The sequence below is a fragment of the Streptomyces sp. NPDC034099 genome (assembly GCF_055575415.1).
On sequence record NZ_JBVISR010000003.1, the window covers coordinates 1 to 55,812 of the forward strand.

At 74.3% G+C, this 55,812-nt stretch carries 56 protein-coding genes (1 of these 56 only partly in view); 24 read left to right on the top strand and 32 right to left on the bottom strand.

Features of this window, described 5'->3' with window-relative positions; genetic code table 11:
* Positions 1-910, bottom strand: a 910-nt coding sequence (locus ACZ56V_RS08845) for a maltotransferase domain-containing protein (protein ID WP_468940507.1), incomplete at its 3' end; no start/stop codon positions are given.
* A 61-nt stretch (positions 911-971) separates the two neighbouring features.
* Positions 972-1,244, bottom strand: coding sequence for a DUF5133 domain-containing protein (locus tag ACZ56V_RS08850; RefSeq protein WP_398910139.1), 273 nt, complete (start codon positions 1,242-1,244; stop codon positions 972-974).
* 278 nt (positions 1,245-1,522) lie between these two features.
* Here ACZ56V_RS08850 and ACZ56V_RS08855 point away from each other — a divergent pair, with 278 nt between their 5' ends.
* A complete protein-coding gene (locus ACZ56V_RS08855) occupies positions 1,523-2,038 on the top strand; it encodes a pep a2 (RefSeq protein ID WP_468940510.1) in 516 nt (171 codons plus the stop codon).
* A complete protein-coding gene (gene glgX / locus ACZ56V_RS08860) occupies positions 2,035-4,182 on the top strand; it encodes a glycogen debranching protein GlgX (RefSeq protein ID WP_398910135.1) in 2,148 nt (715 codons plus the stop codon). The genes ACZ56V_RS08855 and glgX overlap by 4 nt, the downstream gene beginning before the upstream one ends.
* 10 nt (positions 4,183-4,192) lie before the next feature.
* On the opposite strand, the gene ACZ56V_RS08865 is transcribed toward glgX, so the two are convergent.
* Complete coding sequence (locus tag ACZ56V_RS08865) at positions 4,193-4,993, bottom strand: VOC family protein (RefSeq protein WP_467379043.1); 801 nt, start codon at positions 4,991-4,993, stop codon at positions 4,193-4,195.
* Positions 4,994-5,112: 119 nt separating this feature from the next.
* On the opposite strand from ACZ56V_RS08865, the gene ACZ56V_RS08870 reads away from it, so the two are divergent.
* Positions 5,113-5,484: an ANTAR domain-containing protein gene (locus ACZ56V_RS08870; protein ID WP_398910132.1), complete on the top strand. Its 372-nt coding sequence runs from the start codon at positions 5,113-5,115 to the stop codon at positions 5,482-5,484.
* On the opposite strand, the gene ACZ56V_RS08875 is transcribed toward ACZ56V_RS08870, so the two are convergent.
* The gene (locus ACZ56V_RS08875) at positions 5,432-6,223 is read right to left on the bottom strand and encodes a SigB/SigF/SigG family RNA polymerase sigma factor (RefSeq protein ID WP_398910368.1); all 792 of its coding nucleotides are present in this window, start codon (positions 6,221-6,223) and stop codon (positions 5,432-5,434) included. The genes ACZ56V_RS08870 and ACZ56V_RS08875 overlap by 53 nt on opposite strands.
* A gap of 302 nt (positions 6,224-6,525) precedes the next feature.
* On the opposite strand from ACZ56V_RS08875, the gene ACZ56V_RS08880 reads away from it, so the two are divergent.
* Entirely contained in the window at positions 6,526-7,050 is a 525-nt protein-coding gene (locus ACZ56V_RS08880; RefSeq protein ID WP_398910130.1) for a hypothetical protein, read from the top strand.
* A gap of 56 nt (positions 7,051-7,106) precedes the next feature.
* Here ACZ56V_RS08880 and hemC read toward each other — a convergent pair whose 3' ends face one another.
* The 4 genes from hemC to ACZ56V_RS08900 form a co-directional block, all read right to left on the bottom strand.
* Positions 7,107-8,042: a hydroxymethylbilane synthase gene (gene hemC / locus ACZ56V_RS08885; RefSeq protein ID WP_468940516.1), complete on the bottom strand. Its 936-nt coding sequence runs from the start codon at positions 8,040-8,042 to the stop codon at positions 7,107-7,109.
* Between the two features lie 74 nt (positions 8,043-8,116).
* Positions 8,117-8,893 (bottom strand): NPP1 family protein, encoded by a 777-nt coding sequence (locus tag ACZ56V_RS08890; RefSeq protein WP_467379045.1) that lies wholly within the window; start codon positions 8,891-8,893, stop codon positions 8,117-8,119.
* A 140-nt stretch (positions 8,894-9,033) separates the two neighbouring features.
* On the bottom strand, positions 9,034-10,014 hold the full coding sequence (locus ACZ56V_RS08895) for an ATP-dependent DNA ligase (protein ID WP_468940520.1): 981 nt from the start codon (positions 10,012-10,014) through the stop codon (positions 9,034-9,036).
* A gap of 96 nt (positions 10,015-10,110) precedes the next feature.
* The gene (locus ACZ56V_RS08900; RefSeq protein ID WP_468940523.1) at positions 10,111-11,565 is read right to left on the bottom strand and encodes an MFS transporter; all 1,455 of its coding nucleotides are present in this window, start codon (positions 11,563-11,565) and stop codon (positions 10,111-10,113) included.
* A 246-nt stretch (positions 11,566-11,811) separates the two neighbouring features.
* On the opposite strand from ACZ56V_RS08900, the gene ACZ56V_RS08905 reads away from it, so the two are divergent.
* From ACZ56V_RS08905 to ACZ56V_RS08920, 4 genes are all read left to right on the top strand, one after another.
* Positions 11,812-12,471: a TetR/AcrR family transcriptional regulator gene (locus tag ACZ56V_RS08905; RefSeq protein ID WP_398910120.1), complete on the top strand. Its 660-nt coding sequence runs from the start codon at positions 11,812-11,814 to the stop codon at positions 12,469-12,471.
* Positions 12,472-12,691: 220 nt separating this feature from the next.
* Positions 12,692-13,072, top strand: coding sequence for a DoxX family protein (locus ACZ56V_RS08910; RefSeq protein ID WP_467379047.1), 381 nt, complete (start codon positions 12,692-12,694; stop codon positions 13,070-13,072).
* Entirely contained in the window at positions 13,069-13,536 is a 468-nt protein-coding gene (locus ACZ56V_RS08915) for a peroxiredoxin (RefSeq protein WP_468940527.1), read from the top strand. Before ACZ56V_RS08910 ends, ACZ56V_RS08915 begins: the two co-directional genes overlap by 4 nt.
* 52 nt (positions 13,537-13,588) lie before the next feature.
* Positions 13,589-15,928, top strand: coding sequence for a SpoIIE family protein phosphatase (locus tag ACZ56V_RS08920; protein WP_468940530.1), 2,340 nt, complete (start codon positions 13,589-13,591; stop codon positions 15,926-15,928).
* Positions 15,929-15,937: 9 nt separating this feature from the next.
* Here the strand turns inward: ACZ56V_RS08920 and ACZ56V_RS08925 are convergent, their stop codons facing one another.
* Positions 15,938-16,576 (bottom strand): DNA polymerase ligase N-terminal domain-containing protein, encoded by a 639-nt coding sequence (locus ACZ56V_RS08925; protein WP_398910112.1) that lies wholly within the window; start codon positions 16,574-16,576, stop codon positions 15,938-15,940.
* Positions 16,577-16,633: 57 nt separating this feature from the next.
* On the bottom strand, positions 16,634-17,464 hold the full coding sequence (locus ACZ56V_RS08930) for an aldo/keto reductase (RefSeq protein ID WP_468940533.1): 831 nt from the start codon (positions 17,462-17,464) through the stop codon (positions 16,634-16,636).
* A gap of 112 nt (positions 17,465-17,576) precedes the next feature.
* On the opposite strand from ACZ56V_RS08930, the gene ACZ56V_RS08935 reads away from it, so the two are divergent.
* Positions 17,577-18,560 (top strand): TauD/TfdA dioxygenase family protein, encoded by a 984-nt coding sequence (locus ACZ56V_RS08935; RefSeq protein WP_398910108.1) that lies wholly within the window; start codon positions 17,577-17,579, stop codon positions 18,558-18,560.
* 33 nt (positions 18,561-18,593) lie between these two features.
* Here ACZ56V_RS08935 and ACZ56V_RS08940 read toward each other — a convergent pair whose 3' ends face one another.
* From ACZ56V_RS08940 to ACZ56V_RS08950, 3 genes are all read right to left on the bottom strand, one after another.
* Entirely contained in the window at positions 18,594-20,096 is a 1,503-nt protein-coding gene (locus ACZ56V_RS08940) for a metallophosphoesterase family protein (protein WP_398910106.1), read from the bottom strand.
* Between the two features lie 91 nt (positions 20,097-20,187).
* Positions 20,188-20,943, bottom strand: a complete 756-nt coding sequence (locus ACZ56V_RS08945) for a dienelactone hydrolase family protein (RefSeq protein ID WP_467379049.1) — start codon at positions 20,941-20,943, stop codon at positions 20,188-20,190.
* 51 nt (positions 20,944-20,994) lie between these two features.
* Positions 20,995-21,615: an L-threonylcarbamoyladenylate synthase gene (locus ACZ56V_RS08950; RefSeq protein WP_398910103.1), complete on the bottom strand. Its 621-nt coding sequence runs from the start codon at positions 21,613-21,615 to the stop codon at positions 20,995-20,997.
* A gap of 146 nt (positions 21,616-21,761) precedes the next feature.
* On the opposite strand from ACZ56V_RS08950, the gene ACZ56V_RS08955 reads away from it, so the two are divergent.
* Positions 21,762-23,294, top strand: a complete 1,533-nt coding sequence (locus ACZ56V_RS08955) for a helix-turn-helix domain-containing protein (protein ID WP_468940538.1) — start codon at positions 21,762-21,764, stop codon at positions 23,292-23,294.
* A 117-nt stretch (positions 23,295-23,411) separates the two neighbouring features.
* Here ACZ56V_RS08955 and ACZ56V_RS08960 read toward each other — a convergent pair whose 3' ends face one another.
* From ACZ56V_RS08960 to ACZ56V_RS08975, 4 genes are all read right to left on the bottom strand, one after another.
* Complete coding sequence (locus tag ACZ56V_RS08960; protein ID WP_356372489.1) at positions 23,412-24,452, bottom strand: NAD(P)-dependent alcohol dehydrogenase; 1,041 nt, start codon at positions 24,450-24,452, stop codon at positions 23,412-23,414.
* A gap of 47 nt (positions 24,453-24,499) precedes the next feature.
* Positions 24,500-25,291: an SDR family NAD(P)-dependent oxidoreductase gene (locus ACZ56V_RS08965; protein WP_398910098.1), complete on the bottom strand. Its 792-nt coding sequence runs from the start codon at positions 25,289-25,291 to the stop codon at positions 24,500-24,502.
* A 10-nt stretch (positions 25,292-25,301) separates the two neighbouring features.
* Positions 25,302-25,970, bottom strand: a complete 669-nt coding sequence (locus ACZ56V_RS08970) for a TetR/AcrR family transcriptional regulator (RefSeq protein ID WP_398910096.1) — start codon at positions 25,968-25,970, stop codon at positions 25,302-25,304.
* An 85-nt stretch (positions 25,971-26,055) separates the two neighbouring features.
* Positions 26,056-26,925 carry a fructosamine kinase family protein gene (locus ACZ56V_RS08975; RefSeq protein ID WP_398910095.1) on the bottom strand — a complete coding sequence of 290 codons (870 nt, stop codon included), beginning with the start codon at positions 26,923-26,925 and terminating at the stop codon, positions 26,056-26,058.
* A gap of 115 nt (positions 26,926-27,040) precedes the next feature.
* Here ACZ56V_RS08975 and ACZ56V_RS08980 point away from each other — a divergent pair, with 115 nt between their 5' ends.
* Positions 27,041-27,364 (top strand): hypothetical protein, encoded by a 324-nt coding sequence (locus tag ACZ56V_RS08980; protein WP_398910093.1) that lies wholly within the window; start codon positions 27,041-27,043, stop codon positions 27,362-27,364.
* Between the two features lie 86 nt (positions 27,365-27,450).
* A complete protein-coding gene (locus tag ACZ56V_RS08985; RefSeq protein WP_398910092.1) occupies positions 27,451-28,218 on the top strand; it encodes a maleylpyruvate isomerase family mycothiol-dependent enzyme in 768 nt (255 codons plus the stop codon).
* Positions 28,219-28,251: 33 nt separating this feature from the next.
* Here ACZ56V_RS08985 and ACZ56V_RS08990 read toward each other — a convergent pair whose 3' ends face one another.
* The gene (locus ACZ56V_RS08990) at positions 28,252-29,643 is read right to left on the bottom strand and encodes an SLC13 family permease (protein WP_467379053.1); all 1,392 of its coding nucleotides are present in this window, start codon (positions 29,641-29,643) and stop codon (positions 28,252-28,254) included.
* A 243-nt stretch (positions 29,644-29,886) separates the two neighbouring features.
* Between ACZ56V_RS08990 and ACZ56V_RS08995 the strand changes: the two genes are divergently transcribed.
* Complete coding sequence (locus ACZ56V_RS08995; RefSeq protein WP_398910089.1) at positions 29,887-30,414, top strand: hypothetical protein; 528 nt, start codon at positions 29,887-29,889, stop codon at positions 30,412-30,414.
* A gap of 27 nt (positions 30,415-30,441) precedes the next feature.
* Here ACZ56V_RS08995 and ACZ56V_RS09000 read toward each other — a convergent pair whose 3' ends face one another.
* Positions 30,442-31,827, bottom strand: a complete 1,386-nt coding sequence (locus ACZ56V_RS09000) for an MFS transporter (RefSeq protein ID WP_468940545.1) — start codon at positions 31,825-31,827, stop codon at positions 30,442-30,444.
* Positions 31,828-32,209: 382 nt separating this feature from the next.
* Between ACZ56V_RS09000 and ACZ56V_RS09005 the strand changes: the two genes are divergently transcribed.
* Positions 32,210-33,247, top strand: coding sequence for an NAD-dependent epimerase/dehydratase family protein (locus ACZ56V_RS09005; RefSeq protein ID WP_468940548.1), 1,038 nt, complete (start codon positions 32,210-32,212; stop codon positions 33,245-33,247).
* Between the two features lie 88 nt (positions 33,248-33,335).
* Here the strand turns inward: ACZ56V_RS09005 and ACZ56V_RS09010 are convergent, their stop codons facing one another.
* The 4 genes from ACZ56V_RS09010 to ACZ56V_RS09025 form a co-directional block, all read right to left on the bottom strand.
* Positions 33,336-33,899: a hemerythrin domain-containing protein gene (locus ACZ56V_RS09010; protein WP_398910085.1), complete on the bottom strand. Its 564-nt coding sequence runs from the start codon at positions 33,897-33,899 to the stop codon at positions 33,336-33,338.
* A gap of 101 nt (positions 33,900-34,000) precedes the next feature.
* Positions 34,001-34,534, bottom strand: coding sequence for a DoxX family membrane protein (locus ACZ56V_RS09015; RefSeq protein ID WP_468940552.1), 534 nt, complete (start codon positions 34,532-34,534; stop codon positions 34,001-34,003).
* A gap of 157 nt (positions 34,535-34,691) precedes the next feature.
* Positions 34,692-35,183: a hypothetical protein gene (locus ACZ56V_RS09020; protein ID WP_468940554.1), complete on the bottom strand. Its 492-nt coding sequence runs from the start codon at positions 35,181-35,183 to the stop codon at positions 34,692-34,694.
* Positions 35,180-37,672, bottom strand: a complete 2,493-nt coding sequence (locus tag ACZ56V_RS09025) for a molybdopterin-dependent oxidoreductase (RefSeq protein ID WP_468940557.1) — start codon at positions 37,670-37,672, stop codon at positions 35,180-35,182. The genes ACZ56V_RS09020 and ACZ56V_RS09025 overlap by 4 nt, the downstream gene beginning before the upstream one ends.
* A 109-nt stretch (positions 37,673-37,781) precedes the next feature.
* Here ACZ56V_RS09025 and ACZ56V_RS09030 point away from each other — a divergent pair, with 109 nt between their 5' ends.
* Entirely contained in the window at positions 37,782-38,426 is a 645-nt protein-coding gene (locus ACZ56V_RS09030) for a GNAT family N-acetyltransferase (protein ID WP_398910078.1), read from the top strand.
* 25 nt (positions 38,427-38,451) lie between these two features.
* Here the strand turns inward: ACZ56V_RS09030 and ACZ56V_RS09035 are convergent, their stop codons facing one another.
* From ACZ56V_RS09035 to ACZ56V_RS09045, 3 genes are read right to left on the bottom strand one after another with little or no spacing between them, the layout of a single operon-like run.
* Positions 38,452-39,177, bottom strand: coding sequence for a metallophosphoesterase family protein (locus ACZ56V_RS09035; RefSeq protein ID WP_398910076.1), 726 nt, complete (start codon positions 39,175-39,177; stop codon positions 38,452-38,454).
* On the bottom strand, positions 39,177-39,500 hold the full coding sequence (locus ACZ56V_RS09040; protein ID WP_468940562.1) for a BON domain-containing protein: 324 nt from the start codon (positions 39,498-39,500) through the stop codon (positions 39,177-39,179). Before ACZ56V_RS09040 ends, ACZ56V_RS09035 begins: the two co-directional genes overlap by 1 nt.
* Entirely contained in the window at positions 39,497-40,207 is a 711-nt protein-coding gene (locus ACZ56V_RS09045; RefSeq protein WP_398910073.1) for a nucleotidyltransferase family protein, read from the bottom strand. Before ACZ56V_RS09045 ends, ACZ56V_RS09040 begins: the two co-directional genes overlap by 4 nt.
* Positions 40,208-40,362: 155 nt before the next feature.
* Here ACZ56V_RS09045 and ACZ56V_RS09050 point away from each other — a divergent pair, with 155 nt between their 5' ends.
* Positions 40,363-40,674 carry a hypothetical protein gene (locus ACZ56V_RS09050; protein WP_398910071.1) on the top strand — a complete coding sequence of 104 codons (312 nt, stop codon included), beginning with the start codon at positions 40,363-40,365 and terminating at the stop codon, positions 40,672-40,674.
* A gap of 19 nt (positions 40,675-40,693) precedes the next feature.
* Here ACZ56V_RS09050 and ACZ56V_RS09055 read toward each other — a convergent pair whose 3' ends face one another.
* Positions 40,694-41,875, bottom strand: a complete 1,182-nt coding sequence (locus ACZ56V_RS09055; protein ID WP_398910069.1) for a PP2C family protein-serine/threonine phosphatase — start codon at positions 41,873-41,875, stop codon at positions 40,694-40,696.
* Between the two features lie 168 nt (positions 41,876-42,043).
* On the opposite strand from ACZ56V_RS09055, the gene ACZ56V_RS09060 reads away from it, so the two are divergent.
* Positions 42,044-42,457, top strand: coding sequence for an SRPBCC family protein (locus ACZ56V_RS09060; protein WP_104635908.1), 414 nt, complete (start codon positions 42,044-42,046; stop codon positions 42,455-42,457).
* A 148-nt stretch (positions 42,458-42,605) separates the two neighbouring features.
* On the top strand, positions 42,606-43,238 hold the full coding sequence (locus ACZ56V_RS09065) for a hypothetical protein (RefSeq protein WP_468940566.1): 633 nt from the start codon (positions 42,606-42,608) through the stop codon (positions 43,236-43,238).
* A gap of 9 nt (positions 43,239-43,247) precedes the next feature.
* On the opposite strand, the gene ACZ56V_RS09070 is transcribed toward ACZ56V_RS09065, so the two are convergent.
* Both ACZ56V_RS09070 and ACZ56V_RS09075 read right to left on the bottom strand, forming a co-directional pair.
* A complete protein-coding gene (locus ACZ56V_RS09070; protein WP_467379057.1) occupies positions 43,248-43,622 on the bottom strand; it encodes a peptidase M23 in 375 nt (124 codons plus the stop codon).
* A gap of 33 nt (positions 43,623-43,655) precedes the next feature.
* Complete coding sequence (locus ACZ56V_RS09075) at positions 43,656-44,030, bottom strand: SH3 domain-containing protein (protein WP_468940569.1); 375 nt, start codon at positions 44,028-44,030, stop codon at positions 43,656-43,658.
* A gap of 1,385 nt (positions 44,031-45,415) precedes the next feature.
* On the opposite strand from ACZ56V_RS09075, the gene ACZ56V_RS09080 reads away from it, so the two are divergent.
* The gene (locus tag ACZ56V_RS09080; protein ID WP_467379058.1) at positions 45,416-46,747 is read left to right on the top strand and encodes a cation:proton antiporter; all 1,332 of its coding nucleotides are present in this window, start codon (positions 45,416-45,418) and stop codon (positions 46,745-46,747) included.
* A gap of 167 nt (positions 46,748-46,914) precedes the next feature.
* Complete coding sequence (locus tag ACZ56V_RS09085; protein WP_398910060.1) at positions 46,915-47,358, top strand: hypothetical protein; 444 nt, start codon at positions 46,915-46,917, stop codon at positions 47,356-47,358.
* A 122-nt stretch (positions 47,359-47,480) separates the two neighbouring features.
* On the opposite strand, the gene ACZ56V_RS09090 is transcribed toward ACZ56V_RS09085, so the two are convergent.
* Complete coding sequence (locus ACZ56V_RS09090) at positions 47,481-48,668, bottom strand: S1 family peptidase (protein ID WP_398910058.1); 1,188 nt, start codon at positions 48,666-48,668, stop codon at positions 47,481-47,483.
* Between the two features lie 288 nt (positions 48,669-48,956).
* Here ACZ56V_RS09090 and ACZ56V_RS09095 point away from each other — a divergent pair, with 288 nt between their 5' ends.
* From ACZ56V_RS09095 to ACZ56V_RS09105, 3 genes are read left to right on the top strand one after another with little or no spacing between them, the layout of a single operon-like run.
* Complete coding sequence (locus ACZ56V_RS09095) at positions 48,957-49,463, top strand: SRPBCC family protein (protein ID WP_398910056.1); 507 nt, start codon at positions 48,957-48,959, stop codon at positions 49,461-49,463.
* On the top strand, positions 49,456-51,075 hold the full coding sequence (locus ACZ56V_RS09100) for a phytoene desaturase family protein (protein ID WP_468940575.1): 1,620 nt from the start codon (positions 49,456-49,458) through the stop codon (positions 51,073-51,075). The genes ACZ56V_RS09095 and ACZ56V_RS09100 overlap by 8 nt, the downstream gene beginning before the upstream one ends.
* Before the next feature lie 43 nt (positions 51,076-51,118).
* Positions 51,119-51,997 (top strand): SDR family oxidoreductase, encoded by an 879-nt coding sequence (locus tag ACZ56V_RS09105; protein ID WP_398910052.1) that lies wholly within the window; start codon positions 51,119-51,121, stop codon positions 51,995-51,997.
* A gap of 55 nt (positions 51,998-52,052) precedes the next feature.
* On the opposite strand, the gene ACZ56V_RS09110 is transcribed toward ACZ56V_RS09105, so the two are convergent.
* Complete coding sequence (locus tag ACZ56V_RS09110) at positions 52,053-53,624, bottom strand: FAD-dependent oxidoreductase (protein WP_468940578.1); 1,572 nt, start codon at positions 53,622-53,624, stop codon at positions 52,053-52,055.
* Between the two features lie 336 nt (positions 53,625-53,960).
* The gene (locus ACZ56V_RS09115) at positions 53,961-55,163 is read right to left on the bottom strand and encodes a lycopene cyclase family protein (RefSeq protein WP_468940581.1); all 1,203 of its coding nucleotides are present in this window, start codon (positions 55,161-55,163) and stop codon (positions 53,961-53,963) included.
* A gap of 305 nt (positions 55,164-55,468) precedes the next feature.
* Between ACZ56V_RS09115 and crtI the strand changes: the two genes are divergently transcribed.
* A protein-coding gene (gene crtI / locus ACZ56V_RS09120) for a phytoene desaturase family protein (RefSeq protein WP_468941598.1) crosses the window boundary here: on the top strand, positions 55,469-55,812 show its 5' portion. It continues 1,174 nt past the right edge of the window; only the first 344 of its 1,518 coding nucleotides appear in the window; the start codon lies at positions 55,469-55,471; its stop codon lies off the right edge, out of view.

The following is a 55,812-nucleotide window of genomic DNA, read 5'->3' on the forward strand; positions in this document are numbered from 1 at the left end:
GCTGGCCGGCTTCGGTGACGAAGTGGTCGAAGTCGTCGAGGGTGCCCAGGGCGGGGTGGACGGTGTCGTGGCCGCCTTCGGGGGAGCCGATGGCCCAGGGGACGCCGACGTCGTCGGGGGTGGCGGTGAGGGTGTTGTTGCGGCCCTTGCGGTGGGTGGTGCCGATGGGGTGGATCGGGGGGAGGTAGACGACGTCGAAGCCCATGGCGGCGATCGCCGGCAGGCGGCGGGCGGCGGTGCGGAAGGTGCCGTGGGGCTGGGCGGGGGTGCCCTCGGAGCGGGGGAAGAACTCGTACCAGGCGCCGTACAGGGCGCGTTCGCGTTCCACGAGCAGGGGCAGCGGGTCGGAGGAGGTGACCAGCTCCCGCAGGGGGTGGCGGGCCAGGACCGCGTCCACCCGGGGCGTCAACGCCGCCGCCAGCCGGGTGGCCACGGGCAGCGTGTCGTCGAGCAGGGCCGCCGCCGCGGCCAGCAGCACCGACCGCCCCGCTTCCTTCGGTACCCCCGCGGCGGCCCGCCGGTACAGCTCGGCCCCCTCTTCGAGCACGAGGCCGGCGTCGATGCCGGCCGGGACCTTGATCCGCGCGGTGTGCCGCCAGGTGGCGACGGGGTCGCTCCACGCCTCCACCCGGTACGTCCAGTTGCCCGGTGCGCCCGGGGTGACCTCGGCGCCCCAGCGGTCGCTGCCCTCGGCCAGCTCCCGCATCGGCGTCCAGGGCCCCGGCCGGCCCTCGGGGTCCTTCAGCACGACGTTGGCGGCCACCGCGTCGTGCCCCTCCCGGAACACGGTGGCGGTGACCTCGAACGTCTCTCCCGTCACCGCCTTCGCCGGACGCCTGCCGTGATCCACCACCGGCTGGACGTCCCGGACCGGGATACGTCCGATCCCCACGGTCGCGCTCATCCGCATCTCACCTCCGCCGTGCTTCGGGGCCGGGCGCGGGCCCGGCCGACTGGTTGGGCCGATCGGGTCAGGCCGCGCCCGAGGGGGCCCTGTGCCCCGACGGGGCGAGCCGCTCCGGCTGCTCCTGCGCATGGGTGACCACGTTCGTCCGCAGATACCTTTCGGCGGCGTCCGCGGCCTCGCGTGCGCACCGCTTCCCCATCAGCACGCAGAGCGTGTAACCGGAGTCCTCGAAGGTGGTCCGGACGGTGACGTCCGTGGGGGACGCCAGCATCGAACGTTCCCAGGCGCGGTAATGCCGCAGCTGCCGGGCGACTTCGCTCTTCGCGGGGAGCAGCATGGCCGGTCACCTTCCGGACGGTCCGGTGATACGGACGATCGAGTTCTTCACACATGGTGCACGGGTGGTGACGCGCCGTCTTGTTGGATCTTCAACTGCTTCCCGTTACCCGCTCCGGCCCGGATTCCGGCCTTCGAACCGCTCGTGTTGCACGAATGGACTACCGCTCCCACTCTGGAGTGACTCAGAAGCGATCAGCGCTCACGCTTCGTGATCGGGGAGCCCGTCCCCCAAGGGACGAGGAGGAGCGAGAGCTTTCGCGGTGAGGAGCCACGACGATGAAGACCGCAGTGCCCTGCTACTACCACCTCGACGTGGAAGTGAGCCCGGAACGGGTCGGACAGGTCAGGCGCATCCTGGCCGCTCACCTCCGGTTCTGGAACCTGGAGAACCTCGTCGAGCCCGTCTGCTCGGGCGCCGAGATGCTGCTCCGGGCGATCGACGAGCACGCCGGCGACAAGAACACGTCGATCGAGATGTGGTGGAACCACCAGCACCTCATCACGGCCGTCGGCGGCAACGACCGGGCGCTCCGGGTCGACCAGGACCTGCGCACCTGTCTGCAGCACCTCGCCGCCAACAGCGACGGCTGGGGGTGCTGCGCCACCGACACCGGGGCGAAGGTCATCTGGTTCTCGCGCCGCGCCCGCGCCGGCGAACGCGTCCCGCTGGTGGAGAGGGCGCCCGAACCGATCACGCAGGAGGGGCTGGAAGTGCCGCGAGAGATCATGCCGGTGGCCCGGGTGGCCGGCTGGGCACGTACACGCGACGGCGTTCTGGAGGAGGCCCGGTGACCCGCGCCAGGCCGAAGTGGAAGGGGTCGCCCGTGTGGAGCGGGCACCCCTACCCCCTGGGAGCCGCGTACGACGGACAGGGCACCAACTTCGCCCTGTTCAGCGAGGTCGCCGAGCGGGTCGACCTCGTGCTCGTCGACGACGACGGCACCCACAGCAGCATCCCGCTGCCCGACGTGGACGGCTTCGTCTGGCACTGCTACCTGCCCGGCGTCGGTCCGGGGCAGCGCTACGGCTACCGGGTCCACGGCCCGTGGGCCCCGGCCGTCGGCCACCGCTGCAACCCGGCGAAGCTGCTCCTCGACCCCTACACCCGCGCCGTGGACGGGCTGGTGGACAACCACGCCTCCCTCTTCGAGCGGGCCAGGGGCAAGGCCGACCCGGGCGACAGCGCCGGGCACACCATGCTCGGCGTGGTCACCGACCCCTTCTTCGACTGGGGCGACGACCGGCCGCCCCGTCGCCCGTACTCGGAGAGCGTCATCTACGAGGCCCACGTCCGGGGCCTCAGCCGCACCCACCCCGACGTGCCCGAGGAACTGCGCGGCACCTACGCGGGCCTCGCGCACCCGGCGGTCGTGGACCACCTGACGTCCCTCGGCGTGACCGCCGTGGAACTGATGCCGGTGCACCAGTTCGTCCACGACGGAGTACTCCAGGACCGGGGCCTCGCCAACTACTGGGGCTACAACACCATCGGCTTCTTCGCGCCGCACAACGGCTACGCCGCCCTCGGCACCCGCGGCCAGCAGGTCACCGAGTTCAAGTCGATGGTCAAGACCCTGCACGAGGCCGGCCTCGAAGTGATCCTCGACGTCGTCTACAACCACACCGCCGAGGGCAACGAGAAGGGCCCCACCCTCTCCTTCCGCGGCATCGACAACGCCTCCTACTACCGCCTGGTGGACGGCGACTGGCAGCACTACTACGACACCACCGGCACCGGCAACAGCCTGCTGATGCGCCACCCCTACGTGCTCCAGCTCATCATGGACTCGCTGCGCTACTGGGTCACCGAGATGCACGTCGACGGCTTCCGCTTCGACCTCGCGGCCACCCTGGCCCGGCAGTTCCACGAGGTGGACCGGCTGTCCGCGTTCTTCGACCTCATCCAGCAGGACCCGGTGATCAGCCGCGTCAAGCTGATCGCCGAGCCCTGGGACGTCGGCGAGGGCGGCTACCAGGTGGGCAACTTCCCGCAGCTGTGGTCGGAGTGGAACGGCAAGTACCGCGACGCCGTACGGGACTTCTGGCGCGCCGAGGAGCACACGCTCGGCGAGTTCGCCTCCCGGCTGACCGGCTCCTCCGACCTGTACCAGCACAGCCGCCGCCGCCCCCGCGCCAGCGTCAACTTCGTCACCGCCCACGACGGGTTCACGCTGCGCGACCTCGTCTCGTACAACGACAAGCACAACGAGGCCAACGGCGAGGACAACCGGGACGGCGAGAGCCACAACCGCTCCTGGAACTGCGGCGTCGAGGGCGACACCAGGGACCCGGCCGTGCGGGAACTGCGCGGCCGCCAGCAGCGCAACTTCCTGGCCACGCTGCTGCTCTCGCAGGGCATCCCGATGATCTGCCACGGCGACGAACTCGGCCGCACCCAGCGCGGCAACAACAACGCCTACTGCCAGGACAACGAGATCTCCTGGATCGACTGGCGGCTGGGCGACGAGCAGCGCGCGCTGCTGGACTTCGCCCGGCGCCTGATCGCGCTGCGCGCCGACCACCCGGTGCTGCGCCGGCGCCGCTTCTTCCGCGGGGAGACCCTCACGCACGCGGACCAGCCGCTGCCCGACCTGGTGTGGCTGCTGCCCGACGCGCGGGAGATGACCGACGACGACTGGCAGCGCTCCGACGCGCACACCGTCGGCGTCTTCCTCAACGGCGACGCCATCGCCGAACCCGACCCCCGCGGCCGGCCCGTGGTCGACGACTCCTTCCTGCTGCTGCTCAACAGCCACTGGGAGCCGGTCCACTTCCGGCTGCCCGACGCCGCCTACGGCGAACGCTGGACGGCCCTGGTCGACACCGCCGACCCCGAGGGCGTCCCCGACGAGGCCGAGCACAAGGCGGGCACCCGGCTCACCGTCGAGCAGCGCAGCCTCGTGCTGCTCTCCCGGCCCTCCCGCACCGGCCGGTGAGCCGGTGAGGTCAGCTGCCGAGACGGCGCGCGGTCACCGTGAACTGCGCGCCGTCGGCGTCCCGGAGCACCGCCTCGTCCGCACCCAGGGACAGCACGCTGCCGCCGTGCCGTTCCGCGGCGCGGGCGCAGGCCGTGACGTCCTCGACCGCGAAGTGGACCTGCCAGTGCGGCCGGACGGCGGGGTCGGGAGCCGCTCCCAGCGCCCCCGACTCGATGCGGGCCACGACCTCGCCCTCATGGCGCAGGACCACCTCGTCACCCTCGTACCGGACCTCGCAGCCCTGCCCGGACGCCCACTCGAAGATCTCGCCGTAGAAGATCGCGGCGTCGAAGGCGTCACGGGTGTGCAGCCGGATGAAGGCGGGTCGCTTGGTGCGCCAGGCGTCCCAGTCCGAGAACAGCTCGCCCTCCCAGATGCCGAACGTCGCGCCGTCCCGGTCGGCGAGCAGGGCCGCCCGCCCCGGCGGCAGGGAGATCGGCCCGACCGCGGCGGTGCCGCCGCGCTCCTGCGCCCGCGACACGGCCTCGTCCGCGCTGCGCACGGCGAAGTACGGCGTCCAGGCCACCGCCATCTGCCACATCGCGGCGACGGCGGCGATCCCGGCGACCGGCACCCCGTCGGCCAGGGCGATGCGGAACGGCTCGCCCAGCCGGACGGGCCGCCACCGCCAGCCCAGCACGGCGGAGTAGAAGTCCTCGGTGGCCTTCAGATCACGGCTGGTGAGACTCACCCAGCAGGGGGCCCCGTACACGGAGTGCGTGGACAGGAGGCTCTCCCCGCGGGGGGAGGAGGTGGTGTCGTGGTTCATGGCAGTCGCGTCCTGGTCTCGTCCACCGGCAGCCACCGGCTCCACACCAGTGTCCGGCCGGGAGTGCGGCGGGCGCCTGGCGAGTACCCCGCACATGGCGCCGAAACGGAGGCCCCGAGGTGACCGTGCCCCCCACCGACGTGCGCCCGGACCCCGATCCGAATTCCGACTCCGACCAGATCTTCCGGCTGCAGGAGCAGGTCCGGCAGCTCAAGGAGGCGGTCGTCTCGCACGCCGTCGTCGACCAGGCCATCGGAGTGGTCATCGCCCTCGGCGGGGTGACACCGGACGAGGGGTGGATCGTCCTGAAGGAAGTTTCCCAGCATACGAACATCAAACTCCGCAATGTGGCGGAAGCGGTACTCATCTGGGGGCGCACCGGAGTGATGCCGCCGGAGATCCTCGCCGCCTTGGAGGACCGTCTGGGGCGGGCCGCGCTCAGCGGGCCTCCGCCAGGATCTCCTCGCGTATCCGGTCGAAACAGCCGGTGAGCAGCCGGGAGACGTGCATCTGGGAGATGCCGAGCTGCTGCGCGATGCGGCTCTGGGTCATCCCTCCGAAGAAGCGCAGGTAGAGGATGGTGCGCTCGCGCTCGGGCAGCGCCTCCAGACAGGGCCGGACGGCCACCCGGTCGACCACCGCGTCGAAGGCGGGATCGGGGCCGCCCAGCGCGTCACCGAGGGCGTACCCGTCGGTGCCGGGCATCTCCGCCTCCAGCGACAGGGCCGAGAAGCACTCCAGGGCCTCCATGCCGGTACGCACCTCGGCCGTGGTCAGCTGCGCGTGCTCGGCGATCTCCTCGACCGTCGGGGCGCGCCCCGGCGTGGTCTGCGCCAGTTCCTTCGCCGACCTGCGGACCCGGTTGCGCAGGTCCTGGATGCGGCGCGGCACGTGCAGCGTCCACATGTGGTCGCGGAAGTGCCGTTTGATCTCGCCCGTGACGGTCGGCACCGCGTACGCCTCGAAGGCGTGGCCCCGCCCGGGGTCGTAGTGGTCGACGGCCTTGACCAGGCCGAGGGCCGCCACCTGATAGAGATCCTCCAGGTTCTCGCCGCGGCCCCGGAAGCGGACGGCGATCCGCTCCGCCATGGGCAGCCAGACCCGGATCAGTTCGTCCCGCAGCGCCTTGCGCTCCGGTCCCTCGGGCAGCCCGGCGAGCCGGTCGAACGCCGCGGCCGTGTCGGGGGCGTCGTCGTGCGGGTGGGGCTGGGTTCTGCCGGCGACACGCATCACGCGCACCTCCCTCAGCAGGGGTGCTGGCAAGTCCTCGTATATATGGATACTGAGCGCGAATGCCCCGAACGGCCACTCGAACGGCTGCGTAGCGGTGACCGGGCGGCCGCCCGGTCGCGGGACGTGATGTGCGGCACGCTCCCGGTGATCGCGCGGACCGGCGCCGGCGGATCGTCCCTGCGCAGCGCTTGATCGCCGATCAAAAGGGACGAAGCCCCTGGCCACAGCGCATTCCGCTCATTTGACAGTGCGCTGAGCGTGCGGATAGGAAGCAGCGTCGAGAGGTCGAGAGGGGCACCGTGTACGAGCCGAACGTGGTCGGGGACTGGCAGGAGTACGACGAGCACGCCGGCCTGCGGGTCCGTGTCCACGGTCTTGAGCCGGCCGAGCCGCCGCGCGGCCGCGACGACGCCGCCGAGGGGCTGACGTACTTCCGGGTCCGGGTGACCGTCGAGAACCGGGGCGGGCGGCACCTCGGCATCCACCTGGAGGACGGCCAGATCGACGTGCGGATCGGACCCGACGGGGAGAGCGCCTTCCTGGACTGGCGCAACTCCCAGTTCATCGAGGGCTTCGACGTCTACCCGCTGCGCCGGGCCACGGCCGTGCTCCACGCGGCCGGCCCGGAGGCGAGCCTGAGCCAGGTGGACGTGCAGGTGCAGCTGAGGGTGGACGAGGAGTGGGCCGACCGCCGGCTGTGGAGCGGCGCCCTCGGGCTGCCCGACGGCGCCGGCGCCACCCCGTGCGGCGGGGTGCGGGACGAGGGCCTCGCCCACCAGGTGAGCGCGTTCCTGCGGGGCCAGTCGGAGGAGGGCCCGGCCTGATCCGCCGGGCGGCCGCCCTCGGCGCTCCCTGTCGTCCTCGACGCGCGATGCCGCCCTCAGTGCGCGATGCCGTCGATGATCTCCCGGGCGCCCTGCCGCAGCAGGGCCACCGCGACCGAGGTGCCCAGCGTCGCCGGGTCGAGCCGGCTGGCCCACTCGTGGGCGTTCAGCCGGACCTTGCCGTCCGGGGTGAACACGCAGGCCCGCAGGGAGAGTTCACCGCTGCGGTCCACGCGGGCGAGCCCGGCGATCGGGCTGTTGCAGTGCCCTTGCAGGACGTGCAGGAACATCCGCTCCGCCGTCGCCTCCCGGTGTGTCGCGGGGTGGCCGAGGCCGCTCACCGCGTCGATCAGACCCTGGTCCTGCTCCCGGCACTGCAGGGCGAGGATGCCCGCGCCGATCGGCGGCATCATCGTCTCGGGGGAGAGGACCTCGCTGATCACGTCGCTCCGGCCGATGCGCTCCAGGCCGGAGACAGCGAGCAGCAGCGCGTCCGCGTCCCCCGCGGCGAGCTTCGCCAGCCGCCGGTTGGCGTTGCCGCGGAAGGGCACGCACCGCAGGTGCGGGTGGGTGGCGGCCAGCTGGGCGGCACGGCGCACCGAGGACGTGCCGACGCGCGTCCCCTCCGGCAGTTCGTCCAGGGTGAGCCCGTCCGGGTGGACCAGCGCGTCCCGTACGTCGTCCCGCTCCAGGAACGCGGCGAACACCGTGCCGGCGGGCAGCGGCCGGTCGGCGGGCACGTCCTTGACGCAGTGCACCGCGAGATCGGCCTCGCCCGACAGCAGGGCGGCGTCGACCTCCTTGGTGAACGCCCCCTTGCCCTCCACCTGCGACAGATCACCGAGCCACTTGTCGCCGGTGGTCTTCACCGGGACGACCTCGGTGCGCACGCCGGGGTGGAGGGCCGCCAGTTCGGCCCGGACGCGCTCGACCTGAGCCAGCGCCATGGGGGAGTCGCGGGAGACGATGCGGATGAGCTCGGGGGCGGACATGCGGACACGATAGTGCGCGCGGAGGCGTCCATGGGGCGCGGTTCGCCCGACCGGCCCCACCCTTTCCGTCGGCCTCAGGCGTTCGGGTCGAAGGGGATGCCGGACGGCTTGGCGGCGGCCAGGTGGGAGGCGAAGCTGCCGTCCTTGAGGCCGAAGTTGGCGCTGCCGAAGTCGTAGGCGCTCAGTTTCTCGCGCAGGCCCGCCGGGTAGCCGTTCCATCCCACGAGGGCCGGGTACTGCCAGGTGCCCCTGTGGTTCTCCGGCGGCTCGTCGCCCGAGGTCGCCAGGCGGAAGCAGTGGGTGCTGATGCCGTCCTTGTGGTAGACGATCTTCGGATGGGTGCCGTCGAAGCGGACGGCGGAGCGCTCGTGCACGCTGAACGAGCCGTGGTTGGACGTCGACACGTACCGCACGGTGCCGTCCTGCACCCACACCACCACGTGCTCCCAGTCGTGCCGGTGGCCGCCCAGACCGGAGCCGGGCAGGGCCTGGTCCTTCTCGAAGTAGAGCCCGTACATGTAGGCGCACCAGCCGTTGTCGCACTTGGCACGCGCGTAGCCGTTGGTGTTGTCCAGGTCGAAGGCGTCGCGGCAGTTGCCGTTGAGCGCGCCGGTCGGGTTCAGCCCGCCGTTGACCGCTCCGTCGGCGCCGATGGCCGGTGTGGGGTAGCAGCCGTCGGTGTCGTAGTCGTAGGCGGGCTGGTACGCCCGCTCCAGGCTGTCGGCGTTGCCGGGCAGCCCCGGCGGCGGGGCGGCGAACGCGGTGGCGGGGAAGGCGAGGACGAGGGCGAGGGCACCGAGCGGTACGGTGAGCCATCTCCTGCGGGGCGTTCGGGCGGTACGCGGCGGCATCGCGTCCTCCTCAGGCTGGGCAGCCCAACGGCTGTGGGGGGAAGGGGAGTTCAGGTTCCCGTCTTTTCCCTCCCGTGCCAAGGGTGCACAGGCCTCCCCGTGGTGAAGGCCGGACCAACATCTGACCCGGCGTCACACGCTCACACCAGGTCGTCCGGGATGTCCGCGGCCGACTCCTCGGGCGCCAGGTCCGGGCGGAGCCTGAGCCAGGACGGCTGGCGCAGCATGCCCTCCCGGGTACGCGTGCTGTAGCGGACCTCGCCGACGAGCCGGGGCACGACCCAGCGCGCCCCCGGCACCCGCGGCACCGGGTCGAAGGGGCAGACGTCGCTCGCGGCGGCCGCCAGCAGCGCGGCCAGCTCGGTGCGCTCGCCCTCGCTCCAGCCGGTGCCGACCCCGCCGACGTAGCGCAGCCGGCCCGCGGCGCGCTGGCCGACCAGGACGGCACCGGGTAGGCCGCCGAGGCGTCCCCTGCCGGGCAGCCAGCCGCCGACCACGACGTCCTCGCTGCGCATGTTGCGGATCTTGATCCAGGCCCGGGAGCGGACGCCGGGCTCGTACACCGAGTCCAGCCGCTTGCAGACCAGCCCCTCCAGGCCGTGCTCGCGGGTGGCCCGCAGGGCCTGTTCGCCGTGCCCGACCAGGGCGGCCGGGGTCGACCACGACGGCCCGCCGAGACCGAGGTCCGTCAGCCGCTCACGGCGGCCGGTGTAGGGCAGGCGCAGCAGGGAGCGTCCGGCCAGGTGGAGGGCGTCGAAGAGCACCAGGTGGACGGGGACCTTCGCCGCCCGGTGCGCGGCCCGGCCCGGGGCGTGCGCGAGGCCCATCCGGGACTGGAGCAACTGGAAGTCGGCGCGGCCCCGTTCGTCCAGGGCCAGCACCTCGCCGTCCAGCACGGCGGGGGTCGCGCCCATCGCGGTGGCGAGCGGCGCCAGCTCCGGATAGGCGGCGGTGATGTCCTGGCCGGAGCGGGCGCGCAGCAGGAGGCTTCCGTCGCCGGGCAGGTAGACCACCACGCGCTGCCCGTCCTGCTTGGTCTCGTAGGCCCAGCGCGCGTCCTGTCCGGCGGACGGCAGGGCGCCGGGGGTGGCGAGCATCGGAGGGATCAGCGGCAGCTCCACGGGTCAGTACTCGACCCGCCCGGGCGCCCTCACGCGCGTCGCCCGCCAGGTTCGCCTGAACGGCGCCGGTCCCGCCCGGGACCGGCGCCCTCGCGGTCAGCGCACGGAGGCGGCCTCCGTGGCGGCACCGCCGGCCGGTGCGGGGTCCGCCACCGGGCCGGCCGGGCGGTGCCGGGGGATGAAGGACGCGATGGCGGCGGCCAGCAGGGCCGCGCCGGCGCCGATGGCCATGACCACCTTGAACGCGTTCTCGGACGGCAGGGCGAAGCCGCCCAGGTCGATGGTCAGCTGGGCCAGGATCACACCGGCGATGGCACTGGCGACCGAGGTGCCCAGGGACCGCATGAGGGTGTTGAGGCTGTTCGCGGCGGCCGTCTCGCTCGCCGGCACCGCGCCCATGATCAGCGACGGCATGGCGCCGTAGGCGAAGCCGATGCCCGCGCTGATGACACAGGAGACCAGGACCAGGTGCCAGACCTCGGCCATCAGCACGATGTTCAGGCCGTAGCCGGCCGCCACGATCAGGGCGCCGATCATCAGCGTCACCTTCGGGCCCCTGGACCGCGAGACCTTCGCGGAGACCGGGGCGAACGCCATCATCACCAGACCGGACGGCGCCATCACGAGACCCGTGGTCAGCAGGGAGCGGCCGAGCCCGTAACCGGTGGCCTCGGGCAACTGCATCAGCTGCGGAAGGACCAGGGACATCGCGAACATCGAGAAGCCGATGGCGACGGACGCCAGGTTGGTGAACAGCACCTGGCGGCGGACGGTGGTGCGCAGGTCCACCAGGGGCTCCGGGGTGTGCAGCTCCCACCGGCCCCAGACCAGCAGGATCACCACGGCCGCCGCGAACAGACCGAGGGTGGTGGCCGAGGACCAGCCCCAGTCGCCGCCCTTGGAGATGGCCAGCAGCAGGCTCGCGAGACCGGCGGCCAGGCCGATGCCGCCGGGCAGGTCGAAGCGGCCGCCGGTGCGCACCGCCGACTCGGGCACCAGCGTCAGCACCAGCACCAGGGAGACGGCGCCGAGCGCGCCGGAGAGCCAGAACAGCATGTGCCAGTCGAGCTTGTCCGCGATGAGCGCCGCGGCGGGCAGGCCGAGCGCGCCGCCGACCCCGAGGGAGGCGCTCATCACCGCGGTGGCGCCGGCCAGCCGCTCCAGGGGCAGTTCGTCGCGCATGATGCTGATGCCGAGCGGGATCACGGCGGCGGACAGGCCCTGCAGGGCGCGTCCGGCGACCATCGGGAGCAGCGCGTCGCTCAGTCCGCAGACCACCGAGCCGGCGATCAGCAGGACCAGGCTGAGCAGCAGCATCCGCCGCTTGCCGAACATGTCGCCGAGCCGGCCGACGACCGGGGTGGCCACCGCGGAGGCGAGCAGCGTGGCGGTCACCGCCCAGGCCGCGTCCGAGGCCGAGGCGTCCAGGAGCTTGGGCAGCTCCGGGATGATCGGGATGACCAGGGTCTGCATCAGCGCGACGACGATCCCGGCCAGGGCCAGTACCGCCACCACGGCGTTCGGCCGTGGTGAGGCGGGGGAAGCGGGCATGGAGGAGCCTTTCGGGCGATGCGTCTTGCGACGGGCGTGGGAAAGCGGAGCGCGAACCTTTTAAGTCAGTCGCTTGAAGTATCGTACGGGGTGTGGAGGGCGAACGCCCGTCCGGGCCGGGCGGCGACCCGGTGCCGCCGCGCCGTAGGCTTTCGTGACGACCCGCCGTACGTCGGCGGACCTGCGACGACTCGAGGGACTGGTCGTCGCGGGCGGTGAGGAGAGAGTCCCGGCGCGGTGGTGGTCATGGCGGGCAGGACGGTCCGGGCGGAACAGGTCAGCGCGACCCGGCAGCTGATCCTCACCACCGCTGAGCGGCTGTTCGCCGAGCACGGGGTGTACGCGGTCTCCAACCGTCAGGTCAGCGAGGCCGCCGGACAGGGCAACAACGCGGCGGTCGGCTACCACTTCGGCACGAAGGCGGACCTGGTCCGGGCCATCGTGCGGCGCCACTCGGAACGCGTCGAGGAACTGCGCGCCCGGCAGGTCGCCGCCCTCGGCGACTCGGCCGACCTGCGCGACTGGGTGGACTGCCTGGTCCGTCCCCAGTTCGACCACCTGGCGGCGCTGGGCACCGGTCCCACCTGGTACGCGCGGTTCTGCGCCCAGGTCATGACCGACCCCGCGCTGCGGCAGATCATGATCGAGGAGTCCCGGGCGTCGGTCTCGCTGCGGGTGATCATCGAGGGGCGCAACCGGTGCATGCCCGCGCTGCCGGACGAGGTTCGCGCGGAGCGGGGCGACATGGCCCGCCACCTCATCGTGCACACCGCGGAGGAGCGCGAGCGGGCGCTGGCCGAGAACCGCCCCACCCCGCGGGCCAGCTGGCAGGACGCGGCCGACGGGCTCGTGGACGCGATCGTGGGCATGTGGCTGGCACCCGTCACGCCCCGGGGCGGCGGATGACGCGCGCCCGGTGAGGCTGCCCCGGCCGCACAGAAGGATCGCCCGTCGCGTCACACCCCGATCGCGCCGACCCGTGCCCGGCGACCGGCCGGCGGGCAGCGGATCGACGCGCGCCGGCACGCCGCCGGTGCGGCGCCCGCGACCGCCGGGCGTGAACCGTTCGCCACCCGGTTCTTACCGTCGAGTAATATCGCGCGGCAGGCCCCCCTGAGGAGGAACCGTGTCACGGTCCGAACGCTCACCCCTGCTGCTCGCCGGCCTGCTGGCCACCGCGGGCGTCGCCCATTTCGCCCGGCCCCGCCCCTTCGACGCCACCGTGCCGCGCTCCCTGCCGGGCACGCCCCGGGCATGGACGTACGCCAGCGGCGTCGCCGAACTCGCGCTGGCCGCCGGACTCGCCGTGCCGCGCACCCGCAGGGCCGCCGCGCTGACCGCCGCCGCCTTCTTCGTCGGGGTGTTCCCCGCCAACGTCAAGATGGCTTGGGACTGGCGCCGCCGCCCCGCCCCGCAGAAGGCCGCCGCCCTCGGACGGCTGCCCGTGCAGGTGCCGCTCGTGCTGTGGGCCCGCGCCGTCGCCCAGGGTGGCGGGGGCCGGTCATGAGCGCGCTCCCCGCCGTGGGCGACACCGTCGAGGACTTCACGCTGCCGGACGAGACCGGCACCCCGCGCCGCCTGTCCGAACTGCTCGCCGACGGCCCGGTCGTCCTGTTCTTCTACCCCGCGGCCCTGACCACCGGCTGCACCGCGGAGGCCTGCCACTTCCGCGACCTCGCCGCCGAGTTCGCCGCGGCCGGCGCCCGGCCCGTCGGCGTCAGCGGAGACCCCGTCGAACGCCAGCAGGAGTTCGCCGGGCGCCACACACTCGGCATGCCGCTGCTGTCCGACGCCGACGGCACGGTCCGGGAGCGGTTCGGGGTGAAGCGGGGCTTCAGCCTGGCGCCCACCAAGCGGGTCACCTTCGTCATCGGGCAGGACCGCACCCTGCTGGAGGTCGTCCGCAGCGAACTCAGGATGAACACCCACGCCGACCGGGCCCTCGCCGCGCTCCGCGCCCACCGGGGCTAGGAGCACGCCGCCGCGGTTGAAACCCGGGCACAAAGGGTCAATCCTGGACGCTATGGAGCATGCCTCCGCCATGGCGACCCTGGATGTCCACGGCACGGTGACGGGCTGGAGCGAAGGCGCCCGCCGGCTGACCGGTTACCCCGCCGAGGAGGCCGTGGGACGGGCCGCCCGGGAGCTGCTGGCCGAGGACGTGCCGGCGGACTCCCTGACCGGGCTGTCCGGCGCCGTGCGGGTGCGGCACCGGGACGGCACCCCCGTCGCCCTCCACCTGCGGGCCTGCTCCCTTACGGGCCCGGACGGGGGGCCGGCCGGATACGCCGTCACCGCCGAACCCCCCGGCGGGCGGACCTCGGCGGCCGAGCTGGCCTTCGAGCAGGCGGCCATGTCGATGTCCGTCTTCGACACCCGCCAGCACTACCTGCGGCTCAACGACGCGGCCTGCCAGGTGATGGGCGTACCGGAAGAGGCCCTGCTCGGCCGCTACTTCTCCGAATCCGTCGAGGACGCCGAGCACAGCCAGGGCTTCCTGAGTCACCTCCGCCAGGTCGCCGAGACGGGCCGGCCGGTCCGCTACGAGAGCTTCACGGGGGCACCCGCCCTGAACCGCGACCACGCCTGGACCACCGAGATGTGGCCCGTGCGGGACGCCTCCGGCGAACTGCTGGGCACCGCCCTCGCGGCCTTCGACAGCACCGAGCAGTACTGGGCCCGGGAGCGGCTGGTCCTGCTGAACAGGGCGGCAGCCGCCATCGGCACCACACTGGACCTGGTACGCACCGCCGAGGAACTGGTCGAGGTGGTGGTGCCCCGGTTCGCCGACTTCGCCAGTGTCGACCTGCTCGAATGGGTCCTGGACGCGGAGGAGTCCCCGACGGTGTTCGACGAGGAGGTGGAGCTGCGCCGAGTCGCCCACGGCTCCCTCAGCGAGGGCACCCCGGAGGCCGCCGTGCACCTGGGGCAGGTGGACGTCCACCCCGCCCTCTCGCCACCCGCACGGGCGCTGCGGGAAGGCCGGGTGTTCGTCAGCCAGGCGGGCGAGCCGTCGTTCATGCGCTGGGTCGCCGAGCGCAACGCGCGCGCCCCGGCGGGACGCCCCCACCGCACGGGCGCGCACTCGATGATGGCGGTGCCCCTGCGGGCCCGCGGCATCACCCTGGGCGTCGCGGTGGCCGTGCGCATGGCACAGCCGGACGCGTACGGCACCGAGGACGCCGTGTTCGCCGAGGAACTCGCCAGCAGGGCGGCGGTCTGCATCGACAACGCCCGCCGCTTCGCCCGCGAGCGTTCCACCGCCCTGGCGCTCCAGCGCAGTCTGCTGCCCAGGGGCCTGCCCGGACAGGCGGCGCTCGAGGTGGCCCACCGCTATCTGCCCTCCGTGTCGGCGGCCGGCATCGGCGGCGACTGGTTCGACGTGATCCCGCTGTCCGGCAGCCGGGTCGCCCTGGTCGTCGGCGACGTCGTCGGCCACGGCATCCCGCCCACCGCGACCATGGGCCGCCTCTGCACGGCCGTCCGCACCCTCGCCGATGTCGACCTGCCCCCCGACGAACTGCTCACCCACCTCGACGACCTCGTCACGCACCTGGCCGCGGGCGACGACACGGGCGACGAGGTCGCGGAACTGGGGGCCACCTGCCTGTACGCCGTCTACGACCCCGTCTCCCGCCGCCTCTCCCTGGCCGCGGCCGGGCACCCCGCGCCGGCCCTCGTCCTGCCCGACGGCACCACCCGGCTCGTCCCGATGACCGCGGGCCCGCCGCTCGGTGTGGGAGGACTGCCGTTCGAGGCGTCCGAGCTGGAACTGCCCGAGGGCTCCGTCGTCGCCCTCTACACCGACGGCCTCGTCGAGGACCGCGACCGCGACGTCGACCACGCCACCGCGGAACTGTGCCGCGCGCTGACCGCGCCCGCGAACTCGCTCGACGCCCTGTGCGACACCGTGCTCAAGGCCGTGATGCCGGCGCAGCCCAGCGACGACGTGGCGCTGCTGCTGGCCCGCACCCGGGCACTGGGCACGGACCGGATACGGACCTGGGACATCCTGCCGGACCCGGCGCACGTCGCCGCCACCCGCCGGTCCGTCACGGAGCAGCTGACCCGGTGGGGCCTGGACGAGACGGCCTTCGTCACCGAACTCGTCGTCAGCGAACTGGTCACCAACGCGATCCGGTACGGCGAGCCGCCCATCCAGCTCCGCCTCATCCGCGACACCGCCCTCATCTGCGAGGTGTCCGACGCCAGCTCCACCTCACCGCACCTGCGCCGCGCCCACGCCTACGACGAGGGCGGCCGCGGGCTGCTCCTGGTGGCACAGCTCACCCAGCGCTGGGGCAGCAGGCAGACGGGCAACGGCAAGACCATCTGGGCACAGCAGCCGCTGCCAGCGGAGTGAACCGCCCGCCTACCGACGGCCGTCCTCCGCCGCCACCCGTGCCAGCGTGCGGCCGGTGCGCGCGGACCGGGCCCGCCGGGGGTCGGGGGTGCCGTGCCCGCGTCCGCCGCCGGCCGTCTTCACCAGCAGCCACGCCGCGTCCTCACCGCCGCCGTCCGGGCCGCCGCGGAACCGGGTCAGCGCGTACTCGCCGCGCAGCTTCGCGCCGTGCAGCCGGAACCTGGCGTGTCCCTGCGCCAGCGACTCGGCGAAGTCGACCGGCCGTCCCCGGCGGTCGTGGCTCAGCGGCTCGTAGGTGCCGTGGTCCCACACGATGACCGTGCCGCCCCCGTACTCGCCCGCCGGGATCACGCCCTCGAACTCCTCGTATTCCAGCGGGTGGTCCTCCGTCGGCACCGCGAGCCGCTTGTCGCGCGGGTCCGCCGACGGTCCCTTCGGCACCGACCAGGACTTCAGCACGTCCGCCACCTGCAGCCGGAAGTCGAAGTGCAGAGTGCTCGCGTCATGGATCTGCACGACGAAGCGCGGTGCCCCGCCGCCACCGGGGGCCGCGGCCTCGCCGGACGCGCCCGGTCCCGCGGGCTCCTCGGTCCTGCCGAAGTCCCGCTTGCCGTGGTACGCCCGCAGCCCGTCGCCCTCGCCGTCCACCTGTCGCTCCTCCCCGGGAGATTCCCGAACCTCGCCGACCCCGGCCGGGTACCCCGCTCAGAACTCCTCGTGCACCTCCGGGTCGCCGCCGATCCGCCGGTGCGCGCGGTCCGCCACCGCGCGCATCTGGGCGGCGTCCAGCTCGAAGCCGAAGACGTCCAGGTTCGCCCGCTGCCGCGCCGGGTCGGCGGACTTCGGGATGGGCACCGCGCCCAGCTGGGTGTGCCAGCGCAGGACCGCCTGGGCGGGCGTCACACCGTGCGCCGCGGCGACCGCGGCGACGGCGGGATCGTCCAGCAGGTCGCTGCCCCGGCCCAGCGGGCTCCAGCTCTCGGTCCGGATGCCCTTGCGCTCGTGGAAGGCGCGCAGCTCGTCCTGGGGGAAGAGCGGGTGCAGCTCGATCTGGTTGACGGACGGCAGGACACCCGTCTCCTTCTCCAGCCGCTCGATGTGCTCCACCGTGAAGTTGGAGACGCCCACCGAACGCACGAGACCCTCCTCGCGCAGTTTGACCATGGCCTTCCAGGAGTCGACGTACTTGTCCACGCGCGGCAGCGGCCAGTGGATCAGGTACAGGTCGACGTACTCCACCCCGAGACGGGCGCGGGACTCCTCGAACGAGGCGAGCGTCTCCTCGTAACCGTGGTGCCGGCCGGGCAGCTTGGTCGTCACCACGATCTCCTCGCGGGGGAGACCGGCGGAGGCGACCCCGCGGCCGACGCCGGTCTCGTTGCGGTAGTTCGTCGCCGTGTCGATCAGGCGGTACCCCGCCCGGAGGGCCTCGCGGACCGCCCGCTCGGCCTCCTCGTCCGTCATCGGCCAGGTGCCCAGGCCGAGGGCGGGGAGCGTGCTGCCGTCGTTGAGCGTGTACGCCCGGATGCTGATCACCGTGGGACCTTTCCTCGACTGTGCGCGGCGGTGTGCCGCCCGTCCAGCCTCGCCCACGCGAGGACCGGTGATCAACCGGACGGCGCGGCGGAGGATCTGCCACGATCTCCGCATGACGACGGACAGGACGGACAGCGCGAAGGACACGGCGACGGACAGCACGACGGGAATCGAGGTGGCACCCGTCGCCGGGCACATCGGCGCCGAGATCCGCGGCGTCGACCTCGCGGCGGGCCTCGACGCCGCACAGGTCGCCGCGGTCCGGGCGGCCGTACTGCGCTGGAAGGTGGTGTTCTTCCGCGACCAGCGCCTCGACCACGCCGGACACGTCGCGTTCGCCCGCCTCTTCGGCGAACCGGTCGTCCTGCCCCGGCGCGGCAAGGCGTCACCGGCCGGCTTCCCGGAGGTGGAGACGACCGCCGACCGACTGGAGCTGGGCGGACGGTTCGGGATGGAGCACGACGAGTGGCTGCGGCGCAGGCGCCACACGCTGCTGCGCGGCTGGCACTGCGACCACGGCGCCCGCGTGGACCCGCCGGCGGCCACGATCCTGCGCGCCGAGACGGTGCCCCCCTACGGCGGCGACACCACCTGGGCGAACCTCGCCGCCGCCTACGCCGGGCTCTCCGCCCCGCTGCGCGCCTTCGTCGACACGCTGCGCGCCGAACACCGCCTCGGCGTCGGCTACCAGCCCCGGCCCGGCGACGACGCCTACGTCCGGCACCTGCTGGACCACCAGACCGCGACCGTGCACCCGCTGGTCCGGGTCCACCCGGAGACGGGGGAGCGGGTGCTGTTCGTCAACGGCTACTACGTCGAGCAGATCACCGGGCTCTCCCGCCCCGAGAGCGCGGCGGTCCTGGAACTCCTCGTCGAGCAGGCCACCCGCCCCGAGTACACCGTCCGCTTCCGCTGGGAACCCGGCAGCGTCGCCTTCTGGGACAACCGCGCCACCATCCACCTCGCCCCCGGCGACCACGCCCACCTCGACCGGCCCAGGACCATGCACCGGGTGATGCTCACCGGCGACGTACCGGTGGGCGTCGACGGCACCCCGTCCGAGCCGGTCGTCGGCAGCGAGGCGGGCCGCTGGTGAGACGGGGTCCCGGAGCGGCGGGCCGGACGCCGGTCACACCAGCGGGATCGTCACCTCGTCCTCGACCGGCGGGTCCTCCTCCTGCGCGCGGTTGCCGGTGGCGGCGTAACAGCGCAGCCTGACCGCCTCCGGCGTCACGTCCAGGCGCAGGAAGCACTTGAAGAAGGGCGGGCTGTAGGTCGCCGAACCCGGCGAGAACACCGACGTGTAGATCTTGCGCACCGGCAGCCGGAACCGCTTGCGGCGCTCGGGCCGCCGCGCGGTGCCGAGCAGCCCGGCCACCAGCCGGGTGCGCCGGGTGACCCGTGCGCCGTCGCCCGGGGCGCGGCCGGTGCGGATGCCGAGGCGTTCGGCGATGACGGCCGTCGCCTCGGCCTCCGTGAGGGTGAAGAAGCGGCGCAGCCGCAGCCGGCGGCCGTACAGCGCGCTGTAGAAGGCGAGCGAGTCGCCGCGCAGCGGATAGGAGCGGAAGTCGTCCTCGGTGACACCGGCCACCGAGACCCGCGGGATGGTGTGGGTGGCGTGCATGAACGCGCCGCCGCCGCCCGCGACGACGTACTGCACGGTGCGGCCGTCCACGTCGACCGGGTAGCGCTGGTAGTTGTGGATGTCACCGCCGATCGCCGCGACGTAGTGGTGGGCGGGGTCGCGCACGATGTCGTCGACGGTGCCGCCGCCCTCGATGGCGCACGGGTGGTGCTCGCCGTCCACGTACAGGGGGGAGCCGGTGACGAGGATCTTCGGCCGGTCTCCCGCCGACACCTCGCGCAGCCAGGCGCCCTGCTCCGCGTCGACGGTGCCCAGCAGCCCCGTGTCGATGCCGACGATCCGCACCGGACCGGCGTCGACGGCCCAGTACGGTCCGGGCTGGACGGCCTGCTGGGCGGGGTCCGAGCGCAGCTTGCGCGCCTCGTCCAGGTGCCGGCCGTCGTCCGGGCGCGGCCGGTGCCACAAAAGGGACCGCAGCCACGCCGGGGTGAACGGGCGCGGCCTTCGTTCCGGCGGCAGGGGCGGGGCGTCGTCGCAGAAGACGCGCATGAAGGCGCCGAGGTCCTCGTACCAGTCGTGGTTGCCCGGTATCGCGTAGATGGGCGCCGGGTAGTCGCGGTAGGGACGGAAGAACTTCGTCCCGTAGTCGTCGGCACTGCCCACCGGGTAGATCACATCGCTCGCGAGGACCGCGAACCGGGTGTCCCGGCCCGCCTTCAACAGCCCCGGCACGACGGCGTACTGGGGGTCGTCGCCCTCGCCCGTGTCGCCGATGACCAGGAAGGAGAACCGGTCGGGGTCGTCGCGCCCGATCACCTTGTCGGCCGGTGCCCCGGCCGCCGCGCGCCGCGCCACCCAGCGGGAACGGGTACGGCCCGTGGGATCACCGAACCAGGAGGCCAGCACGCCGTTGCGGGCGGCCCACAGCGTACTCGGGTTCAGCCAGGACAGCTTCTCGGTACGCCCGGGCATGAGCGCTCGGTAGGCGCCGGGCTCGGCGGAGCCCCAGCCGGCGCCTTCGGCGGAATCGCGTGAGGAGTTGGACACCCGGGCACGGTAACAACGCACGGACCGGGGGCCGGAGAGGGGGAGGTCCGCCAACTCCGGCCCGCCGGTGACCGTTTCACGGCGAACGGGGTCAGAACGTCCGCTTCAGCAGGTCGAGCAGCGCCTCCCAGTGGCGTTCCGCCGCCTTCTCGTCGTACGCGGAGGTGTCGGCCTGGGTGTAGCCGTGGAGCGCTCCCGCGTAGACCTCGCAGCGGTGGGTCACGCCCGCCGCGGCCAGGGCCGCCTCCAGCCGCTCCTGCTGCTCGGCGGGCATGCCCGGGTCCCGGTCCGCGTGGGCGAAGTACGCCTCGGCGGTGAGGTCCCCGGCCACCAGGTGCGGGCTGCGCGGACCGTCCGTCGCCAGGTTCCCGCCGTGGAACCCGGCGACCGCGGCGACCCGGTCGGGGTAGGTGCCGGCGGTGCGCAGGGCGAGCCCGGCGCCCATGCAGTAGCCGGTCACCGCGACCGGTCCGTCGGCCGCCTGCGGCGCCCGGGCCAGCCACTCCAGGTAGGCGCGCGCGTCCCGCATCGCCCGGTCCGGGGTCAACGACTTCCTGAAGGGGTCGAGCCGCCGGAAGATCTCCGGCCGCTCCTTTGGGCCGATGAACCCGGGCAGCTCCACGACGGGCGCCCGTCCGCCGCGGTAGAAGACGTTCGGCACCAGGACGGTGTACCCGGCAGCGGCCAGCCGGTCCGCCATGGCGCACAGGGACGGGCGAAGCCCGAAGGCGTCCATGTACAGCAGGACCGCGGGACGCGGTCCCCCGTCGGCCGGGTGGGTCAGATAGGCATCGGCGGTGCCGTCGCCGGTGGGGATGTCGACGGCGGTTCCCGCGGTGGCGGTCATGGTGTGGCTTGCCTCTCTCTCGGCTTCTGCGGTCCGGCGGCGGACGCCTCGCTACTCGAACCGGGTCGTGTCGCCCGCGCCCCGCCGCACGATCTCCGCCTCGCCGCCGGAGAAGTCGACGACCGTGGTCGGCTCGGTGCCGCAGTCCCCGGAGTCGACGACCGCGTCCAGCACGTGGTCGAGCCGGTCCTTGATCTCCCAGCCCTGGGTCATCGGCTCCTCCTCGTCGGGCAGCAACAACGTGCTGGACAGCAGCGGTTCACCGAGCTCGGTCAGCAGGGCCTGGGTGACGACGTGGTCGGGGATGCGCACGCCCACCGTCTTCTTCTTGGGGTGCTGGAGCGCGCGCGGCACCTCCCGCGTCGCGGGCAGGATGAAGGTGTAACTGCCGGGCGTCGACGCCTTGATCGCCCGGAACACGTCGTTGTCGATCTGCACGAACTGCCCGAGCTGCGCGAAGTCCTGGCAGACAAGGGTGAAGTGGTGCCGGTTGTCCAGGTGGCGGATCGACCGGATGCGGTCGATGCCGTCGCGGCTGCCCAGTCGGCAGCCCAGCGCGTAGCAGGAGTCCGTCGGGTACGCGATCAGCGCGCCGGACCGGACGCTGTCGGCGACCTGGGAGATGCTGCGCGGCTGGGGGTTCTCGGGGTGCACGTCGAAGTACTTCGCCATTCACCGAGCTTATGCCCGCTCGCCCGCCCCGCCCGACAGGCCCGGCGCGCTCCCGCAGCCGACGCCGGAGGTGACCCGCGCACAGAGCCATGAGGTAACGTCCCCGGCCTGGGCCGGGGACGGGGCGAGGCGAGGAGAAGGCCGACGTGGCGGGCCGAGAGGACGACGGACGACAGCGGACGTCCGGGGCCGGTGAGCACGCGGGATGGGCGCGGGAACTGCTCGAGCACCTGCGTCCGGCCGGACGCGACCTGAACCGGGTCGTGGCCTGGCTCGCGGACACCGCGCACGCGACCGTCTCGCTGCAGGACGGCACCGGCCGGCTGCTGGCCGGCACCCCGGTCCCGCTGGACGAGGCCCTGGTCGCCGACGTCACCTCGGGCCGGATCGCGTCCGCCGCGCTGGAGGACCGGGGCCGCCATCTGCGGCTCGTGCGCGTGGAGCAGTCCCGGCCGGCGCCCGCCGCCCTCCTCGCGGTGGCCCGCGCCCGGCCCTTCGACCGGCGCGTCTACGACATCGTCACGCACGCCGCCCAGGTCCTTGAACTGCTGCTGGCCGGCCACGAGTCGGCCGCGGCCGGACACCGGCTGCGGCGGGCCACCTCCGACCTGCGCCTGGCCATCCTGCAACTGCTGATGGTGGAGGACACCGTCTCGGCCCGCCGCGTGGCCGCCGGACTCTGGCCCGGACTCCTCGACACCGACACGGCGTGCGTGTACGTCGTGGAGAGCAGCCCCGCCGAACGGGACCGGCTGGCCGAGGAGTGCCTGTCGGCGACGGGGGAGCGGGCGCTGGTCGTGCGGTGCCCGGCGGTGGACGGCCACGTCATCGTGCTCGCCCCGCGCGACCGGGCCGGGCAGGAGCTGCGCTCGCTGGTCGGCCGCCGCCCCGGCGTGTACGTTGGCGGCAGCGCCCGGCAGGTCCTCGCCCGCACCGCGGCCGCCTACGGACAGGCCGTCAGCGCCCTGGCCGTGGCCCGGTTCCGCCCGGAGAAGGCGGCCCTGTACGCCGAGCGGACCCGCCCCGAGCGGCTGATGGACCCGGCGCGGCTGCACGACTGGACGGCCGCGGTACTGAGCCCGCTGGAGCGCCTGCCGCACCACACGCGCGCCGAGCTGCTCGCCACCACCCGGCTCGGCCTCGAGTTCACCGCCGTCAACACGGCGAAGATCCTCGGCGTCAGCCGCAACACGGTCCGCGCCCGCATGGACCGGGTCGAGTCACTGCTGCGCACGGACTTCGCCGACCTGACCGTCCGGGCCGCCGTCCATCTGGCCGTGAACGCCCAGGTGGGCCTCGCCGAACCCCCGCCGGGCACCGGCGCACGGGGGGCCGGTGCCGCCCGGCTCACCGACCTGCTGTCCGGCCCCGCGCTGCGCACCTGGGCCGTCGACCTGCTCGGCCGCCTCGACCAGGACGGCCGGGACCTGCGGCGCAGCCTGCGTACCTGGATCGCCGTGGGCGGCAACGCCGAGCGCGCCGCGCAGAGGCTCGGCATGCACGCGCAGACCGTGCGCGAGCACGTCCGCAGCGCCGAGCCGGTCCTCGAACGCCAGCTGCTCGCCGCCGGCAGCGACCTGTACGAAATCGTCCTGGCCCACCTGGCGGCCGGCGGCCTCGACCCGCCGGTCCTGCCCGGGACGAAACCGGGCCATCCGGACTCACCTGTGCACGAGTGAGTCCGGAGGGCCCGGCAGCGGGCACCGGCACGATTCACAACGGTGGACCTGTCCACGTAGGTTCGACGCGACGGGGGCACGACCGGAACGGGGGACCGGTCGCGCCCCCTTCGCCCGTCAGCCGTGCGGCAGGATCACCGCGCGGCCGTTGACCCTGCCCTCGTGGAGGCGCTCGTAGGCGAGCGGGGCGTCGTCCAGGGAGTACGTCTCGGTGTGCACCGACACGGCACCCGAGCGGGCCAGGTTCAGCACCTCGATCAGCTCGCTGCGGCTGCCCCAGTACGGGGCGTTGACCGACACCTCGAACGGCAGCATGCCGAATCCGACGGGCAGCGAGCCGCCGCCGATGCCGACCAGGGTGACATCACCCTCGACGGCGGCGACGGCTCCGGCGGTCTTGACCGTGGGTGCCACGCCGACGAAGTCGAAGACGGCCTCGGCGCCGAGACCGCCGGTGATCTCGCGCACCGCGTCCGCGGCCTTCGCGTCCGACAGCACCGCCTCGTGCGCGCCCACCGCGCGGGCGAGGCGCAGCTTCTCCTCGCTGACGTCCAGGGCGACGACCCGGGCGGACGTCAGGGCGCGCAGCAGCTGGATGGCGACGTGGCCGAGACCTCCGGTGCCGATGACCACCGCGGTCGAGCCGGGGACCAGCTTCGGCAGCGACCGCTTGATCGCGTGGTACGGCGTCAGTCCGGCGTCGGTGAGGGGCACCGCCGCGACCGGGTCGAGCCCGTCCAGCGGGACCAGGTGCCGGGGGTCGTCGACGAGCAGGTACTCGGCCATGGAGCCGGGGCGCCCGAGTCCCGGCGGGCGGATGCCCAGCTCGTCGGCGCGCAGGCAGTAGTTCTCCTTGCCCTCCGCGCACTTGGCGCAGGTGCCGCAGCCCCAGGGCCCGTACACGGCGACCGCGTCGCCCTCGGCGAGCCCGGTCACCCCGGCGCCGAGCGCGGCCACGGTGCCGACGCCCTCGTGGCCGAGGGTGAGCGGCAGCTCGTACGGGAAGCCCTCGGCGGGCCAGCCCATCACCGCGATGTCGGAGTGGCAGACCCCGGCCGCGGTCACCTTCAACAGCACCTGGCCGGGGCCCGGTTCCGGGTCCGGGACCGTGACGACCTCGGGGGCGGCCCCGATGGTGCGGTACTGCAGTGCCTTCATGATCGAACTCCTTTGTTCTCTCTCCCCCCGGGACGGGTGAGCGCCGGTCAGACGGCGGTGTAGGCGCCGTCGACCAGGTGGTAGCTGCCGGCGACGAAGGACGCGCGGTCCGACAGCAGGAAGGCGATCAGCTCGGCGACCTCCTCGGCGTGTCCGAGGCGACCGGCCGGGTGCAGGGCGACCAGGCCGTTGTAGGCGGCCTCGTCCATGGTCTTCAGCAGCGGGGTGTCGATGAAGCCCGGGCCGACCGCGTTGATCCGGATGCCCCGGGCGGCGTACTCGGCGGCGGCCGCCTTGGTCAGCCCGACCACGCCGTGCTTGGCGGCGACGTAGGCGGGGGAGCCGGCGAAGCCGACCGAGCCGAGGATGGAGGCGACGTTGACGATGGCGCCGCCCTTGCCGGCCGCCTCGATGGCGGGCAGTTCGTAGCGCATCGAGTAGAAGACGCCGTCGAGGTTGGTGTGCACGACGCGCTGGTAGGCCTCCACGTCGTACTCGCCGGTCGGGGCGCTGGGGCCGCCGATGCCGGCGTTGTTGACGGCGAGGTCCAGCGAGCCGTAGGTGTCGACGGTGAACCGGACGGCCGCCTCGACGGACTCCGGACGGGTGACGTCCAGCTCGACGGCGGCGGCCTCGACGCCCTCGGCCCGCAGCTCGGCGGCGGCCTTCTCGGCGCCCTCGGCGTTGTAGTCGGCGACGACGACCCGGGCGCCGCCGGCGCCGAGCCGGCGGGCGGTGGCCAGGCCGATGCCGGAGGCGGCGCCGGTGACGAGGGCGGCGCGTCCGGCGAACTCGGCGGCGTACTCGGTGGTGGCGGGAGTGGTGGGGGAGGTGCTCATGGTGCTGTTCTCACTCTTCGGTGGTGGTGCTGTCGGGGGTCGCGGCCGCGGCCTCCGAGGTCAGGGCGTCGTAGGCCCGCTCCACGAGGGCGGCGAGGTCTGCGGCTCCCGAGTCCCCCTCACCACCGCGCGCCCACAGGCGCAGGGCGGCGATCAGGACTCCGGCGGCTGCGTCGACGACGGCGGCCGGGCGCACGTCCCGGGCGTCGTCGCTGCCCAGCCGGCCGGCGACGATGCGGATCGACTCCTCCTGGGCGTCGACCCGGATGCGCTGGTAGGCGGCGAACAGCTCGGGCTCGGTGTCGGCCAGGGCCAGCAGGCGGCGCATCCGCGGACGCACGTGCCACGCCGGGTCCTCCCGGTCGGCCAGCCAGGCCCGCACGGCCCTGCGATAGGCCAGCAGGGGTGGCTCCTCGGCGGGGCGGGACCGCAGCAGCGCGTTGATCCGGTCGCCGTCCCGGCGGACGAAGTCGAGCGCCGCGTCCTCTTTCCCGGCGAAGTGCCGGCTGAACGTGCGGCGCGTGACGTCCGCGCGCTCGGCGATCGCCTCCACCGTGGTCGCCGCCGACCCGCGCTCCAGGATGAGGTCGCAGGCGGCGGTGGCCAGCGCGTCGCGGGTCCGGCGCGCCTTGCGCTGCCGCCGGTCCTCGGTGGCGGGGGAGGGCTTCGTTGCCGTCATGCCTCCGAGCGTACACCTGGAAATGTCCCAATGGGACATATGACTCGGTGGGACACCAAACGGGGGGCGAACCGCCGTCCCCTGCTCACCCGAGGTGCCGCAGCGCCGCCCGGGCCTCCATGAGGGCCTGCTCGGCGTAGCCGCGGCCGAACAGCACGGCGTGCACGAGCAGCGGGAAGAGCTGGTGCACGCCGACGCGGTCGGTCCAGCCGTCGGCGAGCGGCGCGGTCTCCTCGTAACCGGCCAGGATCCGCTCCAGGTGCGGACAGCCGAAGAGGCGCAGCATCGCCAGGTCGGTCTCCCGGTGCCCGCCGTGCGCGGCCGGGTCGATCAGGTGGACATGCCCGTCGGTGCCCCACAGCACGTTGCCGTTCCACAGGTCCCCGTGCAGCCGGGCCGGCGGCTCCGCGGGCCCCGCCAGCTCCGGCAGCCGCTCGCAGACCCGCTCGACGTCGGCCGCCTCGGCCGCCCGGACGGTGCCGGCGTCGACCGCGCGGCGCAGATAGGGCAGCACGCGGTGCGCGGCGTACCAGCGGGGCCAGTCCTGCCCGGTGGCGTTGCGCATCGGGGCCCGCCCGATGTACGCCTCCTCGGGCCCGCCGGGCGGCGCGGCCCCGAACGCCGGTGCCCCGGCGGCGTGCAGCCCGGCCAGGTCCCGCCCGAACCGGACCGCGGCCCCCGCACTCGCCGGCCCCCGCAGCACCCGGTCGGTGACCAGCCCGCGCTCGTCCACGCCGTGCACCGCGGGAATCCGTACCGTCCCCGCCCCGGCCAGCCAGCGCAGCCCCGCGGCCTCGGCCCGTGCCGCACCGGGGGCGTCCGCGAACTTGACCACCACCGTGCGCCCGTCGTCGAGGCCGACCTCGGTTAGCCCTTCGGACAACGGACGCTCACGGACCACCGCCCGCCCGGTGAACCGCGCCGCGAGGACCGAGGACGAACCGACGGCACCCATGGCCACGAGCCTAGGCCGTGTCGCGGGGGCGTGTCGCAGTGCGGCTGCCGCCGACCCGGTGAAATCCGTTCGGTGCGCCGATCGGACACCCCGGGCACGGGGGAGCAATGGGACTATGACCAGTTCAGCCTTTCATCGCACCATCGTCCTGCCTGCTTCCGTGTGCCAGCAGGCCGCACACCACCTCGAGCAGGCGGTGCACAAGGCCATCGACGGTGCCGCCACGCCGTGGCGCGCCTTCCGCGGGGCCGACGGCGACGACTTCGCGTTCTCCGTGCCGGTCGTCGAGCAGGCCGCGGGCTGCCTGCTGGTGCTGGCCGCCGAGAGCGCCCAGAGCCTGCGGCCCTCCGCGCTGCGCGCCCTGATCACCGTCGCCCTGCACCTGCGCGACGCCGCCGAGGCGGTCCGGCGCCCCGCGGTCTCCAGCCCGGCGTGGTGAGCGCGCGCCGTGCGCGAGGGCGCGGGCACGCCGGGGGCGTGGAAATCACCGTGCCCCGGGCCTGAACGTGTGTTTGGCTCGGCGGCATGGAGTTCACCCGCTTCCTCGACTGCCTCGCCTCCGACCACGACCGGCTGCGGGGTGTCGTCGAGACCGACGCCGACGCCCCGGTGCCGACCTGCCCCGGCTGGACGGTCGCCGACCTGACCCGCCACGTCGGCGAGGTCTACCTGCACAAGGCCGCCGCCATGCGCGACGGGGCCGAGCCCCAGCCCTGGCCGCCCAAGGAGTTCGCCGAACAGGCGCCGACGGCGCTGCTCGACCGGGGCTACACCGCGCTGCGCGCCGAGTTCGCCACCCGCGCCCCGGAGGATCCGGCCGGCACCTGGTACGGCCCCGACCAGAGCGTCGGCTTCTGGATCCGGCGGATGGCGCAGGAGACCGTCGTCCACCGCATCGACGCCGAACTCGCCACCGGACGGCCCGTCACCGCCGTACCGGACGACCTCGCCGTGGACGGCGTCGACGAACTGCTCAAGGTCTTCGCCGCGTACGCCGTGGCCGAGTGGGGCGACTACTTCACCGAGATCCTGGACGGCTCGCCGGGCCGTACGTTCCTGGTGCGGGCGGGCGACGACGCGGCATGGCGGGTGCGGACCGGCCCGGGGGAGTTCACCGTCACGGACGGCGCGGGCGACGGCACGGCCGACGTGACGCTGAGCGGCTCCCCGGAGGGCGTGCTGCGGTCGCTGTGGAACCGGGCGGGCGCCGACGGGGAGCGCGGTGTGACCGTCGAGGGCGATCCCCGGGCCCTGGCGGAACTGAGGCGCTGCCTCGTCGTGGCGACCCAGTGAGCGGACGTACGGCACCCGGCGGTGCCCCGGGCGTCAGGCGCCGATGAGGCGCAGCGCCGCCCACAGGGCCACCGTCGACGCGGCGACCGTGGCCGGCACGGTGAGCAGCCCCAGCGCGGTGAACCGGCCGAGTTCCACCTCGACGCCGTGCCGGTGCAGGATGCGCCGCCACAGCAGGGTCGCCAGCGAACCGACGTAGGTCAGGTTGGGGCCCAGGTTCACACCGATCAGTACGGCGAGGACCTGGGCCGGCCCGCCCGGCGAGGCCAGCGGGAGCAGGGCGAGTACGGCCGGCAGGTTGTTGACCACGTTGGCCAGCACCGCGGCGACCGCCGCCACCCCGAGCAGCGCCGGCAGCGAGTCCCCGTCCGGCAGCAGCCGCCCGAGCCCGGCCGCCGGCGCGCCCGCCACCACTCCCTGCACCACGATGCCGAGGGCCAGGACGAACAGGCAGAACAGCGGGGCTGCGGCGCCCGCCATCTCCCGGGGCGTGACATGGCGCCGGGCCAGCGCCCGCAGCCCGAGTACCAGCACACCGCCGAGCGCCGCCCAGGCGGGCTCCACCCCGGCAGGCGAGGCCACGGCGAACCCGGCCAGGGTCAGCGCCACGACGACCACGGTGAAACGCGGCACGGAAGGCGCGGGCGGCGCGGCCGCCGCGCCCGGCCCGCCACCGGCGGTGCTGCTGCCGTCCGGCGTCCTCGCGACCGCGGACCCGCTGGACCCGCTGGACCTGGCGGTCCCGGTGGTCCCGGCGGTCCCGGCGGACCCGTCAGGACCGGGAGCGACGGGTACCGGGCCGACGCGCTCGGGCCCCACGGACACCGGCTCGGCCAGGTCCGCGCGGAAGAAACGGCGGAACACGGCGTACTCGACGGCGATCGCGGCCAGCCAGGGCAGCGCCATCAGCGCGGCGAACCGGGTGAAGCTCAGCCCACTGGCCGCGAACGCCAGCAGGTTGGTCAGATTGGAGACCGGCAGGAGCAGCGAGGCGGAGTTCGACAGGTGCGCCGTCGCGTACACGTGCGGGCGGGCCCGCGCACCGGCCCGGGACGCGGTGGCCAGGACCACGGGGGTGAGCAGCACCGCGGTGGCGTCCAGACTGAGCACCGCCGTCACCGCGCAGGCCACGGCGAACACCCCGGTCAGCAGCCGCCGCGGGCTGCCCCCGCACCGGCGGGCCACGGCCGCGCCGACGGCCTCGAACAGACCCTCCTTGGCGCACAGGTACGCCAGCATCAGCACCAGCGCGAGGAAGACGACGACCGGCAGCAGCGTACGGGTCTGTTCCCACGCCCGGTGCGGGGACACCATGCCGAACGCCACCACCAGCACGGCGGCCGGCACGGCGGCCACCGCCTCCGGCAGCCCACGCGGGCGCAGCACCGCGAAGGCCAGCACGCCCAGCAGCAGGACGACGGGCACGGCCTCGGAGAGGACGGTGGTACTCAGGACTCCTCCACACCGGTGGGCCGGGCGGGAACCCGGTGATCGGCGAACGGGATACAGGGTCGCACCCCCGGGCGGGGACGAGATCCGCGGGACGACGTGGTGTGGCCGAGGCCACGCCGTGGGCGAGAGCCGGGCCATGTTCCGCGCGGTGCGCCGCGGGCTACCGTTTCCACGGACCCCGAGTTCCCCACCACGAGCAGTTCGGACGGCCCGGCAGTGCACACAGATCTCTCCCCCGTCATCGCGGCGACCGCACAGTGGCTCACCCGCGCCTACCCGGCGTCCGGCGGCGCCCTGGCCGACGCGCTGTGCGAGGTGCAGGCCCGGCAGGCCGTGACGGTCGCGGCCCGGCTGCGCTACCCGACCCCGATGGACGTGGCGCTGCTGGGCGTGGCGGGCCCCGGCGGCTCCGCCCGGCTCGACTGGATCACCGGCGCCGACGGCGCCGCGTCCGCCGATCCGGACGCGGACGCATGGCGGACCTGGGTGGACGAGGTCGTCGCCAGCTGGGCGGCCTGCCTGCTGACCGACCCGGCGCTCGCCGAGCCGGCCGTCGCCGCGCTGGCCGAGGGCGGCCCCTCGGCCGGGGCACCGGCGGAGTTCCGCCGCCTGCTCGCACCCGACGACGCCGACCGCCGGGCGGCCGCTCTGCTGCGCCACCCGGACCTCGTCGCCCCCGTCGCCGTCCTGCACCACGCCGGGCTCATGACCCGACTGGACCCGGGCCAGGCCCTCGTCGCCTGAGCAGCGCGGTCCGGTCCCGGCGGGCCCTCAGGCAACCGCCTCCAGGTTCGCCACCGGCGACACCCTCGGCACCGTCGCCCGGCGCTCGCGCAGGAGGTGGCCCGCGCCGATCGTGCCGGCGATGATCAGCCCGCCCGCGATCAGGGCGCCGCGGGCACCGGCCAGCTCCATCAGGAGGCCCAGCGCGGGCGGCCCGCCCAGGCCCCACACCGTGCCGATGCTGCCCCACACCCCGAGCACCCGGCCCCGCAGGTGCGCGGGCGGGTCGGTCTGGAGCACCGCCGTACCGGCGGTGTCGGAGACGGACTCCACCACGGCCATCGGCAGCACCATCACCAGCAGGACGGCCAGCGAGGGCGACAGCCCCGCCACCACCTGGAGCAGCCCGCCCGCCGCCGCCAGCGCGCCCACCACCCGTACGGAGGGGCGGCGCAGCCGGGCACCGAGGACGGCGCCGACGATGCCGCCGACCGCCAGCACCGTGGAGACGGTGCCGAAGGACCCCGCGCCGCCCGCGAGCGGCCCGGTGACCAGCACGGCCAGGGTCAGCTGGTAGTTGCGCCCGAAGACGGCGCTGACCCCCGTGACACCGGCCAGCGCCAGCAGCCGGGGGCGGCGGGCGAAGAAGGCCAGCCCCTCGCGCACGCTCATGGTGTCCTTGGCACCGCGGTCCTTCGCCGCCCCCGCGTCCCGGACCGCACCCCGGGCCGGGCGCAGGAAGGGGATGACCGAGGCCACGAACAGGAACGACAGCCCGTTGGCGGCGTACGCGGCGGCCGTGCCGAGGAATCCCACCGTCACACCGGCGAGCGCCGCGCCCGCGAGCCGCCCCGCCTGGTGCACCAGGGCGCCCACCCCGATCGCGGAGGGCACGTCCTCGCGCGGGACGAGGTCGTTGCCGAGCAGGGAACACGCCGGACCGTCGACGGTGGCGACGACGCCGGTGACGGCGGCCAGCACCATCAGGGAGGTCACGTCGAGCCGGTCGAGCGCCACCATGAGGGCGGTCACGAACGCGACCGCCCCGAGCAGTGCCTGGCTGACCGCGGCGGTCAGTCTGCGCGGCCAGCGGTCGACGGCCGCGCCGCCGAACACGCTGATCAGCAGCGCGGGCGCGGCCTGGACGGACATCGACAGACCCGTCGCCGCGGCGGAACCGGTGATCTGCAGGACCAGCAGGTTCTGCACGGTGAGCTGCATCCACGTGCCGGCGTTCGACACGAAGTTCGCGACCGACCACCAGCGCATGCTGCGGTGCCTCAGGGACCGCCACGGCGAGCGGCTCGTCGATGCGGACGACTCAGACGACTCGGACGACTCGGACTCGGTCGGCTGCGACGGCTCGCGCGACCCGGGCGGGCAGGGCAGCGAGGCGGCAGGGGGCAGCGGGGCGGAGACGGAGGAAGAAGACACAGTGCGCCACTCGAAGGCGGGTCGCGGGACCCGAAGGGGAAACGGAGGGGAACGAGTAGGCCGGCTGCGCTGCGCGGCCGTTCCACCGATCCGGATACGGCGCCGACCATCGTGGCAGAACGGACCGGCGAGTCGTCGCCGGTCGCCGCCCCCGCCCCGGCCCGGACGGAGCAATCGCCGCCGCCGGTGCCGAACTTGACGAGGCGAGTGCGGTTGATCACAGCGGCCCGCCGGCGGGCGGCGGACCCGTGGGCCGTGACCGTCGTCACGGTGCGTGATCCCGGTGGCGGGCGTCGGAGCATGTGAGTGCCGCAGGTGGGGCACTCGGGGCACGCTGTTCAGCGCTCCGAGGGAGAAAGTCCGAGGGAGAAAGGTCGTCCTCATGATGCCTATGGCGGCGTTCAGCCCACGGGGTGAGTCCCGCACGCCCTGGGACCGCGTCCTGGTGACCGGCGGCGCCGGTTTCCTCGGCTCCCACCTGTGCACCCGGCTGCTCGACGCGGGGGCCGAGGTCGACTGCCTGGACAACCTCTCCACGGGGCGGGCCGAGAAGGTGGCCCATCTGGCGGGCCGCCCCGGCTTCCGCTTCCTGGAACGGGACATCTCCGAACCCGGCTGCGCGGACGCGCTCACCGGCCCCTACGACCTCGTCCTGCACCTGGCGGGCCCCGCGTCCCCGGCCGCCCGGCCAAAGCGGCCCGTTCAGGCCCTCGACGCGGGCAGCCTGGGCACCCGTACCGCACTGGCCGTCGCAGACCGGGACGGCGCCCGGTTCCTGCTCGCCTCCTCGCCCCCGCCGAGCCCCGGCGCCGGCGGCGACGTCCTGGACGAGGCCGACCCGGTCGGCCCGCACCGCGCCTGCGCCGAGGCCGTCCGGTTCGCCGAGGCCCTGGTCGCCGCGCACGCGGGCGCCCACGGCTCGAACGCCGGGATCGTCCGGCTCTTCGCGGGCTACGGCCCCGGCATGCGGGCGGACGACGGGGCGACACCGGCCGCGCTCATCGAGCAGGCGCTGGCCGGCCGGCCGGTCACCGTCCCCGGGGACGGCAGCCGGACGCACCCCCTGTGCTACGTCGACGACATGGTCGACGGCGTGCTGCTGGTCGCGGCCGGCCGTTCGGTACGGCCCGTGGACATCGGGGGCGACGAGGAGCCCACGGTCGCGGAGATCGCCCGCCTGGTGATCGAGCTGACCGGCTCCGACTCGCCGCTGGAGTTCGTCGAGGACCCGGGCGACGGGCGCGGCCCGACCCGGCCGGTCACCGGCTTCGCCCGGGAGATCTTCGGCTGGCTGCCGAGCGTGACCTGGCAGGACGGCCTGGAACGCACCGTCGCCGCCTTCCGCGGGCGGCGCGAGCCCTTCCCGGCGCCGGACGGGGAGACGACGGACGGGCGGGCGGGAGAGGAGTGGTGGGCGTGAGCACGCGCGCCGCCCGCGCGCGCGGCACACCCTTGAGGGCCCGTCGCCGCGGCGACGGGCCCCCACAGGTGGTGCCGACGGTGATCGCTCAGCCGGACTTGCCCCGCCCCGACAGGGCGTCCCGCACCCGGTCGACCATGCCCGCGCCGGGGGCGAGGAGCTTGTTCATCGGAGGCTTGTCCGGGGCCGAAGGGTGCGGTCGGGTCGGCGCCGTCTTCTTCGCCTGACGGACCTTGTCGCCCAACTCGTCCAGGGCCTGTGCGGGGCACGCCTCGCGCAGCCGCGGGAACAGGTTGCCCTCCTCGTCGGCGACGTGCTCACGGATCTCGCTCATCAGCTTGCCGATCAACCGGTCGAACTCGGCGTCGTCCGCCGCGCAGCCCTCCAGATCCTTCATGATCTGCTCGGCCTCGGCGTGGTCCTCCAGCTCCTTGTCCGCGAGCGCGTCGCCGTTCGCCACGTGCTCCCGGACCGCCGGGTAGAGATACGCCTCCTCCGCCACCGAGTGCCGGATCAGCTCGATCGTGGCCTGATCGGCGTACAGCTTGCGGTCCTTGTGGCCGGGCGGCAGTGCCTCGATCTTGCCGAAGAGCTCCTCGACCTCACGGTGATCGGTCGTCAGCTCGTCGATGACGTTTCCTCCGTGGCCCATGTTCCACTCCACCTCCAGACAGTCGTGGCGTCACGGGGGTCCGACCCGCCACGCGCGTTCGGACGACCGGGTCCCCCGGGCGCCGTGGGCTAACGCCCGGTTCAGGCCCCGAGCTTGGCCCGGATGCCGCCCGCCCGCGCCGCGGGACCGGCGGCGGCCCGCACCGAGCGGTGCACCAGGTGGGCGTCGTGCCGAAGATCATGGGCGGTGTGCCGGCCGCGCCACAGCAAGGAAGGTGCGCTGCCCGTGTCGTCGGCGGCGATCAGCAGCCCGCCCATCATGGACAGGTTCTTCAGGAAGTGGATGCGCTGCTGGGTGCGGTCGGAGGGGTCCGCCGCCTCCCAGTACCGGTGCGCCGCCAGCGTGGTGGGGACCAGCGTCACCGCGAGAGCCAGCGCGGCCAGCCGCGGACAGCGGCCGAGTCCGAGCATGATCCCGCCGACCACGTGGACGGCGCCGTTGAGCCGTACGAGTTGTTCGGTGCTGTCCGGCAGGACCGGCACGCGGTCGGCCACCGGCCGCACGACCGGCTCGGCCGCCGGGGCCACGTCCTGCGGCCTGCGCAGAGACTGCAGGCCGCCCGCGACGAACATCGAGGCGAGCATCGGCCGGCCGGCCAGACGCAGAAGACTCATGACGCTGTCTCGCTCTCTCCAAGGGGATGCCAACGGGGGTCATCAGCGGGGGAGGGGCCCCACTGGGATCATCAGGTGCCCCCGGCGGTCGGCGCCATTCGGCGTCCGGCGCGGCACCCGTGCCCTCCGGTACCGCGCCGTGCGGGGAACACGCAGGTCACAGGCTGGTGAGGATCTGGGGCGACAAGTTCTTGATCATGGTGTTGGTCCAGCGCATCTGGCGCAGTGTCCGCGGGTGGCAGGAGGAAGCGAGCGCCAGCAGCCCGCTGTCCCTCGACGCCTGGGCGGCCTGGGCCAGCATCTCCCAGTGCAGGGAGTTCTCCGCCGCGGCGACGTGCAGCTCCCGCAGGTCGCGCAGGAGGAGCAGGCCCGGCTCCGGCCGGTGCACGACCGCCTCGGACGCCTTCTTGCGCAGGGTCGCGAAGACGCCGTCCGAGGAATGGTCCGGCGTCTCGCCCAGCTTCACGCCGTGCTCCGCGGCGGTCTCGGCGAGCCGCCGCACGTGCTCGCGGGACCAGCCGGCGAGGTCGGTGGCGACGTGGTGGACCTCGTGCTCGGTGCGGTGCCGCTCGGCGACGGTCACCAGGTCGTGTGCCAGCCGCCGCTCGCCGCGGTGCAGCGTGCGCAGGGTCAGCGTGATGCCGTTCACCGGGCGCCTCCCTCGTGGCCGTGCGGGAACGGGGTGGGTTCCCGCTCCGTCGTGCGCGCCGCCGGTCCGCCCGAGGTGGGCGGGGCGGCACCCGCGGCGACCGGTGCCGACGCGGTGGTGGTCGGTGCCGGGGAGGGCCGGCCGTCCCCGCGTTCCACGAGGGTGAGCGCGGCCGTGGCCGTCTTGAACAGCGGCTGCTTGGAGGCCGGGTCCCAGTCGGTGATCGTGGTCTCGTTCGCGGCCCGCCCGGGAGTGTCCGGCCCCGGGCCCGACCCGCCCTCGGTGTCCCAGTAGCCGTAGTGGAACGGCACGAACAGCAGCCCCGCGCGGATGCCGCTCACCCGCAGCCGTCCGCGCAGGGAGCCGCGCCTGCTGGTGACCTCGACCAGGTCGCCCTCGCCGAGCCCGAGCCGCTCCGCGTCCCCGGCGGAGACCTCCACCCACACGTCGGGGGCGGCGTCGTTCAGCTGGGGCGCCCGCCCGGTCTTCGTACGGGTGTGGAAGTGGTAGAGCGTCCGGCCGGTCGTGAGCTGGAACGGGTACTGCTCGTCCGGCTCCTCGTGCGGCGGCAGATAGTCGGCCGCCTTCAGCATCGCCCTGCCCTCGGGATTGAGGGAGCGGTACTCCACGACCTCCTGCGAGGCCCCGGTCTCCAGGTCCTTGCCGTAGCTCTCGCACACGTCGGGGCGGGCCCAGCCGATGCCGTCCGTGTAGAGCCGTGCCGTCCCCTCGGGGGACCGGTCGTCGCAGGGCCACTGGATGCCGCTGGTGTCGCGCAGCTTGGCGTAGGACAGGCCCGTGTAGTCGCAGGGGCGGCCCGCGCTGCACCGCTTCCACGCCTCGAACGCCGACTCGGGGCCGTCCCAGGTGATCAGCGGGCCGCCGTCCTTGTCCCGGAAGTCCATGCGCCGCGCGTAGTCCAGGAAGATGTCCAGATCGGGCCTGGCCTCGCCGGGCGGTTCCACCGCCTTGCAGGACAGGTGCACCGTGCGGTCCGCGTTGGTGAGCGCGCCGGTCTTCTCGCCCCAGGTCGCGGCGGGCAGCACCACGTCGGCCAGCTGCGCCGTCTCCGTCAGGTACAGGTCCTGTACGACCGTGAACAGCGTCTCCTGCGTCAGGACCGAGCGGATGCGGGACAGTTCGGGCATCGAGACGGCGGGGTTGGTGCCGCTGATCCACAGCATCCGCAGCGAGCCCTGCTCGGCGTACCGGAAGATCTGCATCGCGTGGGTCGGCGGCGCGAAGTGCGGGATGGTCTCCGGCTCGACGTTCCACACCTTCGCGAGGTCGGCGACGTGGGCGTCGTTCTGCCAGTTGCGGAAGCCCGGCAGGTCGCCGTTGGCCCCGCACTCGCGGGTGTTCTGGGCGGTGGGCTGGCCGTTCATCTGGAGGAGCCCGGCGCCGGGCCGGCCCAGCATGCCGCGGATCAGGTGCAGGTTGTTGACCTGGACGGCGGCGGCGGTGGCCTGCTGGGACTGGTAGACGCCCTGGAGGACGGTGGACACCAACGCGTCGGCGGTGCCGACCAGTTCGGCCGCCTCCTCGATCCGGACGGCGGGGACGTCGCAGATCTCCGCGGCCCACTCGGGCGTGCAGTCGGCGACCCGGGCGGCCAGTTCGTCGAAGCCCACGGTGTGCGCGGCGATGAAGTCGCGGTCGATCCGCTCGTGCCGGATCGTCTCGTGCAGCAGCGCGTTGAGCAGGGCGACGTTGGTACCGATGCGGGGCGCGAGGTGTACGGAGGCGTGTTGGGCGACGCGGGTGGCGCGCGGGTCCACGCACAGCAGCCGCGGCGGGTCGGCGCCCTCCAGGCGGTCGAGGAGCCGCATCCACTGCACGGGCTGGGTCTCGGCGATGTTGTGGCCGAACAGCGCGATCACGTCGGCGTGGTCGAAGTCGTCGTAGCTGCCGGGCTGGCCGTCGCAGCCGAACGTCTCCTTCAGCGCCTCCGCGGCCGTGGCGGTGCACAGCCGGGTGTTGCCGTCGAGGTGGTTGGTGCCGATGCCGGCCCGGGCCAGCACCGTGAGCGTGTAGTACTCCTCCAGGAACAGCTGCCCCGAGGTGTAGAAGCCGATCGAGCCCGGCCCGCGCGAGTCCAGCAGTTCGCGCGAGCGGGCGGCCACCAGGTCCATCGCCGTGTCCCAGTCCGTCTCCACCAGCTGCCCGCCGCGCCGGACCAGCGGCCGGGTCAGCCGGTCGCGGGAGGCGTTGGCCTGCCAGCCGAACAGGTCCTTCGGGCCGAGCCGCCCCCGGTTGACCCGGTCCACGTCCCGGCCCCGCACGCCCACCATGCGGCCGTCGGCCACCGCGATGTCCATGGCGTCGCCGTCCGAGTGCAGGATCGACGCGGACTGCACCCAGCGCTGCACCGCGCCGGGCTCCACCCCGTCCGCGAGGAACGTGTCCACCCGGGCCGGCCAGGTGCCGTGCCGTCCATAGGGCACGCGTGCGCCCCACGGACGCGCGATCCGGTCCGTCGCATCCTCCATCGCCGGCCTCCCGCCACGATCCGTCGCACTGCCGGCCGCCGGGTACCCGGGCGTCACCGATCGAAGCGAACCACTTGTGGGAGCGCTCCCAGGCGGGCAGGATGCTGCGGTGACAACGACCGCCTCCGTACGCCCCTACCGCCCCGCCGACGCCCCGGCCCTCGACGACATCTGCATCCGGACCGCGCACAACGGCCGGGACAGCCGGCCCGTGTACGCCGACCCCGCCGTCCTGCCGGCCATCTTCGCCGAACCCTACGTCCACCTGGACCCCGACCTGGCCTTCGTGCTGGACGACGGACAGGGCCGGGCGGTCGGCTACATCCTCGGCACGGCGGACACCGTGCGCTTCGCCGAGGAGTTCCGGACCAAGTGGCTGCCGCGGGTCGCGGACCGCTACCCGGCGCCGCAGGGCCCGCCCGGCACCCGCACTCCGGACGAGGTCATGGCCGGGCTGCTGCACGACCCGGAGCGCATGATCGTCCCGGAACTGGCCGCCTACCCCGCCCATCTGCACATCGACCTGCTGCCCGACTGGCAGGGACAGGGCCACGGCCGGACCCTGATGCGGACGTTCTGGCGGGCCCTGCGCGGGCGCGGCGTCCCGGCCGTCCACCTGGTCATGGCGACGGCCAACACCCCGGCCAGGGCCTTCTACGACCGTCTGGGCTTCCACGAGATCGCGGCGGCGGGCCTCGACCCGGCGGACGTCACCTGCCTGGGACGGACGACCGAGGACACGGAGGGGGCCTGACGGACGGACAGGCGGTCGGAGGCGGTCAGCCCGCGCCCAGTCGGTAGACGTTGAAGGCCCGGCGGATGACCGGCTGCGCCACGTTGCGCACCCGGACCCCGCCCGCCGTCATCCCGTGCTCCGTGCCCAGGTGGGCGTGTCCGTGCACGGCCAGGTCGGCGCCGGCCGTGTCGATCGCCTCCGCCAGCAGGTAGCTGCCGAGGAACGGGTGGATCTCCGGCGGCTCCCCGGCGAGCGTGTCCGCGACGGGGGAGAAGTGCGTCAGCGCCACCCGCGCCGCGCAGTCCTCCTCGTCCAGCTCCTTGAGCGCGGCGTGCAGACTGTCCGCCGAGCGGCGGGTGGTACGCACGAACTCCTTCATCACCGGCTCACCGAACTCACCGGCGCTGCGCCCCACGAACCCGCCGCCGAACCCCTTGGTCCCGGCGATGCCCACCCGGCCCCCGGCGCACTCCACGACGGCTGCCTCGCCCTCCAGCACCGTCACCCCGGCGTCCCGGAGGATCGCGGTGACCTTCTCGGGCTGTTCGTCGTGGTGGTCGTGGTTCCCGAGGACCGCCACCACCGGCACCGGCAGGCCGCGCACCTCCCGGGCGACCACCCGCGCCTCCTCCTCAGTGCCGTGCCGGGTCAGGTCCCCGGCGAGCAGCAGCAGGTCGGCGCAGTCGGGCAGGGTCTCGAACGCGGGCCGCAGCAGCCCTTCGCTGTCGGGCCCCATGTGGATGTCCCCGACGGCGGCGACGCGGATCATCACAGCTCCTCCGCATGGTCGGGGCGGGTGGCCTCCGCCACCACGACGTCGGCGTGCACGGTCAGCCCGGCCAGCTCCTCACGGGCGATGCGCAGCACGGTCTCGCGGCACCGCGCCGAGGGCACGGTGCCGGTGAGCGCGATCGCCCCGGCCCGGAACTCGGCACGTACGCCGAGTTCACCGAGTTCCTCCGCGGCGAGCCGGTCCTGGAGGTGGGCCACCCGGTATTCCGCGTTCTCGGGGTTCTCGGGGTTCTCGGGCTCCCCGGCCGCGGCCGCGGGGCCGCTCGCGGCGGGGCCCCGGTGTCCGACGGGATCGCTCATGGCCGGCCCTCCTTCGTGGCGGTGGCCGGTGGCCCGGCCGGAGGGATGATCTCCAGCCGTTCGAGGATGAAGAAGAACGCGGCGGGCATCGGGTCGTCGCCGCAGTCGCGGCGCAGCGCCGCCCAGTCGATCTTCTCGCGCAGGGTGCGGGCGATCGGCAGCACCGCACCGAAGTCGCAGTGGTGCTCCGAGAAGGCCGCCAGCAGACCGTGCAGCAGGTCGGTCGGCGACAGGACCGGCATCAGCACCGAGTCGACCGACAGATCCCGGGCCCGGGCTAGCAGATCCGTCGTCACGGGCTCGTGCGCCAGCTCGAAGATCAGGTCGACCTGCTGGCCCAGGCAGTCCGCCTTGAGCAGCCAGTCCTCGGGCGGTGTGTACACCGTCAGCCCCGCCTGACGCAGCGTCGCGGCGACGGCGTCCGCGTCCTCGGGCCGGATGCAGAAGTCGACGTCGTGCTGGAGGTTCTGGGTGCCGCCGTGCGCGTACACGGCGACGCTGCCGGCCAGCGCGAACGGGTGCTCCGCCTTCTTCAGGGTCGAGCCCACCTGCTTGGCGGCCTGGAGGATCGCCTGGTTGCGGTCGACCGGGAGCTCCTCGTGCGGTGCCTCGTGCCGGGGAAGCGGACCGCGGTCCCCGGCGGCCGGGCGCAGCTCGGAGACGCCGGCGCGTCGGCCGGTGGTGTGGTCGTCGGCGGGCTGCCTCATCGATGTCCCCTTCCCGGGCTGTGGCCGTCGGCGGAACGGACCGGACCGGCCCTCCCCTTGGAAGAGCGGGTACCCGGCGCCGTACCGCCGACACCGCACCCCACGCGGCCCGCGCCGGTGTGGGGCGCCCGGGGGATCGAGGGCACTCGTCCGGCATGAGCGACAAGAGGATGCGACAGGGGACCGGCCCCGCCGGCCACCGGACCGTGGAACGGCTGGTGGCGGCCTGGCTGGCCGAGACCGAACGGCACGACCCGGGGGCCGCCGGCGAGGCCCGGGACGGCTGGGAGCGGGGCGCGCTGTCCGAACGGGCCGCCCAGGACCTGGCCACCTGGGTCACCGCCAGGGTCACGGACACGGGCTTCACCGAGGACGAGGGCCCCTACGTGGCGGGACCGGTGCGGATCACACCGGCGGACAAGGACACCGTGCACGCCTGGCTGCGCGCCCGGGGGCACGCCGTGTGAGGCGGACACCGGCGCCGCCTCACGAAGGCGGCCGCCACTCGAACATCAGCAGCGTCGCGTCGTCCCGCAGCCGGCCCTCCTGCATGGCCAGGATCGAGTGGATCAGCCGGCGCAGCGACTCCGGCGCCAGCTCCCCGCCGGCCGTGGCCCGGATGACGTAGTCGGCGAAGCGTTCGAGGCCCAGCAGCTTGGCCTCCCTGGTCCGGGCCTCCACCACGCCGTCGGTGTACATCAGCACCCGGTCCCCCGGCTCCAGCGCGATCTCGTGGATCCGGCGCCGGTGCGGGCTGAGCAAGGACGGCATCCCCATGGGCGGGTCGGCGTCACGCTCCATGGCATCGATGATCAACCGCTGGTCGCGGATCAGGATGGGCGCGGGATGACCGCAGTTGGCCCAGCGCAGCACCCCGGTGACCAGGTCCAGCTGGGCGATGACCGACGTGCAGAACTTGTCCGGGAGCCAGCTGGACAGTGCCTCGTCCACGCCGCGCACCAGATCGGGCAGGTCGGCGCCGGTGCGCCGGGCGTTGCGGCAGGCCGCCAGCGAGACCGTGGTGGTCAGTCCGGAGGCCAGGTCGTGCCCCATCGCGTCCAGGACGGCCACGTGCAGGGTCGTCTCGGTCAGCGCGTGGTCGAAGGCGTCGCCGCCGATCTCGTAGGCCGGTTCCAGCACGGCCGTCGACACGACGTTGCCGTCGCCGATGGTGCGCGGCGGCAGCAGGGCGCGCAGCATCTCGGCGGGCAGCCGCATCGGCTCGGTGCGGGTGCGCCGGACGAAGGAGTCCTCGTAGGCCCGCTTGGAGGTGATCACCATGGCCAGCAGCGAGGCGAGCGCCCGGCCGCGGGTCAGCGAGGAAGCGGTGAGGGCCGTCTCGTGCACGGCCAGTACACCGAGCCGCTCCGCACCGTCCAGCAGCGGGAACCAGGCGGTGATGCCGCCGCTCGCCCCGGACTCCTCCACCCGCAGCGACTGGGTGCGGTACGCCCACCCCGCCAGGGAGCCGTCGACCGGGAGCGTCGGGGCCACGGCCGTCTGCGGGACCAGGCGGCGCTGCTGGAGGTCGACGAGGTAGACGACGGCCTGCCGCAGTCCCAGCGCCTTGGCACAACGGGCGGTGGCGGTCCGCAGGTCCAGGGTGAGATGGGCAGGATCGGCGAGGAACCTCCGCAGCCCCGAGTCGTCCGGGTCCGTCGTGGACACCTCGTCTCCTCCCGTCGAGAGCCCGCCGCGGCGGGGACGATGCCCCCCAGCAGTCAAGCACCGCCCGTCCCGCCCCGCCCGTCGGCCGCTCACCCGCGTGCGCTTCGGTCCCGGCAGAAGGGGCACGCGTCACCTCGTACGACCCCGAGCGCCGAGGAGTGGTGCCCCATGACCGAGTACGAGCGTTCCCGCACCATGCCCGCCCAGCCCGAGCAGGTCTTCGACCAGGCCGCGAACGTCGGACAGCTGGAGACCTGGCTGCCCCGGGACCTGCACGTGGAGCCGGAGGAGCCGCCCGCCGTCACCGTGCACGAGGACCGCACCGACCAGGACACCTCGGCGCTGCTGAGTGCCCGGCCCGAGCAGATGCGCCTCGAGTGGGGCACCCGCGAGCAGGGCGGTTACGCCGGCTGGCTGCAGGTCGCCGGGCTCGACAGCGGGGCCAGCGAGGTCACCGTGCACCTGTCGTTCTTCGACGGCAGTCACGACCCGGGCCGGCGGACGGTGGACGAGGCCCTCGACGGCAGCCTGCGCCGGCTGGAGGAGCAGGTGACGATGCGCACCGACAACGCGGCCGGCTGAGGAGGCCACCGGGGACCGCGCGGACACCCCGGACACCCCGGACACCGAGGGCAACCCATGGCGGTCCCGCCGTGTCGTACGTGTCGTACAGGGAAAGCCGAACGACGCCGATGACCGGTCCGGCCGGCATCACCGCCATGGGGGAGACATGTACGTCCGTGACCGAGGCGTCCGCGCCGCCCTGACCGCGCTGGTGGCCGGTGCCGCGCTCGCCGTGGCCGCCGTCCCGGGAACCGCGGCGGGACCGCACCCCCGGACGGCGGACTCCGGGCCGCCCGCCTTCCTGGAGCCGTCCGAACTGCCGCCGCACCCCGCCCCCGACTGGTACGCCGGACCGGTCGCCGCCGGGCGGCCGGACCCGTCGCCGATGTGCGCGGGCGACGCGCTGCCGTCCACCGCCTCCCACCGCCGGTACTGGACCGAGTACGGCACCGGCGCCCTCCAGGTCACGGTCGTCGAGCGCAGCGCCCGGCGGGCCGAGCGGTTCGCCGCCCTGCTGCGCACCGACCTCGGGGACTGCGCGCGCACGGTGATGGAGCGCAGTCCCGACGTCACCGCCACACAGAAGGACTACGGCCGCCTCGACGTGGAGGAGGGCGCCCGCGTCTACGGCGTCCACACGGTCACCGAGGGGGGAGCCACCGACATCGGCCTGTTCTCGGTGGGCCGGGACGGCAGGACCGTCACGGTCGTCCAGTGGGGACGGACGGGCACCTTCGAGGACGCCCGGGTGGCCGACTTCAGGGCCACCACCGTCACGGCCGTCGACAAGCTCCGCTGAACGCGTCCCTCAGCAGTCCGGAACGCCGGCGATCTTCTCGCCGCCCCGCAGATAGAGGTTGCTGACCCAGGCGATGTCACTGCCCGAGAACTCCTGCACGGCCGTCCACCAGTCGTTGCCGCCGACGGCCGGGTCGTTCACGTACTGCCCGCGCTTCTGGCAGACGGCGTCCAGCCAGTAGGCGGAGCGGACCGCGAGCACGCCGGAGTCGGTGGTGGGCTGCTGGCGCAGACGGACATCCGTCGCCCAGATGTAGACGTCGGTCAGCGTCGGGTCCCCGCCGCTCGGCGCGGCCGGGGCGGCCTGCGCGGTGGCGGCGAGCGCGCCGACGGTGAGCGCGGCCGCGGCCAGCGCGGTACCGGAGTGACGCATCAGTCGCTTCATGTGTGGTTCCCCCATGGTCGTGGACGGGTCCGGTCAGCAGGTGGCCGAGGCGGGCAGGTCGCCGTACGCGTCGCCCTTGAGGTAGATGGCGCTGACGTAGCCCTCGACGAGCTTCACCCAGACGTTGTTGGTGTAGCCGTGGTCGCTGATGGTCTCGCCCCGCGTCCAGCAGTAGGCGCCGCGCGGCTGGCCGGCCGCGACCGAGCCGACCTTGGCGTAGGAACGGGCCGGTCCGGAACGGACGTTGACGGTCTCGTACGGCTCGACCGCGTAGGGCGCGGCGAGCACGCGGTCGGCGCCCCGGCCGCCGTCGGAGACCGCGGCTGCGGTCGTCGCGGTGAGCGGGCCGAGCAGCGCGAGCGCGCCGGCCCCGATGAGGGCGACCCTGGTGATCGGGCGAACGGTCATGTGGTGATTCCCCCTGTGCGGATGCTGCCGCCGGGCGGTACCCGGCTCGCACTCAGCACTCTAGGGACGACCGGGACGCCGGTGTCCCTGACAAATGTCAGGGCGCCCTCGCACCGGCGGGGACCGCGCCCCGGGGACCCGGCGCGAGCGGCCCGGTGTCAGCCCGCCGTCCCGGGGCACCCACTGCCGTGGACGCCCACCGCCGTCCGCGAGCACACGGTTCCGGACCAGGACCTGCGCATCCCGCTGTGCCGCGTCCCCGCCCGTCCCGGCAGCGGCTTCGCCGTCACCGGCGCAGGCGGGTTCTGACCGGGCGTCAGCAGACCCGTCGACGACACGTCACGCGACCACCCGGACAGGGCCGGTTGGCTGATCGTTTGCAGTCCTCCGGGTGTGCGTCCGCCCCCGGGCGGCCGAAGCGGCCGTCACCCGAATGGCCCCCGCACGCTACTGGTCACGGCCGAACCGGTGTCTCCTGGAGTGTGTCAGCGGCGTCCAGGCTGGGAGGCCGATCATGTACGAAATGTGCGTGGGCCCGGAGAAGGCGGGCGGAGCGTTGGTGTGGCACGTGCTGTCCAAACAGGCGGCGGCCACACTGTGCGGACAGCAGCTCCGCGAACGAATCGAGGCATCCGACGGTGAACGGGCGCGTCACTGCCCGGACTGCATGGCTTCCTTCGAGAAGTTGATGGCAACCACACCGTGCTGACGGACCGTCCGCAAGCCGTGCGCCCCGTCGCATCCCGCGGCGGGGCGGACGGCGTACGGGGGATCCGGGAGCGGCGGCCGGTTCCTGACGATCACTCGGTTGGTGCAGTGTCATGGTGGGGAGCCGGGGAAGTCGCCGGTCATGCCCCGGAGCGTCGTCCTCCCGCGCCCGGGGCGGCGGGACGCGCCGCGGCCGGGATCCCCGAATCGGCCGTGGCGCATCCTTTTCGGGCCGCCGAGCGGCTCCCCACGCCGGGACGATGGGTGTCGGCCGCCGGACCATTTGGGTGTCGTCCCCGATAGCCGCACGGGGGCCCGGCGTGTGACCGTGGACCGACGCCGCGCCCGGGAGCTCTCCGGGTGCCGGGGCAGGGCGCGGGCAGGCCCGTCCCGCCCGTCCACGGGCGTCGCCGCGTTGTCCGTTCGTTCCGGGTGTGCCGTGCGCACCCGCGTACTGGGGGCGGTGTCAGGGGCACCGGCGCCCCGGGGCGGCGCATGCGACCGGCCGCCCCGCCCGCCCGCCTGTCCGCCGGACCGTCCGAGTGTCCGTCCGTCCGTCCGCCCGCCTGTCCGCCTGTCCGCCTGTCCCATGACGCATCCCCGAAGAAGGAGAACCCGCATCCATCCCCGTCAAGTGAAGCCCTCCCGAACCTCCGCGCGGTCGAAGGCGGTGACCCGTGGGACACGCTGACACCCTGCTCGCCATGGGCGGCGCCTTCGTCGCCGCCGCGTTCCTCGCCCGCCTCGGCGGGAGGATCGGACTTCCGACGATCCCCCTGTTCATGCTCGCCGGCATCCTGCTCGGCCCGCACACACCGGGCTTCGTCCTGGTCGAGGACGCGCACGACTTCGAGATGCTCTCCGCGCTCGGACTGGTGCTGCTGCTCTTCTACCTGGGCCTGGAGTTCCACCTCGACGACCTCAAGAGCGGCGGCAAACGGCTGCTCACCGCCGGGGGCATCTACCTGCTCCTGAACGTCGGTGCCGGACTCGGCTTCGGCTTCGTCCTCGGCTGGGGCGTGCGCGAGGCACTGGTGCTGGCGGGTGTGCTCGGCATCTCCTCCTCCGCGATCGTCACCAAGATCCTCATCGACCTGGGCCGGATCGGCCGCCCGGAGACCCGGCTGATCCTCGGTGTCATCGTCGTGGAGGACATCTTCCTCGCGCTGTACCTGGCCGCCCTGCAGCCGGTCCTCTCGGGCGCGCACGGTGTCGCCGAGACGGCGCTCCAGGCCGGCAAGGCCTTCGGCTTCCTGCTGGTGCTGGCCGCCGCGGCCCGCTACGGCACCCGGCTCGTGGGCCGCCTGATCGACACGCGGGACAACGAACTGCTCGTCATCAGCTTCCTCGGCGCCGCGGTGCTCGTCGCCGGCGTCTCCGAAGTCCTGGGCGTCGCCGACGCCATCGGTGCCTTCATGGTCGGCCTGATCCTCGCCGGCACTCCTTCGGGGCCGCGGATCCGCGAACTGGTGCACCCGCTGCGTGACGCCTTCGCGGCCATCTTCTTCTTCGCCTTCGGGCTCGCCATCGACCCCGGCGACCTCGCCTCCGTTGCCGGTCCGGTCGCCGCGGCGGCCGCGCTCACCGTCGTCATGAACATCGCCGCCGGGCTGTGCGTCGCCCGGGTCTACCACTACGGTTCCGAACCGGCCGCGGAGATCGCCACCACCCTCGTCGCCCGAGGTGAGTTCGCGCTGATCCTGGCCGCCATGGCCGCCGGCGCCGGGCTCGACGCCCGGCTCGCTCCCTTCATCGCCGGATACGTCCTCGTCCTCGCCGTCCTCGGCCCCGTCGTCGCGGGCCGCGCCCACGTACTCGCCGCCGGGCTGCGTGCCGCCGGGCGCCTGCTGCCCGGAGGGAAGGCGCCGGTCGCGGTGGCGGATGGCGGGACCGACGGGGAGGCGGACACGGAGCGGCGACCCGAGTCGGCCTCGGTGCCGGTGCCCCAGGCCGCCCGCTCGCACGGGTCCTCGTCCTCCTCCTCGGAGCACGCGGAGGCGGAGCGCTAGTCCGGGACCGTACGGCCGGGGCGGGAGGGTCGCGGGGCAGTGCCGGCGGGTGGCCGGTCGTCGCCCCGGGCGGCACGGCACCGCGGTGCCCGGTGGGACAATCTGCCCACAGGGTCGTGGTCCGACGCCGTGGTCGGACACGTCCGGGACCGGAAGGAGCCGTCAGCATGATCGAGTGGGTGCCTCTGGGCAGCGGTGCCAGACCCGTTCCCCGGCCGGTCGCGGCTCCCCTGGTGTGGGCGGGGGCGTTCGGCGGCGCCCTCCTCCTGGTCGCGCTGCTCAACGGCACCGTGGGCGTGGGGCGTCCGGGACTCGCCCTGGTCGCGCTCTCCCTGCTGGCGGCGGCGCTCGGGCTCTGCGCCCGCTTCACCGCCGCACCGGGGACGGCCGTGCTGTGCTGGCTGTCCCTCAACGGCTTCGCCATACCGCCGGCCGGCACGCTCACCTGGACCGGCCGGCGGGACGCGGTCTGGTTGGCCTGTCTGCTCGGCGCGGCCCTCGTCGGCACGGCGCTGGCCCGCCTGGTCCACGCGCGGGCCGCCTACCGCCGGCTGACCACGGCGACCGGCCTCGACGCGCCGGAGCCGGGTTGCGGTCCCGGCGACGTCTGAGCCGCCCGGCACCTGGAGGTGACCCGGCCCCGGACACCGGCGGCCGGGGACCGGCGGCCGGGGACCGGCGGCCGGGGAGGGCCGGTCCGCTCCACGGACCGGCCCTCCCCACCGCTGCCGGGTCAGGCCGTGTGCAGGGTCAGGCCGTAGCGGTTCAGGATCTCGTTGACCGGCTGGAACCAGGTCTCCCCGCCGCTGGAGCAGTTGCCCCAGCCGCCCGAGGTGACGCCCTGTGCCTGGTCACCGCTGATGAAGGAGCCGCCGGAGTCGCCGCCCTCGGCGCACACGCTGGTCTTGGTCAGCTGGTGCACCACCGAGCCGTCGCTGTAGTTGACCGTCTCGTTGTGGGCGAGCACGGTGCCGCAGTGCCAGTGCGTGGTGGAACCGGAGCGGCAGATCGAGGCACCGGCGGGTGCCACGTTCGAGCCGCGCACGAGCTGGTCGGAGACCGTGCCCCAGCCGAGCACCACCGGCACCGTCCACCAGCCGCTGCCGACGCTGACCCACGCGTAGTCGTTGTCGGGGAAGGACGAGCCCTGGAAGGTGCCGATGTACGAGCGGTCCCAGCCGCTGACCGAGGCGCCGGCCCGTCCGCAGTGTCCGGCGGTGACGAACCCGCCGTGCACCGAGAAGCCGATGGAGCAGCGGACGTTGCCGGTGTAGTACGGGTCGCCGCCCACGGTGCCCGCCGCGAAGGTCCGCGGCGCGGACGCCACCGTCCGCACCGTGACGGGTCCGGCCTCACGGGCCTGCTGCACGAAGCGCCGGACATCGTTGTCAGCGCGCTCGCCGTCGACCACGTCCACGACGACCCGGTTGGCGGCCTGGTCGACGTGCCAGCCGCTCACTCCGGCCGGTGCGTCGAGGCGGTCGACGCGCGCCTTGGCGGCGTCCAGCCGCTGTGCGCTGTGCTCCACGGTGCGGACCTGCGCGCCGGTGGCGCGGACCGCCCGCACGGTGGAGGGTGCCGCGTCCGAGGTGACGGCCACGGTCAGCCTTCCGGCGTCGGCGTCGAACCACGAGCCGCCGAACGCCTTTCCGGCCGCCCGGCGGGCCGCGGGCTCGATGCCGGTGGCGTCGCGTTCGGCCGCGAGCCGGTCCTCGGCCTCGGCCCGGGTGAGGCCGAAGTCCCGCTGCATGGCGTCCAGCAGACCGGCGGAGGCCGGCTGCTCGGACGAGGAGGAGGGGGAGGAGGAAGACGGGGAGGAGGGGGCGTCGGCCGCCGAGGCCGGCAGGGTGCCGACCGCGGTGAGGCTGCCGAGCACGAGGAGTCCGGCCAGGCCGAGGTGCCTGAGTCTGCTGCGTCTCACGGAGTTGCCCTTCGTCGTTCCAGCAAGGTGGGGGTGGAACAGATGGCATGGAACAACCGCGGTTTGAGAGCGCTCTCATCGGGTCGCTTCGAGCTTAGCCAGCCCTCCCTCATCAGGTCCATGCCAATGCACGGCCTTTCCCTGCCGCCGGTCCCCCCACCGGTCTGCGCGCCCGGTGGTCCACCCCTCGGCCCGGCCGGTCTTGGGTTGGCCGGCCGTCTCCGGGGCACTCAGGCTGCGTCCTCGCAATGACGGCCGCACGACGGCCACCGGACGTGGGAGGCACGCGTGGCGGTACGGCACAGGCTCATCCAGGCGACCCCGGAAGCGGTCTGGGACGTCCTGGCGGACGGCGACCTGTACGTGGAATGGGTCGTGGGGCCCTCGGAGGTCACTCCCCGGGACGGACAGTGGCCGGAGGTGGGCGCGACCATCGCCTACGAGGTGCGGCTCGGGCCGCTGCGGCTGAACAACGAGTCGGTGGTCAGACACTGCGTACCGGGCTCCGAGCTGGAGCTGGAGGCGAAGGCGGGCCGGCTCGGCACGGCACGGATCGCCATCGAACTGCGGCCCTGGGGCGAGCAGTGCCTGGTGATCGTGGACGAGCATCCCCTGCGCGGCCCGGGGGGTCTGCTGCACAACGTCGGCGTCGAGGCGCTGATCCAGGTGCGGCACCGGGCCATGCTCGCCAGGCTCGCGAACCTGTGCGAGTCCCAGGCCGGTGACCGGGGCCGTCCCGACCCGCCCGACGCGGTGGGATCCGTGCAGTACGGACCGGGAACCGGCCGTGCCTGACGCCGTCGTGATCGGTTCGGGACCCAACGGCCTGGTGGCGGCGAACCTGCTGGCCGACGCCGGCTGGAGCGTGACGGTCGTGGAGGAGCAGCCCGAGCCGGGCGGCGCGGTGCGGCACGACGGCGAGGTCGCCCCCGGCTTCGTCAACGACCTGTTCAGCTCCTTCTACCCGCTCGCCGCCGCCTCCCCGGTACTCGGCGGACTGCGACTGGAGGAACACGGGCTGCGCTGGGCCCACGCGCCCCACGTACTGGCCCACCCCCTGACCGACGGGAGCTGCGCCGTCCTCGACCGCGACCTCGCGACCACCGCGGCATCCCTGGACGCCTTCGCCCCGGGGGACGGCGCCGCCTGGGAGCGGCTGCACGCGGTGTGGGACCGCTACCGGGCCGACATCCTCGACGCCCTCTTCACGCCCTTCCCGCCGGTGCGCGCCACTGCCCGGCTGGCCCTGCGGCTGCGCGCCGCGGGCGGGCTCAGACTGGCCCGCACCCTGGTCCTGCCGGTGCGCCGGCTGGGCGAGGAGGAGTTCCGGGGCGAGGGCGGCAGACTGCTCCTGGCCGGCAACGCCCTGCACGCCGACCTCGCCCCCGAGGCGGCCGGCAGCGGCGGCTTCGGCTGGCTGATGTCGATGCTCGGGCAGACCTACGGCTTCCCCGTGCCGGTCGGCGGAGCCGGCGCCCTCACCGAGGCCCTCGTCCACCGGCTGCGCGCCCGGGGCGGCACCCTGCACTGCGGGCGGCGCGTCGAACGGGTCCTGATCCGCGACCGGCACGCCGTCGGCGTGCGCACCGCCGACGGGGAGACGGTCACGGCCCGCCGCGCCGTCCTCGCGAACGTCTCCGTCCCCGCCCTGTACGGCGGACTCGTCGACCCGGCGGACCTGCCGGACCAGGTCCGCACCGACCTGCGGCGCTTCCAGTGGGACTTCGCCACCTTCAAGGTGGACTGGGCGCTGGACGGGCCCGTGCCCTGGCGGTGCGAGCAGGCGGCGCGGGCGGGCACCGTCCACCTGTCCGACGGCCTCGACGAACTCACCCGGTTCGCCGCGCAGATCGCCATGCACCAGGTCCCCGACCGTCCCTTCTCGCTGTTCGGCCAGATGACGACCACGGACCCGACCCGCTCGCCGCGCGGCACCGAATCCGCCTGGGCGTACACCCACGTCCCGCACGACGTCCGCGCCGACGCGGGCGACGAGGGCATCACCGGCCGCTGGGACGCCAAGGACCAGGAACTGATGGCCGACCGGGTCGAGCGCCAGGTGGAACGCTTCGCGCCCGGCTTCCGCTCAGTGGTCCGGGCCCGGCGCGTGCTCGCCCCGCCGACGCTCCAGGCCATGGACGCCAATCTGGAGGGCGGCGCCATCAACGGCGGCACCACCGCCATGCACCAGCAACTCGTCTTCCGGCCCGTGCCCGGCACCGGGCGGCCGGAGACCCCGGTGCCCGGTCTCTTCCTCGCCTCCGCGGGCGCCCACCCGGGAGGCGGGGTGCACGGCGCGCCCGGCGCCAACGCCGCGCGCGCCGCACTGCGCCAGCACCGGTTCGCGGGCCTCGCCCGGGTGCAGCGGGCCCTGACGCGGCGGGACCGGGCAGGCGACCGGCGGTGAACGCCCGCGAAGTCCTCCAGGAGTCCGAGGAAGGGGCCGGACCATGACCGACAGCCCACTGCAGAACCGCACCGTCGTGGTGACAGGCGCCGCGCGCGGCCTCGGCGCCGCCCTGGCCCGCGCGTGCGCACGGCGCGGTGCCCGGCTCGCGCTGCTCGGCCTCGAGAAACCACGACTGGACGCCCTGGCGGCGGACCTGCCGGCCCCGGCGCTCGCCGTCGAGACCGACGTCACCGACCCCGCCGCGCTGGCCGACGCGGCCGCCGAGACGCGCCGCCGCCTGGGGCAGCCGTCGGTCGTGGTGGCGAACGCCGGTGTCGCGCACGGCGGCCCGTTCGCCACCTCGGACCCCGCCGAGTGGAACCGTGTCATAGAGGTGAACCTGACCGGCAGCGCCCACACGGCCCGCGCCTTCCTGCCGGACCTCCTCGACACCGCCGGGTACCACCTGCAGATCGCCTCGCTGGCCTCGCTCGGCGCCGCCCCCATGATGAGCGCCTACTGTGCCTCCAAGGCGGGCGCGGAGGCCTTCGCCCACTCGCTGCGCGCCGAGGTGGCCCACCACGGCGTCGCCGTGGGCATCGCCTACCTCAACTGGATCGACACCGACATGATCCGCGACGCCGACCGCCACCCGGTCCTGCGCGAACTGCGCGCCCACATGCCGGCCCCGGCCCGCCGCACCCTCCCGGCGGACGAGGTCGCCGCCCGGCTGGTCCGTGCCGTGGAGCGCCGCCGTACCGCCGTGTACGTGCCGGGCTGGCTGCGCCTGGTCCAGCTGGGGCGCGCGTCCCTGCCGCCCGCGGTCCTGCGGCTGTCCCGCCGCGAGCTGCCCCGGATGGAGGCCGAGGACTCCCTGGGGCACACCGGCCCGCTGGGCGCGGGGGGCCGGGCCGACCGCGCGGCGGACACGGGTGCGTGACGGGCCGGCCCCGTAACGCGGTACAGCCGTACGGGCCAGGCGGGCCGGGTGCCGGTCAGTGGGCGCCGAACCGTCGCGCCAGCGCGCGCAGCGGCGCGGAGCGGCCCCGGTCGGGCACCGTCCACAGCGTCTCGCCCCGCACCCCCCACCGCTCCAGCAGGGCGTTGGCGGCGAGGAACCCGGAGGTCGCGGCGCGCTCCATCAGCGCCACGGGCAGATCCGTACGGACCAGGTCACCGGCGACGACGACGGCCGGGTCGGGGGTGCGGACCGTGGGGCGGTCGAGGTAGCCCCCGACGGTGAACAGAGGGCAGTCCGCCCGCCACTCGTGCCGGGCCGCGACCACCCCGGCCCGACGGGTCTCCGGGTACACCCGGTGCAACTGGTCGACGAGATGCTTCTCCTCGACCTCCCGCACGGCCCCCGACGGCACGGCGTACGCGTGGAGCTCGACGACGCAGCCGCCGGTGCGCGCCGCCCAGCGGGCCGCCTCGCCCTCCCAGTGGGACAGCACGCTGACGTTGTCCAGCGACCCGTACCCGCTCGTGCCGAGGAAGCCCGGCCGGTCCGGGGCGACCGGGCGGTCCAGCCACAGCCGGGAGACCAGGAACGGCGGAGCGTTCCGCAGCCGTGCCACCCGCGCCCGCCAGGCGGCGTCGGCCAGGTGCGGCGACCGGCGCACCACGCCCCGCAGCCCGCCGACGTCCAGGGCGAGCACCACGGCGTCGTACGGCCGGGCTCCCGCGGCGTCGACCACCAGGTGACCGCCGGACGGACCGGGCCGGACCGCCTCGACGGGCGTGCCCGTCCGCACCTCGACCCCGTGCCGGACCAGATGCCCCGTCAGGGGGTCCCACAGCGCCCGCGGGAAAGGCTCGCGCGGTACGTCGAAGAGCAGCCCCTCGCTGGAGCCGAGGAAGTAGATGTGGAACATCAGCGCCATCTCCGCGGCCGACAGCTCGCGCGGGTCCGCGAAGAAGCTGCGGGAGAACACCTCGAAGGCCAGGTGCCGCGCGGCCGCGGGAAAACGCAGGGAGTCGAGGAACGCGTGGGCGCTGACGTCGTCCAGGCGCTCGTGGACGCGGCGGGTACGGACGTCGAGGAGCGGCAGCGCCGCCGAGGGCCGCAGGGCAGCCAGGTCCCGCAGTCCGAAGCTGGGGCTCAGGGCGACGAAGGCCAGGGCGCTGAACGGGGGAGTGCGCGGAAGACGGCGGAAGCTGTCGCACAGCCCGCTGCTGTGCCGCAGCGGGTAGTCCGGCAGGCCGGTCAGCATGCCGAGCCCGGGATCGCAACGGCGCAACAGGCTGCGCAGGTTGTAGTACTGGCGGAAGAAGGCGTGGAAACCCCGGCTCATCGTGGCCGGCGTGCCGTCGGGCAGGGTGACGGCCCGGCCCGCGACCCTGCCGCCGAGCACGGGTTCGCGCTCGTGCAGGACGACGCGCACCCCGCGTTCCGCCAGGGCGGTCGCCGCCGCGAGGCCCGCGATGCCGCCGCCGACCACCGCCACCGACGGCGGTTCGCCCGCGACCCGCTCCCGGCCCGCCGACGGACGCAGCACCCGCGCCCGCCGGTCCCGCCCCGGCGGCCGCTCCTCGCCCCGCTGCCCGGTCCCGCCACGCCGGATCATCGCGCATCACCGGGGCGGGCACGATCGCCTCGCGTACCGCCGCAGCGCAGGCCGCCGGTCCGGTACACGATGGCCCGCGTACCGCGGGTCCGTGCGCTCCGGTCCCGAGGTGTGGCCGCCACGCCGGTGCGGCCGCGGTGGCGGGGCGCGTTCCGGCCCCCGGGCGTGGTCGAGGCGCTCGTGCCGCGACGTGAGTCCGGCAGCGGACCTCCGCTACCGCCGTACGCGAGGTCCGTTCCGCGGGCGGGGCGGCCGCGGTGGGCCGTCCCGTGGTCGAAGGCGGCGGGTGGTGCCGCGTCGTGGAGCGAGGGCATCGGTGACTCCCGGGGTCGGCGCTCAGCGGAGGGGGAGGTGGCGGCGCCGCAGCCACGGCAGTTCGGCCGCCGTGCGCAGCATCGGCAGGACGGGGACGCGTACGCCGACCGCGAGGTCCTCGTACAGTCGCGACCGGCCGTCCAGGAAGCGCAGCAGCCGCGCGGCGGGTACGCGGTCGAACAGCCGGAAGAAGAGGTCGGGGCCGTCGACCCGGCCGGTGTCCAGCGCGCGCAGCAGCACCGCGTCCATCAGCCGGGCCCGCGCCGGATGCGGGGGCGGCGGCACCGGCCGGCGGCCCGCGCGCACCGCACGGGCCACGGCCTCGGACTGCCGCTGCACGGCGGCGAACGTGTAGCCGGTGGACGCCCGGGTCGCCCCGCCCGCGACGCCGATCCGGAACACGCGGTCGCCGTCCTCGTCCCGCCGCCCGAAGTCGGCGTCGGTCATCGGGATGACCCCCTGCTCGGTCGACAGGACCTCGACGGTGCCGGTGCGCAGGACGCGGCGCGTGTAGTCCTCCAGCGCGTCGTCGTACGCGTCGGACGCCAGGGGCGCCGGGCCGAACCCGGTGTACTCGACCAGCGCGGTGTGCCGTCCGGTCGGCAGCACGTAACCGAAGGACAGACCCCGCGCCGGCTGCGCGGTGCGGAAGTCCATCAGGTCGACCACCTCCGGCTCGAAGACCGGCCGCTCGGTGCGGACGAACCAGCCGCGGAAGTGCTGGAGCAGGCGGGTGCGGGCGGCCGGCAGCCGCTCGGGAGGACGGGAGTCGAAGACCCAGCGGGCGCGCAGGACGACCGGCGCGCCCGTCGCGTCCGTGGCCGCCACCCGCACGGTGGCGTCCGGCAGGCCCGTGACCGCGCCGACGGTGGCCTCGACGCGCCGCAGCCCCGGACGGGCCTTCAGATCCCGTCCCACCAGGGCCTCGAAGTCGTCCGAGCGGATCATCTTGTAGCGGACGGGCGCGATGTGCCGCCGGACGGCCCTCCCGTCCCGGCCGTGCACCCGGAGCCACTCCCACGACGCCGTCGTGGCCGGGTCGAAGCGGCCCGGCCCGGCCTCCCAGAAACACCAGGTGCGGCGCGGGGGCCGCAGCGGCCCGGGCGGCGGATCGACCAGGACGACGGAGGACACCGCACCGGGCGAGGCGCGCGCCGGAAGCCGGTGCGCCAGGGAGAGCCCGGCCGCCCCCGCGCCGACGACCACGATGTCCGCGTCGAGCACCCCCGCCTCCTTCCCGTCGGTCAGCCCGCCGGGTCCACCCGCCGGTCCGGTCCGGCGGAGTATTCCGGCCCCGCGCCGTCCGCGAACGTACGGCGCGCAGTACGGCGCGACACGGGCACCCGCCGGGGGACGCGATACCCCCGGACGGGTGACCGCGGGACCGGGAACCGGCTCCGGTGGCGTCGCGCGGGGAGCCGAGGGGGAAGGCATGACGCCGACCGCACGAGAGGACCCGCGATGTGCCCCAGCACGGCCGACCACGGCGACCACCGGCCGGACCGGCCGCCCACGGGCCGGGGCGCGCGGTGACGCGGACGGTGCCCGGGCGCACCGACCACGTCGTGGTCGTCGGGGCCGGACTCGCCGGGCTGTCCGCAGCCCTGCACCTGCTGGGCGCGGGACGCCGGGTGACCGTCGTGGAACGCGAACCGCTGCCCGGCGGCCGGGCCGGGCGGCGTGAACTCGGCGGCTACCACCTCGACACCGGCCCGACCGTGCTGACCATGCCGGACCTGGCCGACGAGGCCTTCGCGGCCGTCGGCGAGCGGCTGCGCGACCGCGTCGAACTCCTGCCCCTGCACCCCGCCTACCGCGCCTGCTTCGCCGACGGCACCGCCCTGGACGTGCACACGGACGCCGACGCGATGGA

Coding starts and splice junctions, on each gene's coding strand:
- ACZ56V_RS08850 (WP_398910139.1), bottom strand. CDS start 1,244: ATGCTGCTCCCCGCGAAGAGCGAAGTCGCCCGGCAGCTGCGGCATTAC.
- ACZ56V_RS08855 (WP_468940510.1), top strand. CDS start 1,523: ATGAAGACCGCAGTGCCCTGCTACTACCACCTCGACGTGGAAGTGAGC.
- ACZ56V_RS08865 (WP_467379043.1), bottom strand. CDS start 4,993: ATGAACCACGACACCACCTCCTCCCCCCGCGGGGAGAGCCTCCTGTCC.
- ACZ56V_RS08875 (WP_398910368.1), bottom strand. CDS start 6,223: ATGCGTGTCGCCGGCAGAACCCAGCCCCACCCGCACGACGACGCCCCC.
- hemC (WP_468940516.1), bottom strand. CDS start 8,042: ATGTCCGCCCCCGAGCTCATCCGCATCGTCTCCCGCGACTCCCCCATG.
- ACZ56V_RS08890 (WP_467379045.1), bottom strand. CDS start 8,893: ATGCCGCCGCGTACCGCCCGAACGCCCCGCAGGAGATGGCTCACCGTA.
- ACZ56V_RS08900 (WP_468940523.1), bottom strand. CDS start 11,565: ATGCCCGCTTCCCCCGCCTCACCACGGCCGAACGCCGTGGTGGCGGTA.
- ACZ56V_RS08905 (WP_398910120.1), top strand. CDS start 11,812: ATGGCGGGCAGGACGGTCCGGGCGGAACAGGTCAGCGCGACCCGGCAG.
- ACZ56V_RS08915 (WP_468940527.1), top strand. CDS start 13,069: ATGAGCGCGCTCCCCGCCGTGGGCGACACCGTCGAGGACTTCACGCTG.
- ACZ56V_RS08920 (WP_468940530.1), top strand. CDS start 13,589: ATGGAGCATGCCTCCGCCATGGCGACCCTGGATGTCCACGGCACGGTG.
- ACZ56V_RS08935 (WP_398910108.1), top strand. CDS start 17,577: ATGACGACGGACAGGACGGACAGCGCGAAGGACACGGCGACGGACAGC.
- ACZ56V_RS08945 (WP_467379049.1), bottom strand. CDS start 20,943: ATGACCGCCACCGCGGGAACCGCCGTCGACATCCCCACCGGCGACGGC.
- ACZ56V_RS08950 (WP_398910103.1), bottom strand. CDS start 21,615: ATGGCGAAGTACTTCGACGTGCACCCCGAGAACCCCCAGCCGCGCAGC.
- ACZ56V_RS08960 (WP_356372489.1), bottom strand. CDS start 24,452: ATGAAGGCACTGCAGTACCGCACCATCGGGGCCGCCCCCGAGGTCGTC.
- ACZ56V_RS08965 (WP_398910098.1), bottom strand. CDS start 25,291: ATGAGCACCTCCCCCACCACTCCCGCCACCACCGAGTACGCCGCCGAG.
- ACZ56V_RS08970 (WP_398910096.1), bottom strand. CDS start 25,970: ATGACGGCAACGAAGCCCTCCCCCGCCACCGAGGACCGGCGGCAGCGC.
- ACZ56V_RS08975 (WP_398910095.1), bottom strand. CDS start 26,925: ATGGGTGCCGTCGGTTCGTCCTCGGTCCTCGCGGCGCGGTTCACCGGG.
- ACZ56V_RS08980 (WP_398910093.1), top strand. CDS start 27,041: ATGACCAGTTCAGCCTTTCATCGCACCATCGTCCTGCCTGCTTCCGTG.
- ACZ56V_RS08985 (WP_398910092.1), top strand. CDS start 27,451: ATGGAGTTCACCCGCTTCCTCGACTGCCTCGCCTCCGACCACGACCGG.
- ACZ56V_RS09005 (WP_468940548.1), top strand. CDS start 32,210: ATGATGCCTATGGCGGCGTTCAGCCCACGGGGTGAGTCCCGCACGCCC.
- ACZ56V_RS09010 (WP_398910085.1), bottom strand. CDS start 33,899: ATGGGCCACGGAGGAAACGTCATCGACGAGCTGACGACCGATCACCGT.
- ACZ56V_RS09015 (WP_468940552.1), bottom strand. CDS start 34,534: ATGAGTCTTCTGCGTCTGGCCGGCCGGCCGATGCTCGCCTCGATGTTC.
- ACZ56V_RS09025 (WP_468940557.1), bottom strand. CDS start 37,672: ATGGAGGATGCGACGGACCGGATCGCGCGTCCGTGGGGCGCACGCGTG.
- ACZ56V_RS09035 (WP_398910076.1), bottom strand. CDS start 39,177: ATGATCCGCGTCGCCGCCGTCGGGGACATCCACATGGGGCCCGACAGC.
- ACZ56V_RS09040 (WP_468940562.1), bottom strand. CDS start 39,500: ATGAGCGATCCCGTCGGACACCGGGGCCCCGCCGCGAGCGGCCCCGCG.
- ACZ56V_RS09045 (WP_398910073.1), bottom strand. CDS start 40,207: ATGAGGCAGCCCGCCGACGACCACACCACCGGCCGACGCGCCGGCGTC.
- ACZ56V_RS09050 (WP_398910071.1), top strand. CDS start 40,363: ATGAGCGACAAGAGGATGCGACAGGGGACCGGCCCCGCCGGCCACCGG.
- ACZ56V_RS09060 (WP_104635908.1), top strand. CDS start 42,044: ATGACCGAGTACGAGCGTTCCCGCACCATGCCCGCCCAGCCCGAGCAG.
- ACZ56V_RS09065 (WP_468940566.1), top strand. CDS start 42,606: ATGTACGTCCGTGACCGAGGCGTCCGCGCCGCCCTGACCGCGCTGGTG.
- ACZ56V_RS09070 (WP_467379057.1), bottom strand. CDS start 43,622: ATGAAGCGACTGATGCGTCACTCCGGTACCGCGCTGGCCGCGGCCGCG.
- ACZ56V_RS09075 (WP_468940569.1), bottom strand. CDS start 44,030: ATGACCGTTCGCCCGATCACCAGGGTCGCCCTCATCGGGGCCGGCGCG.
- ACZ56V_RS09085 (WP_398910060.1), top strand. CDS start 46,915: ATGATCGAGTGGGTGCCTCTGGGCAGCGGTGCCAGACCCGTTCCCCGG.
- ACZ56V_RS09105 (WP_398910052.1), top strand. CDS start 51,119: ATGACCGACAGCCCACTGCAGAACCGCACCGTCGTGGTGACAGGCGCC.
- ACZ56V_RS09110 (WP_468940578.1), bottom strand. CDS start 53,624: ATGATCCGGCGTGGCGGGACCGGGCAGCGGGGCGAGGAGCGGCCGCCG.